This is a genomic window from Streptomyces sp. NPDC052701, from assembly GCF_040678355.1.
In the GTDB taxonomy this organism is placed as follows: domain Bacteria; phylum Actinomycetota; class Actinomycetes; order Streptomycetales; family Streptomycetaceae; genus Streptomyces.
The window spans coordinates 1-57,494 of record NZ_JBFATO010000046.1; the positions used below are offsets into that span (position 1 = coordinate 1).

The following is a 57,494-nucleotide window of genomic DNA, read 5'->3' on the forward strand; positions in this document are numbered from 1 at the left end:
CCCCACCGCGCAGCGCGGTGGGGCGGCCGGTGGCGCGGTCTCAGGAGCGGGCGGGTTCGGTGGGGGGCGGGGAGGGGAAGCGCAGGGTCAGCACGAGCAGGGCCGCCAGGAGCGCCACGGCGCCCGCGGTCAGGTAGCCGACGTGGTAGCCGGTGAGGCGGTCCGCGCCGCTCTCCCCGCCGGTGGCGGCCGCGACGGCGACCAGCACGGCCACGCCCACGCTGCTGCCCACCTGCTGGGCCGTCACGTTCACGGCCCCGGCGACACCGTGCCGGTGGGCGGGCAGGCCCTCCAGCGTCGCGGCCGTCATCGCCCCGAAGCCGATGCCCTGGCCCACGCTCATGACCGCGACGCCGGGGAACATGTGGATCCAGTAGGAGCCGTCCTGCGGGGTCAGGGCCCACAGGGCGACCCCCGCGCCGATCAGGCCGAGACTGGCCGCCATGAGGGCCTTGTAGTGGGCGGGCGTGATGATCCGCCCGGTGAGGTGGGAGCTGACGATCACGATCACCCCCATGGGCACCACCGCGAGCGAGGACTCGAAGGGCGAGTAGCCGAGCATGTCCTGCATGTACAGGGGCGCGAAGAAGAGCAGCCCGCTGACGCCGGTGTAGTAGGCGGCACCGGTCACGGTCGCGGCCTTGACCGGGTTGCTGCGGAAGATCTGCAGCGGGAGCAGGGGGTCGGGCGTGCGCTGTTCCCGGACGACGAAGCCCAGCAGGCTCACGGCCGCCAGCACCAGCGCGGCCAGTGTCTGCGGCTCGCCCCAGCCGTGGTCGCTGCCGCTGGTGACGCCGTACACCGTCAGCCCGAGGCCCACGGTCACGAGCAGCGCGCCGGGCAGGTCGAGGGAGCTGGGCTGCGGGGCGTCCCGGGGCAGCAGCAGCCGTACGACGCTGAGCACCAGGCCGGCCGCCACCACGCTGACGACGAACACCGAACGCCAGCCGAACAGGTCGGTGAGCAGCCCGCCCGCGACCAGCCCGGCGCTGAAGCTGCTCGCCCCGGTCGCGGCGTACACGGCCAGTGCCCGGTTGCGCTGCGGGCCCTCCGGGAAGATCTGGCTGAGCAGCGCCAGCGACGCCGGGCCCGACAGCGCCGCTCCCACTCCCTGCAAGGCGCGCGCGACGATCAGCACGGGCAGGGAGGGTGCCAGGGCCGCGCCGAGGGAGGCGACGGCGAACAGCGCGATGCCGAGCGCGAAGATCCGCCGGCGTCCGATGATGTCCGCCGCGCGGCCGCCCAGCAGCAGCACGCCGGCGAAGGTGATGGCGTAGGCGGTCATGGTCCACTGCAGCGTGGTGCCCGAGGCCGAGAAGCGCTCGCCGATCGAGGGCAGCGCGGAGTTGATCACGGCCACGCCGCTGACGTCGAGGGCGAGGGCGGCGGCCAGCAGGACCAGCGCCCATGTGCGTCGGCGGCCGGCCGCCCGCTCGTCGTCGTGGACGCGCGGGGGCACGTCCGCTCGCACGGCTTCCTGGGGTGCCATGCGGCCTCCTTTCGTCGGTCGTTCGAAGGTGGTGAACGGTGGTGGATGGTGGTGAACGGTGGTGAAGAGGGGTGAAGGGTGGTGAGGAGGGGTGAAGGGCGGTGAAGGGATCGAAGGCGGGTGGGGGCGTGTGCACGACGGACTCCCGGCGCTCCTGGGGCGGCACCGGGAGTGGGCGGGCGGGCCGCGGCGCTACTGGGTCACGGGCGTGACCACCAGGGACGGCACCGCCAGGTGAGCGGGCTGCCGGGTGACGTAGAGGATGGCGTCGGCGACCTCGTCGGGGCTCAGTGCCCGGTGCTCCTCGTGGAAGCCGTCGAGCATCTCCTGCGGCAGGTGCCGCCCGACCTCGGTGGAGGCCAGGCCCGGGCGCAGGTCCGTGACCCGGATGCCGTCGGCCAGCAGCTCCGAGCGCAGCGTGGCCGAGAGGGCGCTGACCGCGGCCTTGGTGGCGTTGTAGACGGCGAAGCCGGGCGCGAACATCGTGTTGCCCGCGATGGAGGACACGTTGACGATGTCCGCCCGGTGTCCGGACCGGGCCGCCGCCGTGAGGGCGGGCAGGAAGGCGGCCGTGGTGTGCAGGACGCCGAGGACGTTGGTGTCCACCATGGCCCGCCACTGGTCGGCGCGCCGGTCCGCGACCGGCGAGGCGTGCATCACCCCGGCGTTGTTGACCAGCAGGTCGACGGTGCCGATCTCCTGCGCCACGCGGCGGGCGGCGAGCTCCAGGTCGTCGGGGGAGGCGACGTCGCAGACCACGGGCACGGCGGTGCCGCCGTCGGCCGTGATCTCCCGCGCCACCGCCTCGACCGCCCCGGTGCGGCGCGCCAGCAGGGCGACGGCGGCTCCGGCACGGGCGAGCCGGCGCGCGGTCGCGGCGCCGATGCCGCTGGAGGCACCGGTGACCACCGCGGTGCGGGCGGTCGCCGGTGCCCGGTCGCGCCGGGGGCTCGGCGCGGTCTGCGGGGAAAGAGAGGACATGCGGACTCCCTCGGGGGGTCGGGGGTCGTCGGACGGGCGGGGACCGGGCGGGCGGGGCCCCCCCCCCCCGGGGGGCCCCCCCCCCCCCGCGGGGGGGGGGGCGGCGGGGGGGGGGCGCGGCGGCGCGCGGGGCCGGGGCACCGCGCCGGCGGTGCCCCGGCCGCCCGCGGGGGCGGGGGTGCGGACCCGGGGTCAGCTCGCCGGGGCGAGCCGGCGGGCCAGCGGGTGCCCGGTCCCGAAGGTCGCGACGGCGATGTCGTACGGGGTCTTGCCGTCGTGGCCGAGCAGGTCGGTGCGCGCCCCGGCGTCGACGAGGACCTGGGCGCAGTCCTCGTAGCCGTGCCACAGGGCGTCGTGCAGGGGCGAGTAGCCGTTGGTGGCGCCCTGGTAGTCGAGGTCGGTGCCGGGGGCGTCGACCAGGAGCCGGGTGATGCCGGTGTGCCCGTTGTAGACGGCCTTGTGCAGCGGTACCGCGCCGAAGGTCGGCTCGGTGGCGTTGACGTCGGCCCCGGCCGCGAGCAGTTCCCGGACGATCTCCTCGTGGCCGTCGCGGCAGGCCACCAGCAGGGGCGTGTGCGCGTCGTTGAAGCCGTTGACGACCGGGAAGCGCCGGTCGACCTCGGCGCCCGCGCGCAGCTCCGCCCGCACGGCGTCGGTGTCCCCGGCCGACACGGCCGCCATGAGCCGCTGTTCGGCGGTCTCCCGCTCGTCGTGCGCCGTACGCTCCTTCAGCAGCCGTTCGGCCTCCAGGAGCTGCTCCTTGCCGCGGGTGTTGACGTTGAGCTCGTACTCGAAGTGCCGGCGCATGGAGAAGCCGTAGTGGGTGGACAGCTCCACGCCCGCGTTCTCGGACAGCAGGTATCCGGCGATGTCCGGCCACTTGTACCAGAGGGCGTCCATCAGCGGGGTGTGGCCGGTGGTGGCGGCCACCGCGTCCACGAACGCCCCGGCCTCCACCAGGACCTTCACCGTCTCCAGGTCGCCGCCCTGGACGGCCTTGTGCAGCGCGGTGCCGCCGGCCCGGCTGTCGGTGGTGAACACGTCGCCGCCGGCCGCGATCAGGTCCCGGACGATCTCGGCGGCCCCCATGCCCGCGGCCGTCTGCAGGATCGTCAGGCCCGTGGCGGGGTCGCGCCGGTTGGCGTCGCCGCCGTAGCCGAGCAGTCCCCGCACCTCCGCGGCGTCGCGGGCGCGCACCGCGTCCAGCAGCCGCTCGTCCAGGTCCGCCTTGAACGCGGCGACCTCACCGTCGGGGTCGAAGAACACCTTCCAGTGGATGATCTGCCCCTGGTCGTCGAGTTCCAGCCGGTGGCTGTCCTCGATCTCGAAGGGGACCTTGGTGCGCGTGTGGAACGCCTTGGTGTAGATGCGCGCGTACGCCACCGTGCCCTCGGCGACCAGTTCGCGCAGTTCGTACTCGACGACCTCGGTCTCCTCCGCCCGGACGCGGAACGCCTCCGCGACCGCGTCCCGGCCGACGTGCTCCCCGAGGTAGCCGATGATCGCGTTCCACTCGTCCTTGGGCAGTTCGAAGACGATCGCCGGCGACAGCGTCGAGATGATCTTCTCGAGGTCGCCGCGGCCGATCGCGTCGAACCACTCCTGCAGCACCTCGCGGGTGCGCTGGGTGTCCGTGCGCTGTGTGTCCGTGCCCAGTGCCATGCCTGATGCCTCCGTGATGTGTGGGGTGCGCCCCGGTGTGCCGGCGGGTGTCACGCCAGCCGCTGCGACACCGGCGCCAGCCGGAAGGTGCGGTGGAAGAAGGCGTCCGCGGCCGGCTGGTCCTGCGCGAAGTTGGTGGCCTCGACGACCCGGCCGTTCTCGATGCGCCAGACGAGGACCCAGGTCATGTCGACGTCCCCGCCGTCGCCGGTCTCGCTCCAGCCGCGGTGCACGTCGACCACGTAGTTCTCGTCGGCCCCGAAGTACAGGCGGTCCGCCTTGAACTTGGCCTGGCCGAGCCGGTCGAAGAAGGCGATGACCTCGTCCACGCCCTCGTGGGTGCCGGACAGCGGGTGCCGGCCGGGGATGTGCCACCGGATGTCGGGAGAGAGGATCTCGTTGCGCATGGTGTCCAGGTCGTAGGCGGCGTAGGCCTGGAAGAACCGGTCGACCAGCGCCTTGTTCCGCTCGGCGACCAGTGCCGCCGTGTCCGCCGCGCCCCTGGCGTCCGTCGCGTTCGTCGTGTGGGTGGTGTCGGTCATGATGTGGTCTTCTCGCTTTCCGTGAGATAGGAGGTGAGGGGCGGGGGCCCCTCGGGTACGGGTCCGTCGGGTGACGGGGCCTTCAGGCGCTGGGCCAGCGGCTCGGTGAAGCGCGCCGCCAGCGGTCCGAGGACCACCAGCAGCAGCACGTAGGCGGTGGCGAGCGGCCCCAGGGAGGGCTCGACGCCGGAGGAGACGGCGAGGCCGGCGATGACGATGGAGAACTCGCCGCGGGCCACCAGGGCGCCGCCCGCGCGCCACCGGCCCCGCTCGCCGATGCCGGCGCGCCGGGCCGCCCAGTAGCCGGTGGCCACCTTGGTCGCGACGGTCGCCGCGACCAGCACGAGCGCGGGCGCCAGCACCGGCGGGATCGTCGCGGGGTCCGTGTTCAGGCCGAAGAACACGAAGAACACCGCGGCGAACAGGTCCCGCAGCGGCATCAGCAGGTGGTGGGTGTTCTCGGCGACCTCGCCGGACAGCGCGATGCCCACCAGGAAGGCGCCGACCGCCGCCGACACCTGCAGCCGCTGCGCCACGCCCGCCACGAGCAGGGTCAGGCCGAGCACGACCAGCAGCAGCTTCTCCGGGTCGTCGCTGGAGATGAACCGGGAGATCACCCGCCCGTAGCGCACGGCGACCAGCAGCACCGTGCCCACCGCGGCGAGCGCGATGGCGAGCGTGAGCCCGCCCGCGGCCCAGCCCGCACCGGCCAGCAGCGCGGTGAGGATCGGCAGGTAGACGGCCATCGCCAGGTCCTCCAGCACCAGCACGCTGAGGATCACCGGCGTCTCGCGGTTGCCGAGCTGTCCGAGGTCGCCGAGCACCTTGGCGATGACCCCGGAGGAGGAGACCCAGGTGACCCCGGCGAGCACCACGGCGGCCACCGGGCCCCAGCCCAGCAGCAGGGCCGCCGCCGCGCCCGGCAGGGCGTTGAGCACGAAGTCGACCACGCCCGCGGGGGCGTGCACCTTCAGGTGGCCGACGAGGTCGCCCGCGGTGTACTCCAGGCCCAGCAGGAGCAGCAGCAGGACGACGCCGATCTCGGCCCCGACCTCGATGAACTCCTCGCTGCCGCCGAGCGGGACGACTCCCCCGTGCCCGAAGGCGAGCCCGGCCAGCAGGTACAGCGGGATGGGCGACAGGCGCACGCGCACGGCGAACCGGCCCAGCAGGCCGAGCGCCAGGACGACCGCGCCGAACTCCATCAGAAACACGGCGGAGTGCACGCGATCACGTCCGCTCGAGGATCTCGTGCGCGCCGTCGACGCCCTCGCGGGTGCCGATCACGATCACCGTGTCGCCGCCGCGCAGCCGGAACTCCGGCCCCGGCGAGGGGATCGCGTGCGACCGGCGCATCACCGCGACGATGGACGCCCCGGTCCTGGTGCGCATGTGGGTCTCGCCCAGGGTGCGCCCGTTCCAGTGCGAGGTCCCGGTGATCGTCACCCGTTCCGCGAGCAGCCCGAAGTCGCTGGTGTGCAGCAGGTTGGGGCTGTTGTGGTGGGGCAGCAGGGCGTCGGTGAGCGACAGGGCCTCGGCGCCGGTCAGCTTCATCGACAGGCCGCAGGAGTCGGGGTCGTCGTCGTGGTGCACGTTGAGGGTGCGGCTGCCGTCGCGGTGCGCGATGACCGACAGGGTGTCGTGCCGCCGGGTGGTGAGCTCGTACTGCACCCCTATCCCGGGCAGCGGGGTGGTCCTCAGACGCGGAGCGGGCACGGTGGTCTCCTTCTCGTCGCTCACGAGGGGCTCTGGGGCCGCAGCCACACGGCCCCCAGCGGGGGCAGCGTGAGGGAGGCGCTCGCCGGGAGGCCCTGGAGCGGCTCCTCCTCGGCGCGCACCGGCCCGCGGTTGACCACCGCGCTGCCGCCGTAGGCGCCGTCGTCGGTGTTGAGCACCTCAACCCAGTCGCCGGCGTGCGGCAGGGCGAGCCGGAAGCCGTGGCGGACGGCGGGCCGGAAGTTGAAGACGCACACGAGCGTCTCGCCCGACTCCCCGTACCGGACGAAGGAGTAGAGGTCGTCCTGTGCCGCGTCGGCGTCGATCCAGGCGAAGCCCTCGGGCCGGGTGTCCCGGCTCCACAGCGCCGGGTCGGCGAGGTAGACCCGGTTCAGGTCGCGGACCAGGTCGCGCAGCTGCGCGTGCGGGGCGTGGCGCAGGACCGACCAGTCCGGGCCGGTGTCGTGGGACCACTCGCTGTCCTGTGCGAACTCCTGCCCCATGAACAGTAGTTGCTTGCCGGGGTGGGCCCAGGTGAAGGCCAGGTAGGCGCGCAGGTTGGCCAGTTGCTGCCAGCGGTCGCCGGGCATCTTCGCCAGCAGCGAGCCCTTGCCGTGGACCACCTCGTCGTGCGAGAGCGGCAGCAGGTGGTTCTCGGCGTACGCGTACACCATCGCGAAGGTCATGGCGTGGTGGTGGTACTGCCGGTGCACGGGGTCCTTCGCCATGTACGACAGGGAGTCGTGCATCCAGCCCATGTTCCACTTCAGGCCGAAGCCGAGCCCGCCCTCGTCGGTGCGCCGGGTCACGCCGTCCCAGGCGGTGGACTCCTCGGCGATGGTCACCGCGCCCGGGCAGCGCCGCGGCACGGTGGCGTTGACCTCCTGGAGGAACTCCACCGCCTCCAGGTGCTCCCGGCCACCGTAGGCGTTGGGCAGCCACTGGCCCTCGGCGCGCGAGTAGTCGAGGTAGAGCATGGAGGCGACCGCGTCCACCCGCAGGCCGTCGACGTGGAACTCCTCGCACCAGTACAGGGCGTTGGCCACCAGGAAGTTGCGCACCTCGGCGCGCCCGTAGTCGAAGACCAGGGTGCCCCAGTCGGGGTGTTCGCCGCGGCGCGGGTCCGGGTGCTCGTACAGCGGGGTGCCGTCGAAGCGGGCCAGCGCCCAGTCGTCCCGCGGGAAGTGGGCCGGCACCCAGTCCACGATCACGCCGATGCCGGCCTGGTGCAGCGCGTCCACCAGGTACCGGAAGTCGTCGGGGGTGCCCAGGCGGGAGGAGGGCGCGTAGTAGGAGGTGACCTGGTAGCCCCAGGAGCCGCCGAAGGGGTGCTCGGCGACCGGCAGGAACTCCACGTGGGTGAAGCCCAGCGCCTTGACGTACCCGGGCAGTTCCCGGGCCAGCTCCCGGTAGCCGAGCCCCGGGCGCCAGGAGCCCAGGTGCAGTTCGTACACGCTCATCGGCTCGCGGTGCGCGGCGAAGGAGGCGCGCTCGGCCATCCAGGCCGCGTCGCCCCAGCGGTGCCGGGGGGTGAAGACGACCGAGGCGGTGCCGGGCGCGGGCTCGGCGCGGGTGGCCAGCGGGTCGGCCTTCTGCACCCAGCGCCCGTCCGGCGTGAGGATCTCGTACTTGTAGCGGCAGCCCTCGCCGACGCCGGGCACGAACAGTTCCCACACGCCGCAGGCGCCCAGCGAGCGCATCGGGTGCGCCCGGCCGTCCCACAGGTTGAAGTCGCCGACCAGGCGCACCGCGCGCGCGTTGGGCGCCCACACCGCGAAGGCGGTGCCGGCCGAGCGGCCCCGGCCCGTCTCGTGCTCGCGGACGTTCGCGCCGAGCACCCGCCACAGCTCCTCGTGCCGGCCCTCCCGGATCAGGTGCAGGTCCAGCTCGCCGAGCGTGGGCGGGAAGCGGTACGGGTCGTCGTACTCGTGGACGTGGCCGCCGTAGCCGGCGGACACCCGGTAGTCGGGCACGGTGCGCCCCGGCAGCAGTCCGGAGAAGACGCCCTCGCCCTCGTGCCGCAACTCCAGCAGCGGGCGGCCCGCGGGGTCGGTGATCCGTACGGCGTCGGCGAGGGGCCGCAGCACCCGCCAGACGACGCCGTCCCCGGCCGGGTGCGGTCCGAGCAGGGCGTGCGGGTCGCTCGTCTCGCCGGTGGCGAGCCGCTTGAGGTCGGTGGCGGCCAGGGCCGGCAGGTGGGGTGCGGTGGTCACGACTGCGGGTTCCCGTCCGTGAGGATGTGGGCCACGTGCTGCCGCGGGTCCAGGCGTACGTAGTTGTCCCGGCCCCAGCGCCAGCTCTGGCCGGACAGCGCGTCGTGGACCTCGAAGGTGTCGGAGCGGTCCAGGCCGAGGGCGGGCAGGTCGAGGGAGACCGTCGCCTCGCGCACGCCGTGCGGGTCGAGGTTGAGGACGACCAGGACCCAGTCGGTGTCGTCCCGCTTGGAGAAACAGACCACCGCGTCGTTGTCGGTGCGGTGGAAGCGCAGGTTGCGCAGCCGGTGCAGGGCCGGGTGGACGCGGCGCAGCTCGTTGAGGGTGCGCACCAGCGGGGCGAGCGAGTCGCCGGCCGCCTCGCGCCCCTCCCAGTCGCGGGGCCGGTAGCGGTACTTCTCCGAGTCCAGGTACTCCTCGCTGCCCGGCCCGGCGGGCACGTTCTCGTACAGCTCGTACCCGGCGTACATCCCCCAGGACGGCCCGGCCGTGGCGGCCAGTACGGCACGCACCGCGAAGGCCGGGCGGCCGCCGTACTGGAGGTAGGCGTGCAGGATGTCGGGCGTGTTCACGAAGAGGTTGGGACGCAGGTAGGCGGCGGACTCCTCGCCGCCCAGGCCGGCCAGCTCCGACAGGTAGGACTCCACCTCCTGCTTGGAGTTGCGCCAGGTGAAGTAGGTGTACGACTGGTGGAAGCCGACCCGGGCCAGGGTGTGCAGCATCGCCGGACGGGTGAACGCCTCGGCGAGGAACAGCACGTCGGGGTCGGTGGCGTGGACGGCCTCGATCAGCCGCTCCCAGAAGCCGACCGGCTTGGTGTGCGGGTTGTCGACGCGGAAGATGCGCACCCCGTGCGCCATCCAGTGCCGCAGGATCCGCAGGCACTCCTCGTGCAGCCCGTCGGGGTCGGCGTCGAAGTCGACCGGGTAGATGTCCTGGTACTTCTTCGGCGGGTTCTCGGCGTACGCGATGGATCCGTCGGCGCGGTGCCGGAACCACTCGGGGTGCTCCGTCACCCACGGGTGGTCCGGCGAGCACTGCAGGGCGAAGTCGAGGGCGACCTCCAGGCCCAGTTCGGCGGCGCGGCCCACGAAGTGGTCGAAGTCCTCCAGCGTGCCCAGGTCGGGGTGGATCGCGTCGTGTCCGCCGGCCGGCGAGCCGATCGCCCACGGTGAGCCCGGGTCGTGCGGGCCCGCGACGAGCGTGTTGCCGGCGCCCTTGCGGTGGGTGGTGCCGATGGGGTGCACCGGAGGCAGGTACACCACGTCGAAGCCCATGCCGGCGACGGCCTCCAGGCGTTTGGCGGCGGTGCGCAGGGTGCCCGAGCGCGGCGGGGTGAGCACCCCGTCGGCGCCCGGCCCGTCGGGCACCACCGCGCCCTCGGAGCGCGGGAACAGCTCGTACCAGGCGCCGTACAGCGCCCGCTCGCGGTCCACGCGCAGCGGTAACTCCCGCGACCGCGTGACCAGTTCGCGCAGCGGGCGGGCGGTCAGCAGCGCGGTCACCAGCGGGTCGCGGGCCGCGGCCAGCCGCTCCTGCGGTGTCAGCCGGTCGTCGCACAGGTGCCGGGCGGCGGTGAGCAGGGGCACGCCCTCGCGCGGGGTGAAGGCGTCCGCGGCGCGCTCCAGCAGCAGCGCGCCCTCCAGCAGCACCAGATCCACGTCGATGCCGGCCGGCACCTTGATGTCGGCGGTGTGCCGCCAGGTGGCGACCGGGTCGGCCCAGGCCTCGACCCGGAACGTCCAGTCGCCCTCGCGGTCGGCGCGCACCTCGGCCGCGTACCGGTCGGTGCCGGGGGCGAGCAGCCGCATCGGGGTCCACTCGCCCTCGGTGCCGTCGGGGGCGGTCAGGACGACGTTCGCGGCGACCGCGTCGTGGCCCTCGCGGAACACGGTCGCCGAGACCTGGAAGGCCTCGCCCGGCACCGCCCGGGCGGGCCGGCGTCCGCCGTCGACCTCGGGACGCACGTCCACCACGGGGATGCGTCCCACGGTCGGCGCGAACCGTCCTGCGGCGGGCTTCTCCTGCATCACATGCCTCCTCGCACCCGGGTGCGATCGCTTGAAGTGGGGATCAACGGCGGATGGCGGTGGTGCCGTTGCTGACGTCGGAGATGATCCGGCGGTAGCCCGACACCAGCGGGTGGTGCGGATAGGCCGTGCAGAACAGCCGCTCCCCCGCGAGCGAGACCATCTCCGGGGCGTACGGCAGGACGGCCGAGACCCTGGTGGCGTACGCCTGCTCGACCTCGCCGTGCAGGCGGGCGTCCACCGTGCCGTCCGGCGCCATGTTCACGGCCACGGTCAGCCGGGCGCCGCCCAGGCGGCCCGCCAGCGACACGGTCTCCCGGGCCCCGGCGAGGTCGAGCCGGTCGGCGCGGGTGACCACGACCACGGCGTCGGAGCTGGCGATGGCCGTCACCGTCTCGTTGTTGAAGCCGGCGTGGGTGTCGAGCAGCAGCACGTCCAGGGCGAGGGAGTCGATGAGCCGGTCGAAGCCCTCGCGCAGCAGCCCCACGTCGTACCCGCGGCCCAGGACCTCCGCCGCGGCCGCGGACCGGCTGCGGGCGGGCACCAGGAAGAAGCCGTCGTGTCCGGCGTCGCCGTCCGCCGGGCACACCGCGTCCTCGATCTCGCAGCGGCCGATCAGGTAGTCGGTCAGCGAGCGGCGGACCTGCGGGGCGGCACGGCCGAACATCACGTCCAGGGCGGGCGTGTGGATGTCGGTGTCCACCAGTGCCACCCGGTGGCCCGAGGCCGCGAGCAGCAGCCCCAGGTTGGCGGCCGTGCTGGACTTGCCGGTGCCTCCCCGATAGGAGTGCACGGTGATGATCTGCGACATGGTCTCCACCCGGTGGCTGGGGGTCGGATCCGCCGGCTCGGCGGCTGGTCAGTGGGTGCGCGCTCCGGGCGGGCGCCAGTGGACGGCCATCATGGTGATGTCGTCGGACTGCTCGGCCGGCCCCACGAACTCGCTGAGCGCGCCGTCCATGTGGTCGAGCAGTTCCTCGCCGCGCACGGCGGCCTCGGTCAGCTGCCGGACCATCTCCTCCTCCCCGAAGAACTGCCCCCCGGCCGACCGGGCCTCGGTGACGCCGTCGGTGTAGATGAACAGCGTGTCGCCGGGGTCGACACGGGCGTAGCCGAGAGAGAAGTCGACGTCGGGGATGACACCGACGGCGGGCCCGGTGGGTTCGAGCAGCACCGGGTCGGCGCCGCTCGCGCTCAGCAGGACCGGCGGGTTGTGTCCCCCGTTGATGTAGACCAGGTTGCCGGTGGCCGGGTCCAGGACGCCGAAGAACATCGTGGCGAAGTAGCCCTGCCTGATGTGGTTGCGGGTGAGGTAGTTGTTGGTGCCGGCCACCGCGTTCAGCAGCGGGGTCGCCCCCACCACGGGGATGGCCCGGCTGTGTTCGGCCCAGCCGGCCTCCTCCCCCATCAGCTCGGCGGCGATCAGGCTCTGCAGTCCGCTCTGCTCGGCGGTGTGGCGCAGCAGCGACCGGATCAGCGCCATGAACAGCGCGGCCCCGACGCCCTTGTCGCAGACGTCGGCCACCACCATGGCCAGCCGCCGCCGGTTGACGATCTCGAACACGTCGTAGAAGTCGCCGGCGACCGTGCGGGCCGGGCGGAAGCGCACGTGGATCTCCCAGTCCTCGGGGCTGGGCAGGGTGTCGGGCAGGAAACCCGTCTGGATCTCCCGGCCGATCTCCAGCTCCCGTTCGTAGCTGAGCAGTTCCGCGTGCGCGGTGACGTCCTCCATCGTCTGGCTGATCCGGGCGCGCTCGTGGCAGTCCCGCAGCCGGGCGCGCACCAGGTCGGGGTGGAAGGGCGGCACCAGGTAGTCGGCGCCCGCGTGCACGTGGTGGCCCAGCAGATGCAGGTCGCGTTCCGCGAACGCCACCACGGACGGCCGCTGTCCCTCGTCGTCGAGGCGGCGGGCCACCGCCCGCACGGTGTGCGGCGCCAGCCCCGCGTACGCCAGGAGCACGGTCACCCGGGGCAGCCGGCCCGGCGTGGTGGCGAGCACCTCGCCGGGGCTGCGCACGTGCACCTGCGCGCCCACCCGCTCCAGGGCGTTGCGCAGTTCAGGAGGCACGCTGTGATGCTCGTCCAGAACCAGCACCTTCGTCTGCGCCATCTCCGCCTCGTCTACTCCGTCTGCCCGTTCGCTGCGCCCGGCGTGTCCGGCTCGGCGCGGCGCAGCATCACGAGCGTGCTGACATTGCGGCCCGCGACCAGCTCGTACGCGAAGACGTCCACCGCGGTGAAGGCGAGGTAGACGCCCAGGCCCCCGATCCGCCGCTCGGCGAGCGGCTGGTCGAGCTCGGGCGGCCGCAGGCCCTGCCGGGGGTCAAAGGCTGGCGCGTCGTCCTGGAAGCGGACCCACACCTGGTCGGGGTCGATCCCGCCGTCCACCGTGATCTCCCCGGGCGCGCCCCGGTAGCCGTGCATGACGATGTTCGTCGCCAGCTCGTCCGCGGCCAGGCGCAGCCGGTACAGGGCGCTGGAGGGCAGCGCGGCGCGCTGCCCGAGGTCGAGGACGAACGTCGCGACCCGCTCCAGCGCGCCGAGCGCCGCGGGGATCCTGATCACGGTCAGGGCCGCCGGACCGGCGGCGGCGGCGCCGACGCCGCCGGCGGGCGGCGCGCCGCGCGTGATCCCGGCGGGGGCCGGCCTGTAGTCGAACGCCATGGGACGGTTCGCCCCCTCACGCGTCGACGAGGTGGATGCTGTGGTCGAAGCCGGCCAGACGTATCGTCCGGGCGACCGGCGCGGGCGCCCCGACGACGGCGATGCGCACGTCGTCGCCCATCTTCTGGCGGGCGAAGACCAGGGAGCGCAGGCCCGCGCTGGACAGGTAGGAGAGCTGCCCGGCACGGATCACCAGCTCGACGGCGCCCGCGGCGGCGGCCTCGTCGATGGTGTCGTGGAACCGGCCGGCGGTCGCGGCGTCGAGTTCGCCGCTGAGGTCGATGGTGGCGATCCGGTCGGTGACCCTCAGCCTGACGTCGAAAGACATGGTGGGCTCTCCTTCTGCGTAGCCGTGTGTGCGTCGCGGTGCGTGCGGGGCGTCTCGTCGTGGGGCGGCCGGCCGCCGGCGGGCGGCGGTCAGCCCGGGCCGGTGGCGCGGCCCACGAGGATCACCACGGAGTGCGGGCCCAGGCGGTAGCGGTCCCCGTGCTCCAGCGGCGGTTCGGCGCCCGGCGGGTGGGCGGCGGCCCGGGAGGTGTCCGCGAACAGGTGCCAGGCCTCGCCCTCGGCCAGCCGCGGCAGTTCCAGGTCGTGCGCCTCCCAGTGCGCGTTGACCGCGATGTACACGTTGTCGTCGGGGACGGTGCCGTCCTTGGCGTGCCGGCCGCAGCGCATCAGCGCCAGCACCCGGCAGTGGCTCGACCAGTCGGGCGACCACGCCTGGACGCCGTGCCAGCTCAGGTCGGGGTAGCCGCTGCCCACCCGGTCGGCGCCGGTCGGGTGCCCGGCGCTGCGCAGCACCGGGTGGGCGTGCCGGAAGGCGATCAGGGCGCGCGTGAACTCCAGGAGTTCGGTGTTGGCCGCCGGGCCGTCGGCGAGCCCCCAGTCGAACCAGGACAGCTCGTTGTCCTGGCAGTAGGTGTTGTTGTTGCCGAGCTGGGTGCGGCCCACCTCGTCGCCGGCCAGCAGCATCGGCACGCCCTGGCTGGTGAGCAGGATCGCCAGCATGTTCTTCATCTGGCGCAGCCGCAGCGCGCGCACGTGCGCGGAGGAGGCGGGGCCCTCCTCGCCGCAGTTCCAGGAGTGGTTGTCGTCGGCCCCGTCGCCGTTGCCCTCGCCGTTGGCCTCGTTGTGCTTGTCGTTGTAGGAGACCAGGTCGTGCAGGGTGAAGCCGTCGTGCGCGGTGACGAAGTTGACCGAGGCGCTGGAGGTGCGGCCCTGGTAGAGGTCGGGCGAGCCCGCCATGCGGGTGGCCAGTTCGCCCACCAGGCCCGGGTCGCCCTTGACGAACCGCCGCACGGTGTCGCGGAACTTGCCGTTCCACTCCGACCAGCGGCCGTAGTTGGGGAAGTTGCCGACCTGGTAGAGGCCGGCCGCGTCCCACGCCTCGGCGATGAGCTTGGTGTGCCGCAGCACCGGGTCGTGGGCGAGCTGCTCCAGCAGCGGCGGGTTGGGCAGCGGCGTGCCGTCCGGGGCCCGGTCCAGGATCGCCGCGAGGTCGAAGCGGAACCCGTCGACGTGGTATTCGGACACCCAGTAGCGCAGGCAGGACAGCACGAAGTCGCGCACCACCGGGTGGTTGCAGTTGACCGTGTTGCCGGTGCCGCTGAAGTTGTAGTACTCGCCGCGCGGCGTGAGCATGTAGTACGTCGCGTTGTCCAGGCCGCGGAACGAGATGGTCGGGCCCCGCTCGTTGCCCTCGGCGGTGTGGTTGAACACCACGTCCAGGACGACCTCGATCCCCGCCCTGTGCAGCTCCTTGACGAGCGACTTGAACTCGTCGGCCTGCATCCCGAAGCGGCCGGTGGCCGCGTAGCCCGCCTTGGGCGCGAAGAACGAGACGGTGTTGTAGCCCCAGTAGTTGTACAGCCGCCGCCCGGTGACCGGGTCGGTGCGCGGGTTGTCCAGCTCGTCGAACTCGAAGACCGGCAGCAGCTCCACGCAGTTGACGCCGAGCTCCCTCAGGTACGGGATCTTCTCGCGCAGGCCGGCGTAGGTGCCCGGCGCCGACACCCCGGAGGAGGGGTGCCGGGTGAAGCCGCGCACGTGCGTCTCGTAGATCACGAGGTCCTCGGTGGGGATGCGCAGCGGAGTGTCGTCCCCCCAGTCGAAGTCGTCGTCGGGGATCCGCGCGCGGTAGGGGTAGACGTCGTCCCAGTCCGGTTCCGCGCCCCACACGTCACGGCCCGAGACGAGCCGGGCGTAGGGGTCGCTGAGCACCTTGGAGGGGTCGAACCGGTCGCCCGACGCCGGGTCGAAGGGACCGTCGGCGCGGAAGCCGTACTCCAGGTTCTCGGCGTCCAGCCCGAACACCGTCATCGCGTACACGCTGCCGATGCGGAACTCGGGCGGGAAGGGCAGCTCCGCGACGGGCTCCCCGGCGCCGCGTTCGAACAGCACCAGGCTCATCGAGGTGGCCCGGTCGGAGTACACCGAGAAGTTGATCCCGCCCGGCACCCGGTGCGCGCCGTACGGGAAGGGCCGTCCCGCGCGCACCCGGTGGCCGGCGATCCGCCGGGTCGGGTAGCCGTCGACGCGCTCGCGCATGTCCTGGACGGTCATCGGCCCGCGCGTTCCAGTGCGGAGTCCAGGTCGTCGGCCACCTCGAAGAAGTCCAGGAAGCCGGTCGCGGACATCACGAAGCGCACCTCCTCGGACAGGCCGACCAGGGTCACCCGGGCCTGGAGCTGCTGGGCCCGGCGGTGCACGATGAGCAGGGTGCGCAGGCCCGCGCTGGAGATGTAGCTGACGCCGCTCAGGTCGACCAGGACCCTTCCCTCCTGGCCGATGAACGGCAGCAGCTGCGCCTGCAGTCCGCCGGAGGTGGTGGAGTTGATCTCCCCCTCCAGCGCGATCACGCAGGTGGGGCCTTCCATGCGGGACGTGAGCTTGACGGTCATCCCGTCACCTCCGTGGGGGAGTCGGGGGCGAGGCGGACCCTGACCTTGACCCGGCCCGAGGTCTCGGGCAGGCGTACGGTCAGCGCCTCGGCGTCGAAGTCGGTGTGCGGCTCGCCGTCGATCTCCACGCTCTGGACGCGGACCGATCCGGCCGGCAGCAGGTCCGGCGCGACGCGCAGCACGCGGTCGGGCAGCAGCGCCGGGTCGGGCTTGAACCAGAAGTCCATCGCCCGGCCGTTGATCAGCAGGTTGTTGTAGACGGCGGCGAGGTAGCACAGCTCGGCCGAGTGGTACATCGACATCGAGTGGCTGCCCTTGAGCCGCTCCACGCCGAGCAGGTACGGCAGCCCGTTGGCCAGGGTGTTGAAGTAGACGGCGCCCTCGTCGTGGTCGAGGAAGAAGGCGTTGTAGAACGACTCGGCGGCGCGGGCCTCGGTGCGGAAGTCCTCGCGGCCGGTGATGCCGTGCAGGATGAGGTAGGCCAGGATCGCCTGCTCCTGCTGCCACCAGGCCTTGCGGTCGTGCCAGGCGAACCGGAAGACGTCCTCGCCGTCGGCCCTCAGCCGCTCGACCACGTCGTACCAGCCGCCGCGCTGCCGGTCGCTGCCCACCGCGGGCATGGTCTCGCCGATGCCGGCGGCCAGCTCCAGGTAGTCGTCCTTGGGACGCAGCGCGTGCATCCGCATCAGGTTCCAGGCGATCTTCAGGTTGTGGCCGACGACCGCGCGGTTCTGCTGCCAGCCGTGGGTGGTGTCGTGCGACCAGTCCTTGTGGAAGCGCTCCTGGACGAACGGGCTGTGCCCGGGGTCCGGGAAGCGGGTGACGATCGTGTCGAAGGTGTACTCCAGCATGTCGGCGTACGCCTTCTCGCCGGTCGCCAGGTACAGGTTGATCAGGTAGGCCGGGGCGTGGTCGCCGACGGAGTTCCAGTTCTTGCGCGCCCGGTTGGGGCCCAGCGACTCGTGCTCCGGGCTGAGCAGGATCGGGTCGATGTGCGAGAAGTAGCCGCCGTGCTCGGGGTCCAGGTAGAAGCGGTCGAACAGCCGGATGGTGGCGTCGGCGTCCGCCTTGATGCGCGGGTCGCCGGTGATCCGGTAGGTCTGGACCGGGCCGGCCAGGGCGTAGATCTGCTCGTACGCCGGCAGCGCGTCGTAGTCGTCGGAGAACTCCGAGGTGAACAGCTTGGTCTCGGTCTCGCCGTCGACCTTCAGGCCGTGGTACCAGTACACGACGTTCTCGTCGGTGTCCACGAAGCGCATGTGCTCGCGCAGGTACTCGGTGCCGCGCTCGGCGACCTCCAGGTACTCGTCCTCGCCGGTGAGCAGGAACGCCGAGGCCATGCCGTACACCAGCCGGGAGATGGTGTCGGTCTCCTGCACGTGGCTGGCGGTCTTGTCGCCGCTGAGCCGTATCTCGGTGCGGTACGCGGAGAAGTCGACCGGGCCGTCGCCGAACTGGGCCCTGCGGTAGAAGGCGGCGATCTCGCGGATCTGCCGGACCCACCAGCCGCCCTCCTCGAAGCGGTAGTCGTCGGCGTCCCGCCCGACGAAGACCAGCCGCTTCGCTTCGAACCGCAGGCCTTCTCCCTTGGGGTAGAAGATGCCGTACGCCAGCAGGTAGCGGCCCGGGGTGAGCAGGTCGTCGATGTGGCCCGAGGCGTCCTGGTAGGGCTCGCCCAGGTTGTGCAGCAGCTCCGCGCCGGGGCCGCCGTCCAGGGAGATGTCGAAGGAACGGCCGTCGGCCGTGGCGACGGTGACCTCGCGCGAGGCCCCGTCGAAGCGGGTGACACGACCCGCGATGGTGTCGGAGAAGGTGAAGTTCACGGTGCCGGGGTTGTTGGTCATCTCTCACGCCCCTCGCAGCACGAGCTCGTCGATGATGGTCCTGGCGAACAGATGGCAGTGGTCGCCCGTGCGCGCCGTCACCAGGTCGCCGTCCACGACGACGTCCTGGTCGACGTAGTTCGCGCCCATGTTGCGCACGTCGCCGATGAGGTTGTTGTGGCACACGACCTTGCGGCCGCGGACCACGTAGGGGATCGAGGAGGCCAGCCACATGCCGTGGCAGATGATCCCCTTGAGGGTCCCGGAGCGGGCGAACGCCCGGCGCAGCAGGTCGGTGGCGGGCGCCAGCCGCTCGATGTCCTCGGTGTAGCGCAGCCGGTCGGCGACCATGCCGGAGGGCACGATCAGCGCGGCGTACTCGCCCAGCCGGCGGTCGTCCACGTCCTCCAGGCTGCCGGTGACGGTCAGCGGCGCCCGGTACTCGTGGCCGGTGAAGGTGATCGCCCGGTTGCCCCACAGCCGGGTGAGGAAGTCGACCTGGGCGCCCTCCTCGGCGAACCGGCGCTGGTAGTAGGCGATCTCGGGCTCGTAGAAGTCGCTCTCGGCGAGGACCGCTATCCGGCGGCCGGAGAGCGCTCCCTCGCGGGACGGTGTCCCGGTCATGGCTCAGGCCCCCTCGGTGGTGCGCAGGTCGACGAGGAACGGCTGGTCGTCGGCGAGCATCCGCTTGACGGCGTCGGCGACCTGCCCCGGCTCGTCGACCCGGACGCCGTCCACGCCGAAGCCGCGGGCGATCTCGGTGAAGCCCAGCTCGGGGTGGGACAGGTCGAAGGGCGAGGGGTGGTCGTGCAGGGGGACGCCGCGCTCGCGCCAGTACTGCTCGATGTTCAGGTCGAGCAGCTTGTAGCTGCGGTTGTTGCAGATCACGAACTTGGCGCCCACGTTGTGCCGTACGGCCGTGTACAGCGCCTGGAAGGTGTACATCGAGCCGCCGTCGCCGGTGAAGCCGATCACGGTCTTGTCGGGGTGGGCGAGCTTGATGCCGATGGCGCCCGGGATGCCCACGCCCAGGGAGCCCCCGCGGGTGGAGAACCAGTGGCCGGGGATCCGGCCGGGCAGGTGGGCGTTGAGCGGGCCGGCCGCGGTCAGCGCCTCGTCGAACACCATCACGTCCTCGGGCACCTGGTCGGCCAGTTCCCGCAGGAACGCGCTGAGCAGCGAGCCGTCGTCGGCCGGCCGCTGCGGCTGCTCGGCGCGGCGCCGCTGGAGACGGCGGGCGGCCCGCGCGCGGTCGGCGTCGGTGAGGGTGTCCTCCAGCCGCCCGGACAGCGCGGCCAGTGTCGCCTTCGGGTCGGCGACCAGGCCGAGGGTGACCGGGTGGTTCTTGGCGATCTCGTAGCCGTCGAGGTCGATGTGGACGATCCGCGCGTCCGGCCGGAAGGGGGTGCCGAGCTCCGGGAAGACCTCGGGGAACACGTACGTCCCCACGATCAGCACGGCGTCCGCGTCCCTCACCCTGCCGGTGCTGACCTCGCCGAACATGTGGCCCAGCTGGCCGCGGTAGAGGGGGTGCCGGGCGTCCAGGTTGACCTCGGAGAAGTCGACGCCCCACACGTCGGCGCCCAGCTGCTCGGCCACCCGCGCCAGTTCCGCCTGCCCGCCGGAGGCCGAGACCCCGTCGCCCACCAGGACGATCGGGTTCTCGGCGCCGGCCAGCAGCCGCGCGGCCTGCTCCACGAGCGAGGGCACCGGCAGCGACTCGGTGCGCAGGAACGTGCTCGGCACCACCGGTTCGGGGGTGACCGCGTCCAGGACGTCCAGCGGGAGGGCGACGAAGACCGGGCCGCGCGGCGGGGTCATCGCGATCTTCATGGCGCGGCGCAGCACCCGCAGGACCGAGTGGGGGTCGGTCACCCGGGTCGCGTACTTGGTCACCGGCGCGGCCATGGCGACCAGGTCGGCCGCCATCTGCGCGTCCATCGCCTCGTACTTGACGCCCGCCTCACCGGCGATGACGACGAGCGGCGAGTGGCCGCGCTTCGCCTGGTAGAGCATGCCGACGGCGTTGCCGAGGCCGACACCGCTGTGCAGCTGCAGCAGGGCGGGGCGGCCGGTCGCGCGGGCGTAGCCGTCCGCGATGCCGGCGGCGACCGTCTCCTGCAGCGTCAGGACGTACTGGAGCTCGTCGTAGTCCTCCAGCGCGTCCAGAAATCCCTGCTCGACCGTTCCTGGATTGCCGAACATGTACGGAATTCCATCGGCGATGAACTGCTCGATGATCGCCGCATTGCCCTGCCTGGCCATGGTCTTCCTTCTCTCACTGAGAATCGGGGAGTTTCTCCCGGCCGTCACCAGCCGTAGCGGCGCAGCCCGTCTTCGAGGACCTCGACGATCTTCTCGCCGGTCAGGTAGGAATCCGGCGTGGAACGGCCCGTGATGAACGGGTAGTCCACGATGACCGAGGTCTCCTTGCCGAAGTTGCCGTGGTAGCGGCCCTCGGGGCCGGTGGCGTCGCGCAGGATGTACTCCAGCGGGTACGGCGGCGGGCCGATCACGAAGTCGGTGCCCAGGAAGCCGGTGCCGTCCTTGTAGTCGTACTCCTTGCAGTGCCCGGTGACGTGCTTGCCCCAGATGATCGACCTGCGGTCCTCCCAGTCGCGGGCGAAGGCGAGCGGGGCCACGCCGTAGCACTCGGCCGCGATCGGCCGGCCGGCCCGCAGGAAGGCCAGGATGATCTCGTGCACCCGCTCGTTGTTGGCGAGGTCCACGATCGGGCCCGAGCCGCCGACGATCAGCAGGGCGTCGTACTCCTCCAGCTCCTGTGCCACCACGTCGAGCGCGCGGTGGTACGCCTCCAGCTTGCGCAGGTAGTCGTCCTCGGAGGTGTAGGGCCGCTCGGGGACCCAGGCCGAGATGTCGATCGGGTCGTCCAGCCGGTCGGAGGCGTCGATCTCCCGGGTGAGCCGCGCGACCTCCTGGGAGGTGACGGAGCGGCCCAGCGGCGGGTCGAGGTACGCGGGGTCCATCGACGGCGGCAGCGCGTGCGCGCGCTTGCCGGTCGCAGTGGCGAACACCACCTCGTAGCCGCGCTGGTCGAAGTGGTGCAGGGGCCCGACGAGCTCCTCGCCCCAGTAGCCGTACTCCGACAGAATCACGAGGATCTTCTTGGCGTTCCTTCTGGCCACGCCTGCTCCTTCGGTAATCGGTGCGGGGTGGGCGGCCGGGCGCCGGGACGGAAGGGGCCGGCGCCACGGCCACCTGAGCGGGGGGATCAGCGGGCCTCGGGGCCGATGATCCAGTTCTCCTTCACGGCGAGCGAGAAGACGTACCTGGGGTCCGCGATCTCGTCCCGGGCCGCCTTGACCTGCTCGGTGAAGTACGGGGAGCGCAGCGCCTCCTGGAGGGCGGCGACGTCGTCGAACCACAGCTGCTCGACGGAGTCGAAGGCCGCCTCGCCGAAGACGTAGGCGCCGTCGCGGGTGTGCGCGTGCAGGTAGCGGCGCAGCCCGGGGACCTCCCTGACCACCGAGGCGTAGCCGTCCAGGCTGCGCTTGCGGTAGTCGTCCAGGTCGAGCCCGGGGCGGCGCTTCATCAGGACGGTGAGCTTGGCCTGGTCCCCGTCGCGGCTCGGCGGCGGGCCGGGGACGATCTCGTGGGCCGTGGCGTCGACGACGATCGTCATCCAGAACGCCGCCCAGTTGGGCTCGTCGGGCCGGGCGCCGTTGAGGAACTCGTCGCTCTGCAGGGAGGCGAGCTGCTCCTCGTCGTTCGCCAGCCAGATCTCCGCGATGCCCTGGTGCGGCAGGGCCGGGGTGCCGAGGTTGCCCTCGACGTCGACGACGGTGTCGACCATGTACTTCCGGATCTGCGGAATCTTGGCGGCGTACCGCACGGCGTGCACATTCACCCAGTAATCCTGGAATTCCTGTGCGGTCATACCCGGCTTGGGTGCCGCCAGAATGAACTGGTGGATCATCGAATTCTCTCCTGTTCCACGGCGGTCCGGACTCGGAAAATCGTGTCAATGAGGGGTCACTGCGGGCAAAGAAATCCGGGCGACTTCCTGACCTGTGGCCGTGTCAGGCCGCCGTGGGGCGTTCGTCGACCAGCCGCCGGACGGCGGCCAGGGGTATGGGGAGCCAGTCGGGGCGGTTGCGGGCCTCGTACACCGCCTCGTAGACCGCCTTGTCGGCCTCGAAGGCGCGCAGCAGGCCGGGGCTGCACCGGGGGTCCGGTCCGCCCGCCTCCGCGTAACCCGCCGTGAAGGCACGCCGGTTGTGCACGGTCCAGGCCGCGGCCCGCCGTGCCGGGCGGCCGGAGCGCGGCCCCTGCCCGCCCGGTGCGCCGCCGAGCACCTCGGACAGGGCGTGATGGGCCGCGTAGTCGAACGACCGCAGCATGGCCGCCACATCGCGCACCGCCGGCTGCAGCCGCCGGCGCTCGTGCAGCGGGTGGCCCGGTTCGCCCTCGAAGTCGATGAGCACCCAGCCGTGTGGCGCGCGCAGCACCTGGCCGAGGTGCAGGTCGCCGTGGACGCGCTGGACGAGGAGCCGGTGCCCGCGTCCCACCAGGCCGGGCACGTCCTGGTGCAGCTCGCGCAGCCGGCGGGCGAACGGCAGCAGTGCGGGCACCTCGCGGACGGCCGACTCCAGCCGGCCGGTCAGCTCGGCGGCCAGTCCGGCGGCCTCGTGCACGGCCAGCTCGCGGCTGTCGAGCTGCTGCGCCAGCGCCGTGTGCACCTCGGCGGTGGCCCGGCCCAGCGCGCGGGACTCCGCGGCGAAGGCGCCGAGCGGCACCACCGACGCGCACTCGCCCGTGATGCACCGGGCCGCCTCCGCCGTGGCCAGGGACCAGCCGTCGCCCCGGGACGGCACGAACTCCTGGAGCAGGGCGAGCGTGGTGCGGCCCGCCGGGAACGCGTCGGAGGTCTGCATCCAGGCCAGCGGCCGGGCGCTCGGCACGTCACCGGCCCGCTGCAGGGCGGTGAGCAGCTCCAGTTCCGGGTGCGGTCCCGGGACCAGGCGGCGCAGCACCTTGAGCATCAGGCGGTCGCCGAAGGCCACCGAGGTGTTGGACTGCTCCGCGGTCAGCACCCGGGCCGGCAGTCCGGGCGGCAGGTCCGCGCCCGGCACCCGGTGGCACTCCACGAGCCCGTCGGCGTCCTCGGCGGCCAGGTGCGCCAGCAGCCGGGACATCAGCTCCGGGTCCGCGGTGGCCTCGTAGAACAGCAGGCCGGAGCCGTCGGGTGCGGTGGCCCGGCCGACGACCGGGGCGCCGGCCGGTGCCGCCGCGGTCCGGGCGACGCCGACGAGGAGCTGGTACCACTCCTCGTGCCCGGGCCGCCCGGTCCGCACCACCAGGTGCAGCAGGGCGGGATCGCCCGGGTGCAGCACGTCGACGAGGACCGGTTCGACGAGCGGGGCCGACTGCCCCTTGCCCGCGAACCAGCGGCGCCCGGCGAGCCAGTCCGGCAGCAGCGGCCGCAGCCGGCCGGTGAGTTCGGACACGTCGGTCATGGGGGCGGGCGCGCTCATGCGACCGGCACCTTCTCCCGGGGCGCCCGCGGGGCCGGGGCCTTGACGGGTGCGGCGGAGCGCGTGAGCGCGTGCACCGTGTGCGCCACGGAGACCATGGTCATGTGGTGGTGCCAGCCGCGGAACGAGCGGCCCTCGAAGTCGCGGGCGCCCAGCGGGTCGGTGACGGCGGCCTGGTCGCGCTCGACGCGCCGGGACAGCATCGCGGTGCGGTACACGGTCCCCAGCTGGGCCCGCGACAGGTTGGACAGCCAGTACTCGCCGGGGGTGCGGCGGTCGCGCCGGGTCCACGCGCCGAGCAGGACCAGCTCCTGCCGCTCGGTGGGCGGGGTGGGCCCCGACCGCCGCCGCAGCCGTACCCGGGTGGCGCCGACGGAGGTGGCCCGGACGGTGTCCGTGGTGTGGTCGTACCACTCGACGGGCATGCAGGTCCTGCTGAGGGCGGAGGTCAGCGCGTCGGCGGGGCCGGCGTGGTCACCGGCCGGCGGCCGCACCGGCTCCGGCAGCGCGAAGCGGGTGGCGGGGTCGATGCGCACGACGAACGGGATCTGCCGCGCGTTCAGCTCCGCGCAGACGGCGTACGGGTCGGCGTTGCGCAGATCCATCACCACGGGCCTGCCGGGCAGCTCCCACTCCGAGGACATGCGGGCGACCGAGCCGATCGCGCACTGCTCGGGCGGACAGGGCGCGACGTGCTCCGGGATCGAGGCGCGTTCCCGCCGCTGCGGGTGGTCCGTCCAGCACTCGGGCAGCGCGAGCCGCCAGTCCACCGGGCAGCCGCCCTGCTCGGAGACGAGCCAGACCCCGACGGCCTGCTGGCAGTTGACGATCCGTCCGATGTGCGGCACCCACTGCCGCTCCACCCCGACGGAGTGCTCGCCGACCTTGGTGATGACCAGCGGGTGCACCACCCAGGCGCGCGGACCGAGCCGGTCCGTGATCAGCCGGGCCATCTCCCGGCGGACCGGGCCGTTGCGCCAGGTGGACTTGGTGATGAACTGGTAGAGGCTCTGCTCCACGCTGTTGCCGGCGCCGTTCGCCAGGGCACGCATCGTCTTCTTCCCCGCGACCGTGAGCAGACCCCGCGCGTACAGTTCGCCCCGGCGGCGCTGGTCGCTGCGCGGGATCGACTCCAGTGCCCGGGAGAGAACCTCGGAGAAGATTCCCTCGGACGCTGCGTCGGGCGGGTTCCGCCGGTGTTCCACGGACATGGTGGGCCTCTCTGGAGGTCGAGGTTCTTTCTCGCCGCGGCGGCGGAGTCGGTGCGTGGTGTCCCGGTGTGCGGGCACACCGGGACACCACCCGGAAGGGCGGTGGGCCTTTCCGGGAGGCGGATCTCCGGTCGCGGTGCGGGGCCGTTTCCGGCGCGTGGGGGCGGCTTTCCGGCGGGCGGCGGCCGCCCGTTCGCGGGGAGCGCCCGCTTTTCCGTCGCGGCCCGGCGGGCCGGCCGACGGCGCGCGGCGCGCGCCGTCGCGTGCGCAACGCGGTCCCGCCTCACGAGGCGGGCCGCCGCGTCACGAGGCGGGGGACCCGGGGCCGGGCGGCGGCCGGTGGTGGCCGCGGGGGGCCGGCTCGTCCCGGCCCCGGGTCCTTCGGGCCCGCCGGCCCGGGGGCGCGCCGGCGGGCGCTGCCGACGCGGGCGGTGGTGGGGCACCGCCCGCGTCGCGCGGATCGGTCAGGCGTGGCCGGACCAGGCGAGGACCCGGTCGGAGGTCAGCCGCCGGAACAGGGGTGACCAGTCCGTCGGGGCCTCCCCGGGCTCGTTGTAGAGCTCGAAGGTCTTGCCCGTCGCGCCGGAGGTCCCGAGCGCCTGCACGCAGGCCTCCGCGACGGCGGCCCGGGAGACCCAGCCGTCGCCCCGGTCGTCCTGCTCCAGGCGGACCCGGGTGCCGGCGAAGGCGTCGTCGGTGAGCCAGCCGGGCCGTATCACGGTGTACGGGAGGCCGCTGGCGCGCACGGCGTCCTCGCCGCGCAGCCGCCAGTCGAGCAGCCGGCCGTAGGCGTTCATCGGGTGCTCGCGCCGGGTCACGAAGATCTGGCTGATCAGCACCACGCGGGGGCGCCCGCCGTGCTCGGTGGCGGCGGCGAGCACGTTGCGCACCCCGTCGTACATGGTGGTCTCGGGGCTGTCGGGGCCGGAGTTGGCGGTGCCGGGCTCGACGGTGAACACGATCGCGGCGCAGTCCCGCAGCGCGGGGGCCAGCGTGTCCGCGTACCGCACGTCGGCCCGCTGGAGCTCGACTCCGAGGGGCAGCCGGCCGCGGTGCGGGGTGCGGCTCACCACCCGCACCCGGCGGCCCTGCTCGGTCAGCCGGCGGCTGACGAGCGTGCCGAGCCGGCCGGCTCCGCCCACGACGGCGATGGGATTGTGCATGAAGCCCTCCCTGGTCAGCCTGGGCTGTGGTGCCTCACACCCAGCGCAGGACGTCCTCGGCACTCCTCAGTTCGGTCCTCGCGGGCACCCCCGTCAGGGCGGGCACCCGCAACCGGGGGTAGACGGTCACCCCGCACAGCCGCGATCCCGGCCAGAGCACGGCGCCGTCGCCGATGGCCGAGTGGCGTTCGAGCCGGCTGGGCCGGGCTCGCTCGGAGCGGACCTCGGCCATCGGGCCGATGTAGCTGTCGGCGATGTCGGCGTGGTCGCCGATCACCGCGGACTCGCCCACGGCCGACCGGACGAGGGTGCTGCCCTCGCGGACCTCGGCCCCGTCGCCGACGTCCACGTTCTCCAGGCGCACGCCCGGTCCGATCTCCACGTCCCGGCCGATCCTGACGCCCGCCCCGATCACCACCGAGCCCTCGTCGATCTTCTGGGCGAGGGTGGTGCCGGTGAGGTCGTCCTTCGTCTGCAGGCTGGTCTCGTGGATCCAGCGCCGCCGGACGGCGTCGTCGGGCGCGTCCATCATGCGGTTCATGTGGTCGTACGCGCCGTTGAGCACGAGCCGTACGGTGTCCAGGTAGTCCGGTACGTTGCCCAGGTCGCCGAGCCTGCCGATGGTGTGCGTGGCCACCGGATGGCCGCGCCGGACCAGCCAGGGCAGCAGGTCGCTGCCCCAGTCCAGGCGCTGGTGCGCCTGCCGGAACAGCTCCGGCTCCCGGGCGAGCAGCCGCAGCCGGCCGCAGTCCACCAGGTACATCCCGGCGTTGGTGGGCAGTTCGGCCCGCGGGTCCCCCACGGTCCACGGGAACAGTTCGCCCAGTTCCGTCAGGCCCGGCTTCTCCACGAAGCCCCGTACCAGGCCGGTCCTGTCGGTGCGCATCACGCCGTACTTGTGGGCGATCCCGGCCGGGGTGCGGGAGACCGAGGCCACCGTGACCAGCGCGCCGCGCTCGTCGTGGTCCGCCTGCATCGCCCGCAGGTCGAAGTCGAACAGGGAGTCCACGGGCAGCACGAGGGCGCGTCCCTGCAGGTCCCACTGTTCGAGGTTGTGCAGCGTGGCGCCGGCGGAGCCGACGTTGTAGCGGTCGTAGCGGGAGCGCGAGTACGTGATGTCGACGCCGTGGCGCTCGCCGTGACCGAGCAGGAGCTTGATCTGGTTGCGGTTCTCCGGGCCGTGGGTCACCACGTAGAAACGCCGGATTCCCATGTCCCGGCAGGATTCCAGGACCCATTCGACAAGGCGGCGGCCGGCGAGCGGGATGAGCGCCTTGCTCCTGATGTAGTCGGCGGACTCCAAGGTGATCGGCTTGGCCCGTTCACCTCGGCCGCCGGCGAGAATGACGCCGACGGTTTCTGCCTTCGTGCTCATCACGCCCCCATCGTGTTGAGTGAACCGCCCCGGCTGCCGTGGCGGGTTTTACGGCCAGTGGTCGTCGAGCGGAGCGCTGTACGGGGTCGGCTTCGACGGTAAGGAGCCGGTGGCCAGAATCGACGCCGCGGACCCCCGCGAAGCATCGGAAATATGCACCGTGAAAGCGGTCGCCAAAGTCATCGCGAGCATTCCGGCGAATTTCCTCAAGGCAGGCTTGGTGGTTTTCACGATTCCCCTCCCGTTTGGCGAAAAGCTATCTCGCTTTCGCCTCTGGAATCATGCCGCACGAAACCTGCCCGACCGGCGTTTGGGTAGCATCGCGATCACGCACTGCTGAAACCAGAAGGGGGGGCACATGTGCAGGAACCCGGACATAAGGCCGCAACCCAACGTCGTGACACTGTGCGAAGAGGGTCTCCGGCACTACCGGGAGGCCCTGACGAAGGGCCCGATCCTCGGTGAAGTCCCCGAATGCCTCATCGAGCTGGGGCTCCTGCGCCCGCTGGCCGAAGACTCCGCACTGCTGGGTGCCGTCCCTCCCGACATAGCGAGCAGCGAACTGCGCCGGCCCATCGAACGCGCCGTCCTGGTGCAGCAGCACACCATCGCCGCCATCCAGGAGTCGCTCACCGCGGCCGAGGACGTCTACCGCGAGGAGCACCGCGTATCGGGCACGGCGGTGCGCCTGCTGCGCGGCGCCGAGGTGATCGGGGCCGCCCTGCAGCAGGCCCGCGACGAGTGCCGGGAGGAACTGCTCACCGCCAAGCCGGGCGGTGCCAGGCCCTCGGAGGCGCTGGCCCGGGTCCTGCCGGGCGACCTGTCGTTACTGGCCCGGGGGGTCCGGCAGCGCACCCTGTACCAGCACACCGTGCGCACCCACGGTCCCACCCTCGCCTACATCGAGAAGGTGGCCGCGGCCGGGGCGCAGATACGCACGCTCAACGAGGTCTTCGACCGCCTGATCATCTACGACCGGCGCATCGCCTTCATCCCGGACCCGCTGCTCGACCTCGACACCACCGCCCTGGCGATCGAGCATCCCGCGATCGTCCACTACCTGGCCACCGTCTTCGACCACGCCTGGCAGCGCGCCGAGCCGGTGAGCATCACCCAGGAGCAGGGCCGGCCCCCGCTGATGACCGACGAGACCCGCAGGGCGGTGCTCCGGCTCATGGTCGAGGGCCACACCGACGCCGCGATCTCCAAACGCCTGGGCATCAGCACACGGACCGTCTCCACCCACATCAAGAAGGCGTCCGAGGCCCTGAACAGCCGCAGCCGCGCCCAACTGGCCTACCTGCTGGCCAAGTCGGCCCTCATCGAGGACACCGCCCCCTGAGAGCGCCAAGGGCGCGGCGCGGGGTCACGGCAGGTCCTCGCCGGGGACGGCGAGCGCGTCGCCGGGACGGCCGGCCCGGCCCCGCACCGTGTGGCGGGCCCGGCGCAGACGCAGGGCCAGCTGGACCTCCAGGGCCTGCAGGGGGTCCTGCCAGGCGGAGCCGAGCAGTTCGGTGATGCGCTCCAGGCGCCGGGAGACGGTGTTGGGATGGACGTGCAGGCTCTCCGCGGCGCGGCTCGGCGAGCCCCCGGAGGCGAAGTACGCCTCCAGGGTCCGCGTCAGCTCGGTGCACTGCCGTTCGTCGTACTCGATCACCGGGCCGATGGTGTTCGCGATGAACGCCGCGGTGTCCGGGGTGTCCGCCAGCAGCAGACCGAGGAAGCCCAGTTCCCGCGGCGAGGCGGTGCCGCCCGCGCCGCCCAGGGCGATCAGCGCGTCCAGGCAGCGCCGGGCCTCGCCGTAGGTGCGGTGGATGGCGGCCGGGTGGGCGACGGGGCCCGCCGAACCGACCGTCACCGGATGGCCGGTGACCGCGCCGAGGGCGCGGGAGGCGTCCCGCGCGGCGGCCGAGGGGTCGGTGCCCGGCAGCATGAGCACGAGACAGCCGTCGTCGTTGGTCCTCAGACCCGCGTGGCGGTGGGTGTAGGAGGAGGCCCAGACCAGGGCCCGGCCCTGCGGGCCGCCTTCGGGACGCATCACGAGGACGACGTGCGGCTCGTCCAGGGCGACGCCCAGCCGCTGCGCCCGCACGGCGAGCCGCTCCGGCGCCCGCGGGGAGTCGGCGAGCAGTTCGCGCAGCAGCTCGTCGCGCCCCGCGCCCTCGGCCGCCACCGCGCTGGCCTGCATGCGCAGCAGGACGGCGGTGGACTGGGCGGCCGCTTCCAGCAGGCGCACCCGTTCGGGCAGCGGCCGCTCGCCGGGGGCGAGGATCAGCGTGCCGAGGATCTCCTTGCCCGCGGTGGCCGGGCACAGCCACAGGCCGCCGGCGGAGCGGATCGGGGCCCGCTCGGCGTGCGCGTCCAGCGTGCGCTGGAAGAGTTCGGACTCGTCGGTCTCGGGAAAGCCGTCCGTCCTGGTCAGCACGGCCCCCATGGCGTCGCGCACCATCAGGGGCCCGCCGAGGCCGGCGGCGGCGTGCACGGCCAGCTCCTCCAGCTCGCAGCCGTGCAGCACCATGTCGATCAGACGGGAGTGCACCCGGTTCAGCCGGCGGGCCGCGGAGGACGAGCCGAGCGCCCGCGAGGTGTCCCGCTCCAGTTCGCTGATCTGGTCGTGGGCCTGGGCGAGCAGCCGGGCCTTCTTGATGGCCAGTGCGGCGAGGTCGCCGAGCGAGGACATCAGGGTGAGTTCGTCCGGGGTGAAGTGGCGCACGCCGCGGTCGGCGACGTAGAGCGCGCCGAAGACGGACTCGTTCTCCTTCAACGGCACCGCCATCAGGGCGCGCAGCCCCTCCTCGCGCACGACGTGGTCGGTGGCCGGGGCGTGTTCGAAGCGGTCGTCCACGAGGTAGTCGGGGGTCCAGAAGGGCGCGGAGCGGACCGCCGCCGCATTGCCGACCCCGCCGGTCGGCGGAATGGCGAAGCCGACCGTGATGCTGCTGGCGTGGCCGTCGGCGGTGACCACGTGGGAGCGGCCGTCGGCCCGGTCGGTCAGGCTGATCCAGGCCATGTCGAAGTTGAGCAGCAGCCGGGCGCGCCGGGCGATGACCTGGAGCAGCGCGTCGACGTCGTAGGAGAGGGTCAGTTCGCGGGCGGTGTCCACGAGGGCCGCCAGGCCCGCCTCGCGCTGCTGGCGGCGGGCGAACAGGCCGTGTATGTCCAGGGCCAGGCCCCTGGCCCGGTCGAGCAGGGCCACCGCCTCGGCGGGCGCGCCGGCCGACCGGGCCCGCCGCGGAGGGCCGTCGAACCGTTGCGGCGGCGCCTCCCGGGCCAGTAACTCCATGAGTCTGAGCAAGCCGTCGGTAACGAGATGGTCTTCGTCCTCCACCGTTCCACACCCCCCAATGCGGGCCCGGATACGACGCGAGTGTCTGCCCCACGGGCCTCCGTGAACCTAGATCGCCCGCCCCGCCACCGTCAACAATGGCCGGAATGCCTCATTCCGCTCCGCCCGGCCCCACCGTCCCCGCAGCTCCCGCCCGGGTGGGTGGTCCAAGCACCGCGGGAACGCGGCAGAGGGTTGTCCGGACACCTTCCGCCGGCGCCGTCGCGCTCGGCAGGATCACCGGGAAGCGGTCACCGAGGAGACGGCCGCGGACGTGCTCGACGAGCGGCAAGGGGGAACCAGGTGTCGTACGAACACGGCGACGTGCTGCCGGTACCGGAGCGGCCGGCGCCGGCCGGGGGGCGGCAGGGGCGGCAGGGGCGGCTGCGCAGCTACGAACGGTCGCTGAACCGGAGCCGGCAGTCGCGCAGCCGGTCCGACCGGCCGAAGGAGTTCCGGTTCGCGGACCGCGACTGGACCCTGCTGGACGAGGTGTTCGCCCCCCTCTACTCGCCGTCGACCGAGGTCGCGCTGGGCTTCCTCGGCCTGGCGGACGCTCCGGCCGGCGGACAGAGCGGCTCGTTCCTGGAGATCGGGTGCGGGAGCGGGGTCATCGCCGTGCTGAGCGCGCTGGCGGGCCGCACCCGGGTGGTCGCCGCGGACATCAACCCGCGCGCGGTCGAGAACACCGCGGTCAACGCCGACCGGCACGGGGTCCGGCTGCGGGCCGTGCACAGCGACCTGTTCTCGGGGGTCGGCGACGAGCGGTTCGACACGATCTTCTGGAGCTCCAACTACGTCCTGGCGCCGGAGGACTACCTGTACCGCTCGCTGCACGAGTACGCCTACGTGGACCCGGGCTACCGCGCGCACCGCCGGTACCTGACCCAGGCACCGGACCGGCTCGCTCCGGGCGGCGCGGCCCTGCTGCACTTCAGCGGCCGGGGCGACATCGAGGAACTGCACCGGATCGCCGGGGCGTGCGGGCGCGAGCTGCGCACGGTGCGGCGCACGACGGTGCTGGAGGGCGAGTACGGCGACGACCTCGTGGAGCATCTGCTGCTGCAGATCCACTAGGACCTGCCGTCGAGCTCCCGCCCGCCCGGCGACGCCGGGCGGACCGGCCGCGCGCACCGCGGGGAGCGCGCCGCCGCGTGGCCCGGCGGCCGTACGGAGACGATGCCTGTGCAGAAACGATTCATCTGGTCGGTGGCGCGGCCTGCCCGGCCCTCCGGCCGGCGAGCCCGGCCGGGTGCCGGGCGCTGCCTCCCGCTCGCCGCCCGGTCCGCGCCGGCCACGGTGACCGCCCCTCCGGTCACGGTGACCGCCCCGCCGGCCGCGCCCCGGCCGCGCGCCCGGAGGGAGCCCGGGAAGGCGCACCGCCGCTCCACACCCGCGCGTCCCCTTCAGGACGCCGGGCTTTGTGTCGTCGGACGCGAGAGGGACGAGGTCATGGAACCGTCGAAGGCGGCTGCGGTGCCACATCGCGCACCGGGCCCGACAGGACAGCCGGAGGCGGCCCGGAGGGCCGGGCGGGCCGCCCGCCCGCCGGGCCGCCCGGCACCCCCTCCCCCTTCGGGCGCCGGGGCGGGACGATGACGCTCTCCGGGTACGACGCCTACCGCCAGGAGCTCACCGCCGTCGCCGCGCGCGACGGCCGCGTGGTGTGCCTGGCGGCGCCGGCCGCCGGCGCCGGCCACCCCTTCGAACTCACCCACCCCGACCGGTTCTTCGGCCTGCCCCGCACCGCCTCCACCATGGTGGACGTGGTGTCGGGCCTGGTCGCCGCCGGTTTCCGCCCGTTCATCTGCGTCGGCCCGGGCCCGCGCGGCCGCGGCACGGCGGGCGGCCTCGGCCTGCGCATCCGCTACCTGGAGGCGGGCGCCACGGTGGTCACGCCGTACACCGACGGCCTCGACGACTACCCGGCGCTGCGGCGCCTGCCCGGGGTGACGCTCGCGGCCCCCTGCGGCGAGGCCGAGACCCGGGCCGTGGTGCGGGCGGCGGCCTCCTGCGACCGGCCGTTCCACATCCGGGTGGGCTTCCTGCCCCGGCCGTACTGGCCGCCGGCGGATCTGTCCCCGCAGCCCCTGCCGTCCCCCGTCGTCTGGGACGCGGCCGGGGTGGGCGACGAGGCCGTGTGCCTGGTGTCCGTCGACGAGGACGGCACCGCCCTGGCGCGGGCGGCGCGGACGGCGGCCCCCTGGCTCGGGCACGCGCACCTGCTGTACCTGGACGACGCGCACCTGCGACGGGCGTCGGACGAACTGGCCGGCCGGCACCGCCGGTTCGTGGTGACCGGGGCGCGACCGGGCTCCGAGCGGGTGACCGAGACGCTCACCCGTCTGCTGCCGGGCCGGGAGGTGGCGACCGGCCGTCCGGTGGGGCGCCGCGCCGACAGCGAGGTGGCGGAGCTGCTGAGGGCGGCCCACCGGCTGGCGGCCTGCGCCTGAGGGCGGTGGGCCGCCGGGCGCGGCCGGCGGATCACCGGCACCGGCCGTTCGTTCACCGCCGGGAGTGAACGTGATCCCGGCCTCCCCGGCCTTCCCGGCCTTCCCGGCCTCCCCCGCCGATACGCCCGAGCACCGGCGCTGTGCGCCGTAGGTCCTGGACCGTGGGCCGTGGACCATGCGGTAGCGGCCCGCCGGGCTCCGCGGCGGAGTCCCGGTGGCGGAGTCCCGGTGGCGGAGTCCCGGTGGCGGAGTCCCGGTGGCGGAGTCCCGGTGGCGGTGTTGCGGGCAGGCGGACCCGCGTCCCGCGGGGTGTCCCGTACGGCGTCGCGGACCCGGCCGGGCACCGGATGCCGGTCCGGTCCTGCGGACGGCTCGGTGACCGGCCCGGTGGTCCCGCGAGTCCCATCCGGAGCTTGCCCGCCGGGGCGCCCGCGCATCCGGCTCGGCGCCCCGGGCGTCCTGCCGTTGTGCGGCGACCGGGTGACCACTGCGCACCGGGACGGCTTGACCGCTCCGGCCGGCAACAGCCTTTTCCCACAGGCTCGTTGAGATCACACCTCGATTCCGCTCGCCTCGGGCACCACCGGAGCGGCTTGGTTCCGGGATGCCAGCTCTTTCAACTTTTTGAGGACAAAGCATGGACGGCAGGGGTGAAAGTCCTTACCGTCTTGGTCGCAACCACTCCCCCACGTACAGCGCAACCCGCAACCGCCGGACCGCAGATGCCCGCCTTCGCCGTCCGTCCGAGGCCGGAGGCCGGTTCGCCCCTGACCAGGCGTCCGCGGTCCGTGCCCCCGAGCGCCAGGAGGAAGAGTGAGTCAACGGCCGCACCGCCGGCTTCGCAGACATGCTGCGGGGCTGGCAATCGCCGCAGTTGTCGTCGGAAGCTGGACCCCCGCCGCCGCCCAGCCGGCCGCCCGGGCCGCCGCGGACATCCCGCCGCAGGAACCCGGAGTGACGCTGCGCGTCTTCGACGTGCAGGCGCCCTTGAAGAAGCTCTGCGAGCTGAAGGGCGGTCAGACGCCCAACATCGACAAGCTGATGCCCACCGTCGACTGGACGACGGACGCCGACTTCGGCATGGCCGCCAACTTCGTCTCCCACGTCATCGCGAACCTCCAGGTCCCGCAGGACGGTAACTACGCCTTCCGGCTGATCAGCGACGACGGCTCACGCCTGCGCATCGGTGACCAGGAGGTCATCGACCACGACGGCCTGCACGGCGCCGAACCCAAGGACGGCACCGCCGAGCTGACCGCCGGTCTGCACCCGCTGCGCATCGAGCACTTCGAGGCGGGCGGCGGCCAGCAGCTCACCCTCCAGTGGAAGCCGCCCGGCGCCGCGGACTTCACCCTCGTGCCCAACTCGGCGCTGAGCACCGACGCCGGGGTCGTGCGCGTCACCGCGCCCGGCCGCAAGGAGTGCGTCGGCGGCCAGGACAGCCCGGGCGACGGCCTTCCGCTGGCCGGCGTCCACCCGAACTACACCCTCGCCGACCTGCGCCCCGCCGGTTTTGAACCCAAAGTCTCCGCCATGGACTGGCTGCCGGACGGCAGGCTGGCCGTGTCCACCTGGGGAGAGAGCGAGACCACCGACGGGGAGGTCTACCTCCTGGACCACGTCACCGGGAACACCGGCCCGGAGAAGGTCACGGTCAAGAAGGTCGCCTCCGGGCTCAGGGAGCCCATGGGCATCAAGTACGTCGACGGCAGGCTGTACGTCTCGGAGAAGCACCAGCTGACCGAGCTGAACGACCGCGACGGCGACGAGGTCGCCGACGAGAAGAAGAAGATCGCCTCCTGGCCCTACGGCGGCAACTTCCACGAGTTCGCCTTCGGCCTGCTCTACGACAAGGGCAGCTTCTACCTGAACCTGTCGGTCTCCATCAACTACGGCGGCGCCACGACCGACCCGCAGCCGGCCGAGGGCGGCCGCGGCACGACCATCAAGGTCGACAGGGCGACCGGCAAGGTCTCCTACATCGCCGGCGGCCTGCGCACCCCCAACGGCATCGGCTGGGGCCCGGACAAGGGCATCTTCGTCACCGACAACCAGGGCGGCTGGCTGCCCTCCTCGAAGCTGGTGCACATCAAGCAGGATCGTTTCTTCAACCACTACACGCGGTACCGGGACGGCACGGGCGAGAACGCCCCCTTCCGGCCCGGCCCCTTCGACGACCGCCCGGTGACCAAGCCGGTCCTGTGGCTGCCGCAGAACGAGATCGCCAACTCGCCCAGCACACCGCTGATGCTGAAGAAGGGGCCCTTCGCCGGGCAGATGCTCTTCGGCGACGTCACCTACGGCGGACTGCAGCGCGCGAGCCTGGAGAAGGTCGACGGTGAGTACCAGGGCGCCGTCTTCCGCCACACCCAGGGCCTGGAGGCGGGCGTCAACCGCATCAGCGTCGGTCCCGACGGCGCGATCTACGCCGGCGGCCTCGGCGCCGACGGCAACTGGGGCCAGGAGGGCAAGCTCCGCTTCGGTCTCCAGAAGCTGACCCCGAACGGCACCAACGCCTTCGACATCCACTCGATGCGCGCCACGGGCAACGGCTTCGTCCTGAAGTACACCCGGCCCCTCTCCCAGGAGACCGTCGACAGGATCGCCCGGAGCTACCAGGTCCGCCAGTGGCGCTACTCGCCCACGCCCGAGTACGGCGGCCCGAAGATCGACGAGGAGCCGCTGACCGTGTCCCGCGCCGTCGTCTCCGGCGACCGCAAGCAGGTGCGGCTGGAGATCCCCGGGCTCAGGACCGACCGCGTGGTGCACATCCGCTCCCCGCGCCCCTTCGCCGCGGACGACGGCGAGACCCTGTGGAGCACCGAGGCCTGGTACACCCTCAACGCGATCCCCGGCAAGAAGGCGCCCGTCACCGCCTACGAGGCGGAGGAGGCCAAGCCCGGCGGCGGCGCCGGCATCAACAAGGACCACCCGGGCTACTCCGGCGGCGGCTTCGTCGACCGCTACGACACCCCCGGCGCCACCACCACCTTCCGCGTCGACATCGCCAGGAAGGGCACGTACGACGTGGGGCTGCGCTACGCCAACGGCCCGCACCCCTTCCACGGCGACAAGAAGATCAGCCTCTACGTCAACGGGGCCAAGGTCCGCCGGACGGTACTGCCGCCGACCGCCGACTGGGACACCTGGGCGACGCGGAGCGAGAGGCTCACGCTGCGCAAGGGCGTCAACACCATCGCCTACCGGTACGACGAGGGCGACGACGGCCATGTCAACCTCGACATGATCCACGTCAACCGTCCCGGGGAACGCATCAAGCTGTTCGACGGCGGCAGCCTGTCGCAGTGGCAGCACACCGACGGCCGCGCGGTCGAATGGCCCCGGACCGAGGGGAACTCCATCGAGGTGTGCTGCGGGGACATCCGCACCAAGCAGAACTTCGGCGACCACCGGCTGCACGTCGAGTTCCGGGTCCCCAGGCTCCCCGACGACGTCACCGGCCAGGACCGCGGCAACAGCGGCGTCTACCTCCAGAACCGCTACGAGATCCAGATCCTCGACTCCTACGGAGTGCCCGCCCTCGCCGACAACGAGGCCGGCGCCATCTACAACCAGAAGGCGGCCGACACCAACGCGTCGTCACCGCCCGAGACCTGGCAGTCGTACGACATCGTCTTCCGGGCCGCGCGCTACGACAGCACCGGGAAGATGACCGAGAAGGCCCGGGTCACGGTGGTGTGGAACGGAAAGAAGGTCCACGACGACGTGGTCGTCGACGGGCCGACCGGCGGCGGCATCGCCGAAGGCCCGGCCACCGGACCGGTCAGACTCCAGGACCACGGCAACAAGGTCCGCTACCGCAACGTGTGGGTCGAACCGCTGAGCTGACCGACCGCACCCCGCGCCCCGCTCGCGCACGGGACGGCCCCACCCGCCGGGCCGTCTCGTGCGCGCGGTGTGCCGGGCGCTTCCCCGCTCCGGCGGGACCCGCCCGCCCGGGACGCCGCCCGGTTCGCCGGTGCCGACGTGAATCGGCCCGCCCGGCCGGGCCCGCTCGTGGCGGCGGACACCATGCGGCCGGGCGGGCCGGGCGCGGCTCGGGCGGTGCGGTGCCGTGCCGTGCCGTGCCGTGCCGTGCCGTGCGGCTAGGCGTACCGGTAGATCGCGCTGTGGTCCTCCAGCTCGTCCGGTGTCACGTCCCACGGCGGCAGTTTCTGGTGCCGCGCGACGATCCGGCCGCGCTGGGCGTCGCCCCGGGCGGGCGGCTTCGCGGGGAGGTAGCGGGCCTTGGGGTGGCGCCGCTGCCAGCGGGACCACAGGAGGTCGACGAAGGCGTGGTGCATCCAGAAGACGGGGTCGTTGACGGAGGCGCCGCCGACCATGTGGCCGCCGACCCAGCGGTGGACCCGGTTGTGGGTGCGCCACGAGGAGGCGCCCCGCCCCCGCCCCCATCCCTCCAGCTTGTTGCGGAACCCCTTGGCGGACGTGGAGTCCCAGGGGGCGGTGTCGTAGACGGGGTCGTCGAGGGCCCGTTCCACCTCGCCGGCCGTGGGCAGGGCGATCGGGTCCCGGGGGCGGCCCAGGTCGCGCATGAGGAACCTGGTCTCGGTGACTCCCACCCTGATGGCCCACTTGCCGTTGCGGTAGGCGAAGGGGCCGGTCATGACCTGCCGGTCGGAGCGGCGCCCGGTGCCGCCGAGCAGGTCGTCGGTCCACGGTGCGGCCGTGCGGGTGCGGGTGCGCGTCCAGTCCCAGTACGGCACGGTCACCGACTCGTCGACCCGGCGCAGCGCACCCTCCAGGTCCAGCAGGAACCTGCGGTGCCAGGGCAGGAAGGAGGGCGCCATGTGGGCGGCGCGCAGCCCGCGCTCACCGTCGGGGACGTAGTACTCGATGTGCATGCGCACGAACTCGTCGTACTCGCCACGGCGTTTGACCTCCAGCAGCGCGTTGACGAACCGGCGCCGCTCGGACCGGGTGAGGGTGCTGACGTCCTTACGCGTGTACACCATGGTGACGATCCCCCTCGGTTCCCTTGCCCCCGCCCGGCGTACGGCTGTGCTCCCCGCGGCGGCCCCGGTCGTCCGGCGCGCCCGGCTGTTCGGCGGGGCCGAGCTCGTCGACGGCCGCGCGCGCGGCGGCGAGCGGGGTCGGGTAGGAGCAGTAGTGGTCGACCATGCTCATCCAGCTGCCGTCCGCCCGCCGCATCAGGTGCAGCGGCCGCCCGTCCACGGTGACGTGCCACGCACCGGAGCCGTCGTCCCGGGACCGCCCGCCGCCGCCCTCGACGCCGACGATGCGGCGCCCGCGGTAGGTCTCGGCGAACCGCGCCTCCTTCGCCCCGGCCGGCCCCGACGCCACCGCGAACGGCGCGAGCGCCGCACCGACCGCCGACGCGGACAGTCCTCGCAGCACCCGCCGCCGTCCCGTGGCCTGCGCGAGGCCGGCGGCGGCCGGCGGACGGTCGCCGGCGGGCCCGGCCTCACTGCGTACCGGTAGACACCGGGGTGGTCCGTTGGTCGGCAACGGTCTGTCTCCTTCTCGTCACGGCGGGCACCTGACAGCCATGGGGCACACGGTCCGAAGGCCGATCCCACGCGCGGCGGAATCGGCCCGGAGACGGTCACGGGCGCCCGCTCCACAAGTCCGGCGGAAAGTCCCGGACCCAGGGTCCGGGCGAAAGCCCCGGACGAAAGAGCGCCCGAACCGCTCAGACCTGCAGGGTGCGTCCGTCCAGCAGGTGGCCCTCGGCCTGCTGGGCCAGCGTGGCCTTCGCGTCCTTGACGGTGCCGGGCACGAGACCGCCCTTCTCCGCGCCGAGCACCCTCGTCTGGTCCAGCGGCACCAGGCCGACGGTGCCCTCGGCGGCCTGGTTCACCACTCCGGCGACGCCGGGCTTGACCTCCGCGGCGTCCAGGGCGACAGCGGGAGCGGCGATACCGGCCACGACCATGGACCCGGCGAGGACGGCGGCAGCCTTCAAAGACTTCATGGTGTTCCTTTCTTCGGCAACTGGAAAGTCACCGGGGGGAATTGCTTCATCGCCTCTAACGAGCCCCGGAGTCCGCGGAAACCCCGCGCACGGAAAATTCCGGCACCTCGCGCGCAAGCTCACCCGAATGAAGGGCATGTCTTATCCGGGTTTCTCATCCTCTTATGAACGCACGGGCCGTGAACCCGTGCACGGCCCGTGCGGCCGCCGGGAGCCGTGACGCCGAGCGGAGACGTGGCGTGGCCCTCCCTGCCGTCGGGGCGGCAACCCGACACGAAACAGGGAGGTTTCGACACACCTGCCCCTCTTGCCCGATAAAGGTGGATTCCTGGATAAAGTGACGTGTCCTGAATCAGCCGAAAACGACGTTCATCGCGAAAGGGCAACGCCGGTCATGCGTCACGCCCGGGGTCTCTCCCCTGCGACACGCACGGGGATCCATCCGTCCGACGGCCCGTCAGGGCGGGACGGCCGCCTCCCGAACCGTTCCGTACGGTGATGACCAGCCGGTCCCCGGGATCGTCGCGCGGCGCGTCACGGGGGGCTTCGCCACGCGTCCTGCACGTCACCCAGCCGGTGGACGGCGGCGTCGCCCGGGTCGTCGCCGAGCTGGTGCGCGCGCAGCGCGCGGCCGGTTTCGGCGTCACGGTCGCGTGCCCCGACAGCGGCCTCGCGCGGACGCTGCGGGAACTCGGCGCGAGCGTGCGGAACTGGCCGGCCACGCGGGCACCGGGACGGGCGCTTCCCCACGAGGTGCGCCGGCTCGCGCGCGTCGTCGACGAGGTCCGGCCCGACGTGCTGCACGCGCACAGCGCCAAGGCCGGGCTCGCGGCCCGGCTGGCGGTACGGGGGCGCGTCCCGACGGTGTTCCAGCCGCACGCCTGGTCGTTCGAGGCGGTCGGCGGGGTCACGGCGGCGACCGCCGTGGCCTGGGAGCGGTGGGGGGCGCGGTGGGCCGCCCGGGTGGTCTGCGTCAGCGAGGCGGAGCGCGCCACGGGCGTGCGCGCCGGGGTGCGCGCCCACTGGCGGGTGATCCCCAACGGTGTCGACCCGGCGCGCTTCCACCCCGCCGCCGCCACCGCCGTACGAACCGCCCTCGCGCCGCTCGCCGGCCTCGGTCCGGCCGCCCCGCTGGTGGTCTGCGTGGGGCGGTTGTGCCGGCAGAAGGGTCAGGACGTGCTGCTCGAGGCGTGGCCCTCGGTGCTGCGGCGGGTGCCCGGGGCCCGGCTGGCGCTCGTCGGAGACGGGCCGGAGGAAGCGCGGCTGCGGCTCCGCGCGCCCGGGGGCGTGCTGTTCGCCGGGGCCGTGGCCGATGCCGTCCCCTGGTACCAGGCGGCCGACCTGGTGGTGCTGCCGTCGCGCTGGGAGGGCATGGCGCTGGCTCCGCTGGAGGCGATGGCGTGCGGGCGTCCCGTGCTGGTCACGGACGTGGCCGGGGCGCGCGAGAGCCTGCCGCCCGGTCACCGGGCGCACTGTCTGGTGCCCGCCGGCCAGCCGGGTCCGCTGGGCGACGCGCTCACCAGGGTCCTGCTCGATCCGCCGCTGCGGGAGTCGCTCGGCCACCAGGGGCGCCGCCACGTACTGACCGCGCACGACGTGCGGCACTCGGCCGAGGCGGTCGCGGCCCTCTACCGCGAACTCCTCGGCGCCGGGCGCACGGCGACCCGTCGCGCGGAACACACCGAGTGCAGGGAGTCCATCCGCTCGTGACCGCCGAACGCACCGTCGCTCCCCCCGGCAGCCAGCCGCCGGAGCACCGATTCCCGCCCGTCTCGGTCATTCCCCCGCGCGGGACCGCCGACGGCGTGCGTCGTCCCGCGGGACGACGCCCCGCGGCGCGCCGCGCCCCGGGGCTGCCGCTGCTCGCCGCGGACGCGGCCGCCGCGCTGGCCGCCGCTCCCGCCCTCCCCCACCCCCTGCTGGCCGCGCCCCTGTTGCTCGCCGTCCTCTGTCTGAACGCGCGGGCGGCGCTGTACCGTCCCGCCGCCGTGCCCGCCGTTCTGGACGAACTCCCCGCCGTCTGCGCCCGGATCACGGTGAGCTGGTGCGCGCTCGCGGCCCTGGTCGCGGCGCTCGCCCCGGCGCAGGCCCTGTCCCTCCGTACGCTGCTGGCCGGCTGCGCCCTGCAGTCGGCGGCGAGCTGCGCGGCCCGCGGCACGGTGCACCGGCGCCGCCGCCGGGCACTGGCCCGCCACCCCGCCGCGGCCCTGGTCGCCGGTCCCGCCGCCACCGCCCAGCGCGTGGCCGCCGCCTTCCTGCGCCACCCCGGGTGCGGCCTCAGACCGGTGGGCGTCCTGGCCGACGACCCGGCCGGCGGCGAGGGCCTGCCGGTGCTCGGCACCGACGAGGAGGTGCACCGGGCCGTCATCCAGAACGGCGTGCGGGCCGTGCTCGTCGTCGGCCCGGCGGGCGAACGCGGCCCGCTGCTGCGGGCGCTGGCCGCGTCGGGCTGCGCGTTGTGGGAGGTCGACGCGGACGCGCCGGCGTACGGCCGGGCGGGGAGCGCCGCGTACGACGGGACCGGAGGCACGGCCCGCGTCCGGGGCCCGCACGAGCGGATCGCCGGCTTCTCCTGCCGCCGTCTGGAGACCGGCCGGCGCCCCGGCGGCCCCGCCAAGCGCGCCCTCGACGTCCTGGTCTCCGGGACCCTGCTGCTGCTGGCCGGCCCGGTGCTGCTGGCCTGCGCGCTCGTGCTGCGGGTCAGCGACGGGCCGGACGTCGTCTTCCGCCAGGAGCGCGTCGGCAAGGACGGCCGCCTCTTCACGCTGCTGAAGTTCCGCACCCACCGCCCGTCCGACGCGCACGAGGCCGCCACCCGCTGGAGCGTGGCGGGCGAGCGGGACATGAGCCGCTTCTGCCGTTTCCTGCGCCGCAGTTCGCTCGACGAGCTGCCCCAGTTGTGGAACGTCTTCCGGGGCGACATGACCCTGGTCGGGCCGCGCCCCGAACGCCCGTACTTCGTCGCCGTGTTCGGCGAGACCTATCCCGGTTACGCCGCCCGCCACCGCGTGCGGACCGGCATCACCGGGCTCGCCCAGGTCCACGGGCTGCGCGGCGACACCTCCATCGAGGACCGCGCCCGGTTCGACAACGCCTACATCGACGACTGGTCGCTGTGGCAGGACGTGTGCATCCTGCTGCGCACGGCCGCCGCGCTGGTCCGCGCGACGGGGAGCTGACGCCCGGTGAGTCACGCCTGCGCCCCGCCCGCCGCGCGCGGTCCGGCGCCCGTCCTGCCGGTGGTGGCGGTGATCGCCCTGCTCGCGGTGCCCGTCGCGCCGGACGGCGAAGGGGGCGCCACCCCCGCGGACGCCGCGTCCGGTGTCCTGGTGCTGTGGTGCGCGGTACGTCTGCTGCTCCACCGGCGGCGCCCCCTGTCGCCCACCGCCGCCGTGGTGCTGGGCCTGCCCGTGGCCGGGTTCGCGGTGGCGGCGGCGGTGACCGCCGTGCCGGGCGCGGCGGTCACCGGCTTCGTGCGCTGCGTGCAGGTCTTCGTCCTCGTCCCGGCCGCCGTCCTGCTGCTCGTCCGTGACCGGCGCGACGTCCGGCTGCTGGCCTGGGCGGTGGTCGGGCTCGCGCTGTGGCAGGGAGCCGTGGGGGTGCACCAGTACGCGACCGGGACCGGCGCCTCGTACATGGGCCGGGAGATCCGCGCCGTCGGCACCTTCGGACCGGGCGACGTCATGGCGATGGCGAGCGTGGTCGCCCTCGGACTGGTGTGCGCGGTGGGGCTGGCGCTGGGATCCGCGCCGGTGCGCGGGGAGCACCTCCCCGCCCGGGCGGAGCCGGGAGCCCGGGGGCGGGTGTGGGCCGTGGTGTGCGCGCTGCTGCTGGTGGTGCCGCTGGCGCTGTCCTTCAGCCGGGGCGCGTGGATCGCCACCGCCCTCGCCTGCGGGGCGCAGCTGGTGCTGGCGGGCATGCGGCGGGCGGTGCGGGCGGGAGCGGTGGTGGCCGCCGTCGCCGTGGTCCTCGTCGGCGGGTTCGGCATCGGCTCCGCGCTGCTCCAGGAGAGGTTCAGCACCATCGGGCGGGTCGCCGACGCGCCCGACCGGTCGGTCACCGACCGGTACGCGATGTGGGCGGCGGCCGCCGGCATGTGGCGCGAGCGGCCGCTGACCGGCATCGGCCTCAAGGGCTTCCCCGAGCACCGCGACGGGTACGCCTCGCTGGCCCTGTCCTCGGGCAGCGACACGGAGGGCGCGGGCGCGGCGTACCGGAAGCAGCCGCTGCTGTCGCCGCACAACATGTACCTGCTGGTCCTCGGCGAGCAGGGACTCGTCGGGCTGCTGGCGCTGGCGGGGAGCTGGCTGGCGCTGCTGGTGCTGGGGCTGCGGCGGCTGGTCCGCACGCGCAGGGCGAGGGGGCCCGGCCTCGACTGCGCGCTCGTCGCCTGCGGGCTGCTGGTCTGGCATCTGGCCGACTTCGCGTACGCCGACATCGGCGGGCCCACGACCGTCCTCACCGCCGTCTGCTTCGGGCTGGCGGCGTGGTGGGCGCTGGCGGGCGACGACCCGGCCGCCTCCCGGAAGGCCGCGGCACGATGACGATCGCCCCTCCCGGCGCCAGGGACGCCACGGCCCGCCCGGCACAAGCCGGCACGGACACCGGCGGCCCCGGACCCGTCCCGCGGGGCTTCCTCGCCCGGGCCGCCCTCGTCACCGCCGTCCTCTCCCTGGCCGGTGCGCTGCTGGGCCTCGGCCGGGACCAGGCGCTGGCGCACCTCTTCGGGGCGGGGAGCGAGACGGACGCCTTCCTGGTCGCCTGGACCGTGCCGGAGTTCGCGGCGACGCTGCTGATCGAGGACGGGCTGGCCTTCGTGCTCGTACCGGCGTTCAGCGCCGCCGTGGCCCGCCGCGCCCGGGGCGGTGCGGGCGACCCGGTGCGTGCCCTGGTCCGCAGTACGCTGCCCCGCCTGGCGCTGGCGTTCGCCACCGTGTCGGCGCTGCTGGTCTGGGGCGCGCCGTACGTGGTCCGGACCCTGGCACCGGGGATCGCGGACCCGCGGTTCGCGGTGGACTGCACCCGGCTGACCGGCACCTGCGTCCTGACCTTCGGTCTGGCCGGCTACTGCAGCGCGGTCCTGCGCGCACACCGCCGGTTCGTCGCGCCCGCGGCCATCTACGTCGCCTACAACGCCGCCGTCATCACGGCGATGTTCGTCCTCGGCGCCCGCTGGGGCGTGGGGGCGGCGGCGGTCGGCGTCGCGGTGGGCGGGGCGCTCATGGTGGTCGCTCAACTTCCTTCACTGCTAGGGCAGTTGCGCCGAAGGCGGGCGACCCTCCCGACGGACCCGGCAGACCTGACGGACCCGGCGGACCCCGCAGACCCGGCAGACCTGACGGACCCGGCGGACCGGCGCGCCATGAACCTCGCCCTCATCGTCACCGTCCTGCTCTTCGCCCTGTGCCGCCAGTCCCAGGTCCTCGTCGAGCGCTTCCTGGCCTCCCCGCTCCCCGCCGGCGCCATCTCGCACCTGAACTACGCCCAGAAGGTGGGCCAGATGCCGATGGTGCTGGCCCTGATGCTGTGCACGGTCACCTTCCCCGTCGTGGCGCAGGCGCTGGCCGAGGGCGACACCGAGCGGGCCCGCGACCGCGTCGAACGCGACCTGCGGGTGGTGTCGTGCGTCGTGCTGCTCGGCGCCGCGGCCGTCGCCGCGTGTGCCCCGCACCTCGTCCACCTCCTCTTCCAGCGCGGCGCGTTCACCGCGCAGGACACCGCGGCCACCGCCGCCGTCACGCGCGTGTACGCGCTCGGGCTGCTCGGCCACGCGCTGGTGGGCGTGCTCGTCCGGTCGTACTTCTCGGCGGGGCGGCCCACCTGGTACCCGGTGGCCGCCATGGCCGCCGGGATCGTCGCCACGTCGTGGATCGGCGCGAGGACGGCCGGCTCGTGGGGCGTGCTGGGGATCGCCGCGGCCAACGCGACCGGCATCACCCTCACCGCCCTGATCCTGCTGTACGGCACGGGGACGCGCGCAGTGCCGATCCGCACGCGGCCGGTGCTGGCCCGGATGGGCGGACCGCTGTGCGCGGCGGCCGTCGCCTGCGGCGTGGGCGGGTTCTGCGCGAGCCGCGTCGACTCCCCCGCCCTCGGGCTCGCGGCCGGCGGCACGGCCGTGACCGTCGTCTTCCTCCTGCTCGCCCGGCCCTTGGGCGTGCAGTACCTCCCACCCGCGCTCCGCACCGTCTCCCGGAGGCTTCCGCATGTCCGTTTCCGCTGACCGCGGCCCCCGCACCGCCCCCGCGCCGGCCGCGCCCCCGCGCGGCTCCGGCCCTCCCCCGTGGGTGGCGATGTACCACTCCGTGGGCGACTGCTCCCAGGACCCGTACCGCGTCACCGTCTCGCCCCGCCGCCTGGACCGGCAGCTGGGCTGGCTGCGCCGCCGGGGCCTGCGCGGCGTCGGCGTGCGGGAGCTGCTCGCCGCGCGCGCCCGGGGCGCGGGACAGGGCCTGGTGGGACTGACCTTCGACGACGGGTACGCCGACTTCCTCACGCACGCCCTGCCGCTGCTGCGCCGTCACGGCTGCGGCGCCACCCTGTTCGTGCTGCCGGGCAGGCTGGGCGGTGACAACGCCTGGGACCCGCTCGGCCCGCGCAAGCCGCTGCTGTCGGCGGAGGGCATCCGGCGGGCCGCCGCCGAGGGCGTCGAGATCGGCTCGCACGGCCTCACGCACGTGGACCTGACCCGGGCCGACGACGCGCTGCTGCGCGCCGAGGTGAGCGACAGCAAGGAGCTGCTCTCCGGGATGATCGGGGCTCCGGTCAGCGGCTTCTGCTACCCGTACGGGAAGGTCGACCGCCGCGTCGTCGACGCCGTGGAGGAGGCGCGCTACGCCTACGCCTGCGCCACCGACCCCGGCCACCTGGCGGGCCCCCTCGCCCTGCCCCGGGTGCACGTCGGCGAGCGGGACACGGCCTGGCGGCTGTACCTCAAGCGCGGGCTGCGCCGCCGCCCCGTCGAGGGGGTGTGAGCTCCGCGATGCCCGCGCTGAGGGCCCTGCACGTCATCACCGGCCTCGGGGTCGGCGGTGCGGAACAGCAGCTCCGCCTGCTGCTGCGCCACCTGCCCGTCGACTGCGACGTCGTGACGCTCACCAACCCCGGCGCGGTCGCCGAGGGCCTGTCGGCGGACGGCGTCCGTGTCGTCCACCTGGGCATGGCGGGCAACCGCGACCTGACCGCCGTGCCGCGCCTGGCCCGCCTGATCCGGTCCGGCGGCTACGGACTCGTGCACACCCACCTCTACCGGGCCTGCGTGTACGGCAGGATCGCCGCCCGTCTGGCGGGCGTCCGGGCCGTGCTGGCCACCGAGCACTCCCTCGGCGGCTCCCAGCTGGAGGGCCGCGCCCTGACCGCCGGCGTGCGCGCGCTGTACCTGGCCAGCGAGCGGCTGGGGCACGCCACGGTCGCGGTCTCGCCCACGGTGGCCGACCGGCTCACGCGCTGGGGCGTGCCCGGGCCGCGCATCGAGATCGTGCCCAACGGCATCGACGTGGCCCGCTTCCGCTTCGACCCGGCCGCCCGCGAACGCACCCGCCGCCGGCTCGGGCTGGCCCAGGACGCGTACGTCGTCGGCGGCGTCGGCCGGCTGACCGCGGGCAAGCGGTTCGACGTCCTGGTCGACGCCCTCGCCCGGCTCCCCCACGACTACCGGCTGCTGCTGGTCGGTGACGGCCCGGAGGGGGACGCGCTGCGGCGCACCGCCCGGCGGGCCGGGGTGGGCGACCGGGTGGTGTTCACGGGCGAACGGCCGTACCTGCCCGACGGCACCTCCGGCCCCGATCTGCCCTCGCTGACCTCGGCGATGGACGTGCTCGTCTCGCCGAGCCCGGAGGAGTCCTTCGGCCTCGCCGTCGTGGAGGGCCTGGCGGCGGGGCTGCCGGTGCTGTACGCCTCCTGTCCGGCCGTCGAGGACCTCCCGCCGCGCCTGGCCGCCGGGGCCCGCCGGGTGCGGGGCGGCGCGGACGCGTTCGCCCGCGCCCTGGCCGAGACCCGGGCCGGGGCCGGCCGGTCGCGCCCGCCGGCCCGCCCGGCCTCGCCCGCCGCCCGCCACTACTGCATCACGCGCAGCGCCGCACGGCTCATGGACGTGTACGCGTCCGCCCTCTCCTGCTCGTCCCCGTCACCCCTGGGAGTGATCCCCCGATGACCTCCGTCACCTCCAAGGCCGCGCCCCCGGCACCCCCGGCCCGGCGGCGTCCGGTGCTCCGGCGCCTGAGCGCGCTGCCGCCGTGGTCCCTGCTCGTGGCCGGCGTCCTCGCCGGAGGCCTCGCCGCGGGCACGTACGGCGCCCTCACGCCGCCCGCCTACTCGGCCACGGCCTACGTCGTCGCCGCACCGACCGCGGCGTCGGACCCGCAGGCGGCGCTCGGCTTCGCCCAGGCCTACGGCCGGGTCGCCACGCAGCCCGCGGTGCTCGGGGACGCCCAGGCGCACGCGGGCGTGCCGGTGCGGACGCTGCGGAAGAGCGTGCGGTCGGCGACCTCGCCGGACGCGCCGATGGTGGCCGTGACGGCCACGTCCGCGCGCGCCGCTCTCGCCGCCGGCATGGCCAACGCGGTCGCCCGCTCGCTGATCCGGCACGCCGACGCCGTCAAGGGCGCCACACACGTCGAACTCCTGTCGTTCTCCCGGGCCGTCGAGCCCACCGAGCCGTCCTCGGCGTCCCCGGCGCTGACCGGCCTGGTGGGCGCGAGCGCGGGCGGTCTGCTGGGCGGCCTCGCGCTGCTGGTCCGTCCCCGGCGCGCCGCCGCCGAGGGCGCGCGCCCGGCCACCGTGCCCGGTCCGGCCCCCGCCGCCGACGCGCAGGGACAGCTGTGAGCACGGCGCTGCGGACCGACGTCGGTGCGCTGCGGGCCGGACTGTGCTCCGACGAGCGGGAGTTCGCCGCCCTGGGCCCCGCCTGGGAGCGCCTGTACCGCAGGTGTGCCGCGGCGACCCCGTTCCAGAGCCACGCCTGGCTGCACTCGTGGTGGACGTCGTACGGAAGCCCCGGCCGGCTGCGGCTGGTGCTGGTGCGCGACGGCGGCGAACTGCGGGCGGTCGCGCCGCTGATGCGGACCGGGCGGACGCTGCCCCGGCTCGTCCCGCTGGGCGGGGCGATCTCCGACTACGCGGACGTGCTGCTCGACGACGAGCACGCCGGCCGGGCGCTGCCCGCGCTCGCCGAGGCGCTGTCGGCGGCCGCCCGCACCGCGCTGATCGACTTCCGCGAGGTCCGTCCGGGCGGCGCGGTCGAGAGCGTCTACGCGCACTGGCGGGGGCCGCGCCGCCGGGTGCGCGACTCGCTCTGCCTGGAGCTGCCCGCCGTGCCGATGGAGGAGCTGGCGGCCCGGCTGCCCGGAGTGAAGGCCCGGCGGGCCCGCGCCCAGCTGCGCAAACTGACCGCGCTGGGCGTGACGTGCCGGACCGCGCCCCCCGAGGAGGTGGGCGCGGCGGTGCGGCGGCTCCTCGCGCTGCACCGGCTGCAGTGGCAGAGCCGCGGGGTGACGCCGGAGCACCTCCGGGAACGGTTCGCCGCGCACCTCGTGCGCGCGGCCGGGTCGCTGGTGCGCTCGGGGGACGCCGTGGTCACCGAGTTCCTGCTGGACGGCGAGGTGGTGGCCGTCGACCTGACGCTGCTGTCGCCGCGCCTGGCGGGCTGCTACCTGTACGGCGTCCATCCGCTGCTGCGCGAGCGGAAGGCGGACATCGCCGTGATGCTGCTGGACGCCGGCGCCCGGCACACCGTCGCCGGTGGGCGCGGCACGCTCAGCCTGCTGCGCGGCGACGAGCCGTACAAGCGCCGCTGGCGCCCCGAGCCCGTGGTCAACCAGCGGTTCCTACTGGCCCGGCGGCGCACCGCCCCGCTGCTGTCCGCGGTCCTCTGCGAGGCCGCCACGCGCGGCCGGGGCAGGGAACTGGTGCGCGGCTGGAAGGAACGGGGCGGCGGCCGGAGGTGAGCCTTCCGCCGCCCCGTCCGGCCGGTGGGGGCGACGGGGTCACCGGATGCGCGACCACCAGTCGAAGCGGATGCAGAGCCTTCCGCCGAGCCAGTACTCGCCCCAGTCGCCCAGGTCCGGCGACGGGCAGGTCGGGTGGGGCGGCGCCGTCGGCACCGGCCGGGACGTCGGCACGGGACTGGGCACCGGCACCGGCTCGGCGCGGCCGGAGAGCACGGACCGGTACACCTCGGCCGCCTTCGGGTTCCGCCCGCACTGCCACACGCCGTGCGGGCAGTAGTCGGTGATCGTGTGGTACAGCGGCTCGTGCGCGTCCATCCAGGCGAGCATGCCCCGCATGTACTCCGCGTTGTCGCCGTTGCGGAACAGGCCCCACTCCGGATACGAGATCGGCTTGCCGTGCTCCCGCGCGAACTCCACGTGCTTGCGCAGGCCGTACGGCTCCGCCACCTGCTCGTCGAAGGACATCCCCTGCGGCTGGTCGTACGCGTCCATGCCGATGATGTCGACCGTGGCGTCCCCCGGATAGCAGTCGGTCCAGGGGACGGCGTCGCGCCCGCGGCTCGGCGTGAAGTCGAACCGGAACCTCTGGCCCGGCACCGAGCGCATGGTGGTGACGATGCTGTTCCAGTATTCCTTCCAGGCCTCCGGGTCCGGCCCGCACCGATGGGTGTACGTGATGCCGTTCATCTCCCAGCCGAGCACGAGGATGGTGTCCGGCACCCCCAATCCGACCAGCCGCTCGGCCAGACGGCGGTAGTGCGGGTCGAACTCCCCGGCGGCGCCCCGGCGCAGGAGGGCACGGACCTCGGCGTCGGAGAGGCCCTCCTCGTTGCGCTCCAGCATGGGCACGTTGAGGACGAACATCCGGTCGGCCCTCTCCCGGCGCCAGTTCGCCCAGGCGTCGAGGAAGGCGGGGGCGCCCTCGATGTTGCTCCAGCGGTCGCCCGGCAGGTAGGTGCGCCCCACCCGCAGCTGGGAGCCGTTCAGCCACCGGCTGATCCCGGCCATGCGGAGCACGCCGAGGGAGCTGTAGTCGAGGTAGGCACCGAAAGCGGGCTGCCGGTCGGGGGACGCGGACGGCGGGGGCGGCACGACGGTGGCCGTCGGCACCGGGGCCGTCGGCACCGCGGCTGCCGGCACAGGCGTCACTGGCGCAGACGTCACCGGAACCGGCGTGGCCGGAGCCGGCGTGGCCGGAACAGGAGTCTCGGCGGCCTCCTCCGCCCCGGCCCCCACGGCGAGTCCGGGTCCCTGCACCAAGGCGGCCGCCGCGAGAAGACTGGCCGCGACGTACACGGCCCATCTGCTGCGGTGCCGCTGCCGATCGGCCATGGCTGCCCCTTTTCTCCGCTCATCGGCAGCAGCCGAAGCGTGCGCTGTTACCCGTTTGTCCCTGTCCACCCCGTTGATCAGTCATATGTATGTCCACTCCACCGACCGCGTTCTCCGCTTTCGCACCTCCTGATCACCCGCACGAGTGAGCCACGGCCGAGGACGGTGAGGAGCCGGGCGTGGAGGGGCCGGAACGCACCAGGGTGCCGGACGCGATACGTCCGGCACCCTGAACGCCGCACTACCGACGGGACGCGGCCCGGCCCCGTCGGTACAGGACGGCGCCGCTCGTCAGCAGCAGCACGGCGACGCCCGAGGCCGCGAGCACCTGCTCGCCACCGCCGGTCTCGGGAAGCGAGGGCGGCTCCGTCGGGGGCTCGGTGTGCGGGGGGACCGACGCGGGCGGTGTCGTCGGCGGCTTCGTCTTCACCGGCGGCGTGGTGGGCGGTGACGTCGGCGGCTTGGTCTCGGTCGGCGGCTTCGTCGTCGGCGTGTCGCCATAGCCGCCTTCCTCCTCCCCGTAGCCGCCTTCCTCGTCGCCGTAGCCGCCTTCCTCGTCGCCGTAACCGGCGTCGTCGTGGCCGTAACCGACGTCCTCGGCCTCGTCGTCGCCGTAGCCGTAGCCGCTCTCTTCGTCCGCGGTGGCCGGTGACGTCGACGGCGTCGCCTTCGCCGACGGCGCGGCGGAGGATTGCGCGGAGAGGGCGCTGCCCTGGCCTCCCGGCGTCCCGGAGGCCTTGACGCGGCCGGCCTTGTCGCCGGAGCCGTCGGCGTCGCCGTAACCGGCCTCGCCGACGCCACTGCCGGCGCGGTCGCCACTGGGGCCGGAGGCCGGGCCGCTCGCGCACGAGGCCTTGGAGGACGGGTCCTCCGGGGTTTTCACGCCGACGGAGTCACCGCAGGCACTCGCGGATACCTCGGGGTGCGATGCCGCGAACGCCTGGATACCGTACATGGGCAGGATGCTCGTCGCGGCGGCGGCCACGACCATTCCCCTGCTCAGTTTCTTTCGCATTGTCGTCGTCTTCCTGCTTGAAGGGGAAACGCAGGCCCTGGATTCGAAGGCAGGTTCAGGGCCGGCTCGTGCGTGACTGAGACGGAAACCGGGCTTCGGGCCGGACACGACGTGCCGTCGCCCACTGCTGGATGGGTGAGGACTGATTCCCGTCAGTCCTTGCCCCTCTTCTTACGGCTGTGTCCCGAGACGGCTTCCCGTCTCCCGTGGTTCCGTCTCCACTTGATCTTCCGGCTGGTCCAGTGATGGGATCCGGTGAAGTGCCAGTACCGGCAGCCCGAGCATCGGTAGATGCGGTCCGGAATCTTCTCCAGCAGTGGCTGCCTGATCAGCCAGAGCCTTGCCTCGGATTCAGTATGGAACGACGCTTTCCCTGTCTCCGGACAACGCGGCAGGATGATCACATCGGCCATCTTCCCTCCGGGGCGCGATTCAACTCACATGTTTCTTCAGCACAAGGATGAAACCCGATACTGCCCCAGCGGGAAATCCTCCATCAAGCAGGTGACGCCCTTATGGGCGAGTAGTCATCCAAATTCAACCGCATGGCCCTGTATGCAGTTGATGTGAATTGAACTGATCGGACGATGACGCCGGCCCGCACCGCCCCGTCCGGTGCGCCATCCCGGCACATGGAAAAACGGCAGCGGCCATCGGGAGGATGGCCGCTGCCGGCACCGGGGCGACTTCGCGACACGCGTGGAGGGATCCGGTGGTTCCGCCGACGGATCTTCCGGCCGGCCCAGTCCGGAACATTTTTCGATCAGCGGTTGTACATGAACCAGGATCCACCACCTGGGCCGGCTGCCGGACGATCATCCGCTCACTCGCGTGGACCGGTCTGCGAGCAGGAACCGCCGATGTTCATGACGTCGTCGCCCATACGGTGACCGGCGCGTTGGTCATGACCAGGGAGGCCGGCGCGGCAGGTCGAGGAGCGGGCCTTGCACGAAGGCGCGAGGCCCGGCCCTTCACAGCGCCGCGGAATCAGTTGCCGTCGGTGTTGAGCACCGCGCAGGAGTTGCCGATCGCCTGGGTGTTGTCGCCGGTGAGCGTGATCTGAATCGGCACGGCGATCAGGCCGGCTTCGAACTCCTGCTCACACTCCACGTCCTGCAGGTTGTCGAGGGTGACGCCAGACGGCTGGTCGTCCGACCCGCCATTGGCGCAGGCCTGGGCGACTCCGCCGCTGAGAGCCATGCCACCGACCATGACCGCTACAGCCGCGACCTTCTGGAACTTGTTCATCACTTCTCCGATTTCTTCGCGCGCCCGGGCCAATTACGGACCGTGCTCGGACAGTCACAGACGATAACATGCGACTCGCTCAACACCGCATTTCCCGATACGCCATATGGGGTACGGAGCCGGCGGACAGGCGGACGAGCCGGGATTACAGGAGAACCCGAGGGCCACGGAAGACGGAAAAGACGGCGCCGGACTCCGACCGGAGCACCCGGTGCGACAATAACGAAAAGTCGGGTCTCGCACCGAAGGCGCGAGACCCGACTCTGTACAACGCCGCGGAATCAGTCGTCGTTGAACGCGGCCACCAGGCAGGAGTTGCCGATCGCCTGGGTGTTGTCGCCGGTGACCGTGACCTGCACGGGCGCAAAGGCCAGGCCGCCGTCGAACTCCTGCTCACACTCCACGATCTGCACGTTGCCGATGATGAGGTCGGTCAGGTCCTTGCCGTCCTTGCCGTCATCGGCGTGGGCAACTCCGCCGCCGAGGGCCATGCCACCGACCATGACCGCCACAGCCGCGACCTTCTGGAACTTGTTCATCACTTCTCCGATTTCTTCGCGCGCCCGGGCCAATTACGGACCGTGCTCGAACATTTACCGACAATAACACACGGCTCACTCAACGCCGCTTTTTCCGATACGCCGTACGGGGGAATAATCAGTGCCCGTGCCCGTCTTTCATCCCATCGCACTCATCGGACTACGCCGAAATACTGACCGCCCGTTCGGAGCAGCTCCGCGACGGCGAGAAATTGCGAGGACGGAGGGTCGGCGGGCGAGCCGGGCCACGAAAGAACACGAGAAAGACTTTCTGCGGGCGCAAATCCTTCACCCGGGCGGGGGAAAGACTCGGGCACCGACGCGAAGCGGGCCCCGCACCGAAGGCGCGAGACCCGACTCTGCACAACGCCGCGAAATCAGTCGTCGTTGGACGCGGCCACCAGGCAGGAGTTGCCGATCGCCTGGGTGTTGTCGCCGGTGAGCGTGACCTGCACGGGCACGAAGAGAACGCCGCCCTCGAACTCCTGGGCGCACTCGACGACCTGCAGGTTGCCGATGACGAGGTCAGCCGCGTCCTTGTGGTCGTAGCCGTCATCGGCGTGGGCGACCCCGCCACCGAGAGCCATGCCGCCGACCATGACCGCCACAGCCGCGGCCTTCTTGAGCTTGTCCATCACTTCTCCGATTTCTTCGCGCCCGGGCCAATTACGGACCGTGCTCGGACAGTCACAGACGATAACACACAGCACGCGTACCGCTGCATTTCCGGCACACCCAATGGAGTGCGACTAATTGATTCATATGCGTTTTATTTGATGGTGGTACGACAGGGCGGCCGCGTCCATGAGACGCCGTCGGCCCGGGGAGGGTCAGGGGGTGCAGAGCGTGGTGCTCTCGCCGTCGGTCTGCAGCGTGGCGCAGGCCTGCCGAACCCTGGGCGCGGTGACGGTGACGCTCTGCCGGGCACCGGCCTGAACGGTCTGCTGCAGGCTCAGGAGCTCGGTGCCGTCCGCGGTGATGCGCACATCGACGGTGCGCGTCCGGCCGCAGACGACGTTGACGCTGATCGTGCTGGTCACGGTGTTGCTGACGTTCTGGATGCCGACGGCGCAGGGGAAGCCCTGCTGCGGAGCGGCCTGCGCGGGCGCGGCGGCGACGACCGGCACGGAAGCCAGCAGCGCGGTGGCCGCCGAACGGAACATGCGATGAGGCATCGGTCCTCCAGCTGTCGACGAGGGCCGACCGCCACAGGCCGTCAGCCCCTGAGTGAGCCCAAAACGCCCCTTAGGTACGTTTTCGAGGAGATGTGATCACGGGCACCGAGGGGGCGCAACACCTTCGGGGCCGTCCAGCTGATCACCCGCCGTCAGCGCGGCGCCTCGGTCACGTCCGCGTACGCCGCCGTCATCGCGTGGCGTCCCGTCTTGAGGGCGGCCGGACAGGGGTGTGCCGGTGGACGGCGGCGGCGCCGTACGGGTGGCCGTCGCCGACGGCGACGGGCCGGTTGCGCACTCCGGCGCGATCGGGCACCGCGGGGCCGGCGCGGTGCCGATGTCCCGCGTCCGGCCGGCGCGTCGACGTCCCGCGCTCATCGCCGGCCCAGGGCCTCAGGACACCACGTCCTTGCGGGCGAAGCCGCGGAACGCCAGGGCGAACAGCACGAGGGCGTACGCCACGGAGACCGCGGTGCCCTGGATCATGCCGGACCACTCGGGAGTCGGCTGGAGGGCGTCCGCCCAGGCGAACTGCCAGTGCGCGGGCAGGAAGTCGCGCCAGTGGCCGAGGGCCGTGACGGCGTCCAGGACGTTGCCGACGATGGTCAGGCCGACCGCGCCGCCGACCGCGCCGAGCGGGGCGTCGGTCCTGGTGGACAGCCAGAACGCCAGCCCGGCGGTGACCATCTGGGACACGAAGACGTACGCCACGACCACCACGAGCCGCTGCGCCGCCGTGCCGGGGTCGAGCGCGCCGCCGGTGGGGATCTGCAGGGGACCCCAGCCGTAGGCGGCCGTGCCGACGGCGAGGGCCACGACGGGCAGCAGCACCATGGCGGCCAGGCTGAGGCCCAGTCCGACCACGAGCTTGGACCACAGCAGCCGCACGCGCGGCACCGGGGCGGCCAGCAGGTAGCGCAGGGAGGACCAGCCGGCTTCCGAGGCGACCGTGTCCCCGCAGAACAGGGCGACGGGGATGACGAGCAGGAAGCCCGCCGACACGAACAGGCTGACGGCGGCGAAGTTGGCCCCGGACGCGGTGGCCGTGTCCATCAGCGTCACCCGGCCGTTCTCGGCGTCCGGCTCGCCGCCGATCGCGAAGGCGATCACCAGCACGAACGGCAGGGCGGCGAGGATCCCGCCCATGACCAGCGTGCGGCGCCGCTTCGACTGGCGTATCAGCTCCACCCGCAGGGGCAGGGTGCGGCCCGCCCGGTAGCCGGGCGCCGCCTCGGTCCCCTCGGCCAGGGTGCTCATGCCGAACCTCCGATCAGGGTGAGGAAGGCGTCCTCCAGGCGGCGGTGCGGGCCCACCGACGTCACGGGCACCTCGAGTCGTACGAGTTCGGCGACCAGGCGGGGCGCCGAGCCGTCGGCGCCGAGCCGGACCAGGAGCCCGTCGTCGGTGCGTACGGCCGAGGCGACGCCCGGCAGCGCGGCCACCTTGTCCACGACCGGCTCCTCCAGGGGAGCGGCGGTGCCGACGAGCAGGGTGTCCCCGGAGCCGACGATCTCTCCGACCGGGCCCGCCTGCACGAGCCTGCCCCGGTCCATGACGACGAGGTGCGTGCAGGACTGCTCGACCTCCGCCAGCAGGTGGCTGGAGACGATCACCGTGCGGCCGGCGGCCGCGTAGCGGATCATCACCTCGCGCATCTCGCGGATCTGGGGCGGGTCGAGGCCGTTGGTGGGTTCGTCGAGGATGAGCAGGTCCGGCAGGCCCAGCATGGCCTGGGCGATGGCCAGGCGCTGGCGCATGCCCTGGGAGTAGGTGCGCACCGCGCGGGCCAGCGCGTCGCCCAGGCCGGCGATCTCCAGGGCCTCGTCCAGGTGGGCGTCCCCGGGCGGGCGGCCGGTCGCGCGCCAGTACAGCTCCAGGTTCTCGCGGCCGGACAGGTGCGGGAGGAAGCCCGCGCCCTCGACGAAGGCGCCGACGCGGGACAGCACCGGGGCGCCCGGCCGGACGGCGTGGCCGAAGACGCGGATCTCGCCGTCGTCCGGCCCGATCAGGCCCATCAGCATGCGCAGGGTCGTCGTCTTGCCCGCGCCGTTCGGGCCCAGCAGGCCCAGGACCTGGCCCTTCTCGACGCGGAAGGACAGGTCCCGTACGGCGTACCGGTCCGGCGACCCGGCGTACCGCTTGCTCAGGCCGGTGATCTGGAGCGGGACGCCGGCCAGCTCCGGGTCGGGGGCGGGGCCGGCCGTGCGGCGGCGGGCGCTCAGCAGCAGGGCGAGCGCGATCGCCCCGGCCGTGAGCGGCAGCCACCACACCCACGCGGGCAGGGGCGCCGCCGCGGTCGTCAGAGCGGGGACGGTCGGCACCTCCAGGTCGCTCGCGAGGGCGACGGTGTATGTGGCCGGGGCGGTCGGGGAGGCGTAGCCGAGGTCCGTGGAGGACAGGACCAGGCGCAGCCGGTGGCCCTTCTGGACCTCGTGGTCGACGGCGGGGAGGGTGATCGTCACGTCCCTGCCCGACCGGGCGCCCTCGACCCTGACGGGCGTCACCAGCTGGGCCGGCAGCACCGGCCGGCCGCCGCCCGGGCCGACGTCGTACACCTTGCCGAAGAGCACGGCGTCCTCGCTGGTGGACCGTACGTGGACGGTGACCGTCGGCGAGCCGGTGATGCGCAGGTCGCGGGTCATCGGCGCCGATTCGAAGCGCGCGTACTGGCCGGGGAAGTCCAGCGACAGCCCGACCCCCAGCGAGGACAGCCGGGCCAGGCCGCCGGAGCCGCCGAGGCCGGGCAGGGCGGAGACGGCGGGCGGGCCGGCGCCGGCCGGGTTGTCGAAGCTCTGCTCGCGGCCGGTGAGGGGGATGGGCCTCCGCCCGCTCCCCAGGCCCGGGTAGCGGTCCGCGCTCGCGCCCCGCAGCCGGGCCGCGCCGTCGGTGGAGTCGACGCCTCCGGTGCGGGTGACGCGGAACGCCGGTCCGGTGCCGGTGTTCTCCTCGCCCTTGAGGTGGCGGTCGAACCAGCCGCGTACGCGTGCCTGGACGCGGCTCGTCTCCAGGTCGCCGCCGTCGTGCCCGCCCGCGATCCAGTCGACGTCCACGGGCGCGCCGTTCGCGCGGATCGCCTTCGCCGCCCGGTCGGCCTGGTCCAGCGGGAAGAGGGAGTCGGACTGGCCCTGCACCAGCAGCGTGGGCACCTCGATGCGGTCGCCGACCGCGGACGGCGAGCGCCGCTCCAGCAGCCTGCGGGCCTCGGCGTCGGGCTCGCCCGACTCGGCGACCCGCTCGTACATC

At 73.4% G+C, this 57,494-nt stretch carries 48 protein-coding genes (1 of these 48 running past the window's edge); 13 read left to right on the forward strand and 35 right to left on the reverse strand.

Annotation, left to right across the window (positions count from 1 at the left end; all coding sequences use genetic code 11):
- Positions 1–40: 40 nt before the first annotated feature.
- From AB0L29_RS32280 to AB0L29_RS32390, 23 genes are all read right to left on the reverse strand, one after another.
- On the reverse strand, positions 41–1,489 hold the full coding sequence (locus tag AB0L29_RS32280; protein WP_365832318.1) for an MFS transporter: 1,449 nt from the start codon (positions 1,487–1,489) through the stop codon (positions 41–43).
- Between the two features lie 192 nt (positions 1,490–1,681).
- Positions 1,682–2,470: an SDR family oxidoreductase gene (locus AB0L29_RS32285; RefSeq protein ID WP_365832320.1), complete on the reverse strand. Its 789-nt coding sequence runs from the start codon at positions 2,468–2,470 to the stop codon at positions 1,682–1,684.
- A gap of 192 nt (positions 2,471–2,662) precedes the next feature.
- On the reverse strand, positions 2,663–4,132 hold the full coding sequence (locus tag AB0L29_RS32290) for an ankyrin repeat domain-containing protein (protein ID WP_365832322.1): 1,470 nt from the start codon (positions 4,130–4,132) through the stop codon (positions 2,663–2,665).
- Between the two features lie 50 nt (positions 4,133–4,182).
- Positions 4,183–4,674, reverse strand: a complete 492-nt coding sequence (locus AB0L29_RS32295) for a nuclear transport factor 2 family protein (RefSeq protein WP_365832324.1) — start codon at positions 4,672–4,674, stop codon at positions 4,183–4,185.
- Positions 4,671–5,900 carry a cation:proton antiporter gene (locus AB0L29_RS32300; RefSeq protein ID WP_365832326.1) on the reverse strand — a complete coding sequence of 410 codons (1,230 nt, stop codon included), beginning with the start codon at positions 5,898–5,900 and terminating at the stop codon, positions 4,671–4,673. Before AB0L29_RS32300 ends, AB0L29_RS32295 begins: the two co-directional genes overlap by 4 nt.
- Positions 5,901–5,904: 4 nt before the next feature.
- Entirely contained in the window at positions 5,905–6,390 is a 486-nt protein-coding gene (locus tag AB0L29_RS32305) for a TrkA C-terminal domain-containing protein (RefSeq protein ID WP_365832327.1), read from the reverse strand.
- 20 nt (positions 6,391–6,410) lie between these two features.
- Positions 6,411–8,603: a 1,4-alpha-glucan branching protein GlgB gene (gene glgB / locus AB0L29_RS32310; protein ID WP_365832329.1), complete on the reverse strand. Its 2,193-nt coding sequence runs from the start codon at positions 8,601–8,603 to the stop codon at positions 6,411–6,413.
- Positions 8,600–10,633, reverse strand: a complete 2,034-nt coding sequence (locus AB0L29_RS32315) for an alpha-1,4-glucan--maltose-1-phosphate maltosyltransferase (protein ID WP_365832331.1) — start codon at positions 10,631–10,633, stop codon at positions 8,600–8,602. Before AB0L29_RS32315 ends, glgB begins: the two co-directional genes overlap by 4 nt.
- Before the next feature lie 43 nt (positions 10,634–10,676).
- Positions 10,677–11,444, reverse strand: a complete 768-nt coding sequence (locus AB0L29_RS32320; protein ID WP_365832333.1) for a MinD/ParA family protein — start codon at positions 11,442–11,444, stop codon at positions 10,677–10,679.
- Between the two features lie 48 nt (positions 11,445–11,492).
- A complete protein-coding gene (locus AB0L29_RS32325) occupies positions 11,493–12,743 on the reverse strand; it encodes a SpoIIE family protein phosphatase (RefSeq protein ID WP_365832335.1) in 1,251 nt (416 codons plus the stop codon).
- Positions 12,744–12,754: 11 nt separating this feature from the next.
- Entirely contained in the window at positions 12,755–13,297 is a 543-nt protein-coding gene (locus tag AB0L29_RS32330; RefSeq protein ID WP_365832337.1) for an ATP-binding protein, read from the reverse strand.
- 16 nt (positions 13,298–13,313) lie between these two features.
- A complete protein-coding gene (locus AB0L29_RS32335) occupies positions 13,314–13,625 on the reverse strand; it encodes an anti-sigma factor antagonist (RefSeq protein WP_365832339.1) in 312 nt (103 codons plus the stop codon).
- 89 nt (positions 13,626–13,714) lie between these two features.
- A complete protein-coding gene (glgX, locus tag AB0L29_RS32340; protein ID WP_365832341.1) occupies positions 13,715–15,859 on the reverse strand; it encodes a glycogen debranching protein GlgX in 2,145 nt (714 codons plus the stop codon).
- Positions 15,856–16,197, reverse strand: coding sequence for an STAS domain-containing protein (locus tag AB0L29_RS32345; protein WP_365832343.1), 342 nt, complete (start codon positions 16,195–16,197; stop codon positions 15,856–15,858). The genes glgX and AB0L29_RS32345 overlap by 4 nt, the downstream gene beginning before the upstream one ends.
- On the reverse strand, positions 16,194–18,041 hold the full coding sequence (locus tag AB0L29_RS32350; protein ID WP_365832345.1) for an AGE family epimerase/isomerase: 1,848 nt from the start codon (positions 18,039–18,041) through the stop codon (positions 16,194–16,196). Before AB0L29_RS32350 ends, AB0L29_RS32345 begins: the two co-directional genes overlap by 4 nt.
- A gap of 3 nt (positions 18,042–18,044) precedes the next feature.
- On the reverse strand, positions 18,045–18,644 hold the full coding sequence (locus tag AB0L29_RS32355; RefSeq protein WP_365832347.1) for a DJ-1/PfpI family protein: 600 nt from the start codon (positions 18,642–18,644) through the stop codon (positions 18,045–18,047).
- Between the two features lie 3 nt (positions 18,645–18,647).
- Positions 18,648–20,285: a thiamine pyrophosphate-binding protein gene (locus AB0L29_RS32360; RefSeq protein WP_365832349.1), complete on the reverse strand. Its 1,638-nt coding sequence runs from the start codon at positions 20,283–20,285 to the stop codon at positions 18,648–18,650.
- A gap of 44 nt (positions 20,286–20,329) precedes the next feature.
- Positions 20,330–21,166 (reverse strand): type 1 glutamine amidotransferase domain-containing protein, encoded by an 837-nt coding sequence (locus tag AB0L29_RS32365; protein WP_365832351.1) that lies wholly within the window; start codon positions 21,164–21,166, stop codon positions 20,330–20,332.
- Positions 21,167–21,252: 86 nt separating this feature from the next.
- The gene (locus tag AB0L29_RS32370) at positions 21,253–21,957 is read right to left on the reverse strand and encodes an EthD domain-containing protein (RefSeq protein ID WP_365832353.1); all 705 of its coding nucleotides are present in this window, start codon (positions 21,955–21,957) and stop codon (positions 21,253–21,255) included.
- 103 nt (positions 21,958–22,060) lie between these two features.
- Positions 22,061–23,515 carry a maltokinase gene (locus AB0L29_RS32375; protein WP_365832355.1) on the reverse strand — a complete coding sequence of 485 codons (1,455 nt, stop codon included), beginning with the start codon at positions 23,513–23,515 and terminating at the stop codon, positions 22,061–22,063.
- A complete protein-coding gene (locus AB0L29_RS32380) occupies positions 23,512–24,726 on the reverse strand; it encodes a transposase (RefSeq protein ID WP_365832357.1) in 1,215 nt (404 codons plus the stop codon). Before AB0L29_RS32380 ends, AB0L29_RS32375 begins: the two co-directional genes overlap by 4 nt.
- 464 nt (positions 24,727–25,190) lie before the next feature.
- Positions 25,191–25,889, reverse strand: coding sequence for an SDR family oxidoreductase (locus AB0L29_RS32385; RefSeq protein WP_365832359.1), 699 nt, complete (start codon positions 25,887–25,889; stop codon positions 25,191–25,193).
- Between the two features lie 34 nt (positions 25,890–25,923).
- On the reverse strand, positions 25,924–27,264 hold the full coding sequence (locus tag AB0L29_RS32390) for an NDP-sugar synthase (protein WP_365832361.1): 1,341 nt from the start codon (positions 27,262–27,264) through the stop codon (positions 25,924–25,926).
- A gap of 109 nt (positions 27,265–27,373) precedes the next feature.
- Here AB0L29_RS32390 and AB0L29_RS32395 point away from each other — a divergent pair, with 109 nt between their 5' ends.
- On the forward strand, positions 27,374–27,604 hold the full coding sequence (locus AB0L29_RS32395; RefSeq protein WP_365832363.1) for a hypothetical protein: 231 nt from the start codon (positions 27,374–27,376) through the stop codon (positions 27,602–27,604).
- Between the two features lie 57 nt (positions 27,605–27,661).
- Positions 27,662–28,606, forward strand: a complete 945-nt coding sequence (locus AB0L29_RS32400) for a helix-turn-helix transcriptional regulator (RefSeq protein ID WP_365832365.1) — start codon at positions 27,662–27,664, stop codon at positions 28,604–28,606.
- A gap of 24 nt (positions 28,607–28,630) precedes the next feature.
- Here the strand turns inward: AB0L29_RS32400 and AB0L29_RS32405 are convergent, their stop codons facing one another.
- Positions 28,631–30,547: a helix-turn-helix domain-containing protein gene (locus AB0L29_RS32405; protein WP_365832367.1), complete on the reverse strand. Its 1,917-nt coding sequence runs from the start codon at positions 30,545–30,547 to the stop codon at positions 28,631–28,633.
- A 345-nt stretch (positions 30,548–30,892) separates the two neighbouring features.
- Between AB0L29_RS32405 and AB0L29_RS32410 the strand changes: the two genes are divergently transcribed.
- From AB0L29_RS32410 to AB0L29_RS32420, 3 genes are all read left to right on the forward strand, one after another.
- A complete protein-coding gene (locus AB0L29_RS32410; protein ID WP_365832369.1) occupies positions 30,893–31,666 on the forward strand; it encodes a methyltransferase in 774 nt (257 codons plus the stop codon).
- A gap of 518 nt (positions 31,667–32,184) precedes the next feature.
- On the forward strand, positions 32,185–33,042 hold the full coding sequence (locus AB0L29_RS32415) for a transketolase (RefSeq protein ID WP_365832371.1): 858 nt from the start codon (positions 32,185–32,187) through the stop codon (positions 33,040–33,042).
- Between the two features lie 813 nt (positions 33,043–33,855).
- Positions 33,856–36,891, forward strand: coding sequence for a family 16 glycoside hydrolase (locus AB0L29_RS32420; RefSeq protein ID WP_365832373.1), 3,036 nt, complete (start codon positions 33,856–33,858; stop codon positions 36,889–36,891).
- Between the two features lie 257 nt (positions 36,892–37,148).
- Here the strand turns inward: AB0L29_RS32420 and AB0L29_RS32425 are convergent, their stop codons facing one another.
- The 3 genes from AB0L29_RS32425 to AB0L29_RS32435 form a co-directional block, all read right to left on the reverse strand.
- Positions 37,149–38,015, reverse strand: a complete 867-nt coding sequence (locus AB0L29_RS32425) for a tyrosinase family protein (protein ID WP_365832375.1) — start codon at positions 38,013–38,015, stop codon at positions 37,149–37,151.
- On the reverse strand, positions 37,999–38,418 hold the full coding sequence (locus AB0L29_RS32430) for a tyrosinase family oxidase copper chaperone (protein ID WP_365832377.1): 420 nt from the start codon (positions 38,416–38,418) through the stop codon (positions 37,999–38,001). The genes AB0L29_RS32425 and AB0L29_RS32430 overlap by 17 nt, the downstream gene beginning before the upstream one ends.
- 295 nt (positions 38,419–38,713) lie before the next feature.
- Positions 38,714–38,995 (reverse strand): hypothetical protein, encoded by a 282-nt coding sequence (locus tag AB0L29_RS32435; RefSeq protein ID WP_365832379.1) that lies wholly within the window; start codon positions 38,993–38,995, stop codon positions 38,714–38,716.
- Between the two features lie 498 nt (positions 38,996–39,493).
- Here AB0L29_RS32435 and AB0L29_RS32440 point away from each other — a divergent pair, with 498 nt between their 5' ends.
- From AB0L29_RS32440 to AB0L29_RS32475, 8 genes are read left to right on the forward strand one after another with little or no spacing between them, the layout of a single operon-like run.
- Positions 39,494–40,705 carry a glycosyltransferase family 4 protein gene (locus AB0L29_RS32440; protein ID WP_365832380.1) on the forward strand — a complete coding sequence of 404 codons (1,212 nt, stop codon included), beginning with the start codon at positions 39,494–39,496 and terminating at the stop codon, positions 40,703–40,705.
- Positions 40,702–42,174, forward strand: coding sequence for an exopolysaccharide biosynthesis polyprenyl glycosylphosphotransferase (locus AB0L29_RS32445; protein ID WP_365832382.1), 1,473 nt, complete (start codon positions 40,702–40,704; stop codon positions 42,172–42,174). Before AB0L29_RS32440 ends, AB0L29_RS32445 begins: the two co-directional genes overlap by 4 nt.
- Positions 42,175–42,180: 6 nt before the next feature.
- A complete protein-coding gene (locus AB0L29_RS32450; protein ID WP_365832384.1) occupies positions 42,181–43,539 on the forward strand; it encodes an O-antigen ligase family protein in 1,359 nt (452 codons plus the stop codon).
- The gene (locus AB0L29_RS32455; protein ID WP_365832386.1) at positions 43,536–45,218 is read left to right on the forward strand and encodes a lipid II flippase MurJ; all 1,683 of its coding nucleotides are present in this window, start codon (positions 43,536–43,538) and stop codon (positions 45,216–45,218) included. Before AB0L29_RS32450 ends, AB0L29_RS32455 begins: the two co-directional genes overlap by 4 nt.
- Positions 45,202–45,969 carry a polysaccharide deacetylase family protein gene (locus AB0L29_RS32460; protein ID WP_365832388.1) on the forward strand — a complete coding sequence of 256 codons (768 nt, stop codon included), beginning with the start codon at positions 45,202–45,204 and terminating at the stop codon, positions 45,967–45,969. The genes AB0L29_RS32455 and AB0L29_RS32460 overlap by 17 nt, the downstream gene beginning before the upstream one ends.
- Positions 45,970–45,986: 17 nt before the next feature.
- Positions 45,987–47,147, forward strand: a complete 1,161-nt coding sequence (locus AB0L29_RS32465) for a glycosyltransferase (RefSeq protein WP_365832409.1) — start codon at positions 45,987–45,989, stop codon at positions 47,145–47,147.
- A complete protein-coding gene (locus tag AB0L29_RS32470) occupies positions 47,144–47,818 on the forward strand; it encodes a lipopolysaccharide biosynthesis protein (protein ID WP_365832390.1) in 675 nt (224 codons plus the stop codon). Before AB0L29_RS32465 ends, AB0L29_RS32470 begins: the two co-directional genes overlap by 4 nt.
- Positions 47,815–48,939: a GNAT family N-acetyltransferase gene (locus tag AB0L29_RS32475; RefSeq protein WP_365832391.1), complete on the forward strand. Its 1,125-nt coding sequence runs from the start codon at positions 47,815–47,817 to the stop codon at positions 48,937–48,939. The genes AB0L29_RS32470 and AB0L29_RS32475 overlap by 4 nt, the downstream gene beginning before the upstream one ends.
- Before the next feature lie 39 nt (positions 48,940–48,978).
- Here AB0L29_RS32475 and AB0L29_RS32480 read toward each other — a convergent pair whose 3' ends face one another.
- The 8 genes from AB0L29_RS32480 to AB0L29_RS32515 all read right to left on the reverse strand — a co-directional run.
- Complete coding sequence (locus AB0L29_RS32480; RefSeq protein ID WP_365832393.1) at positions 48,979–50,274, reverse strand: glycosyl hydrolase; 1,296 nt, start codon at positions 50,272–50,274, stop codon at positions 48,979–48,981.
- 241 nt (positions 50,275–50,515) lie between these two features.
- On the reverse strand, positions 50,516–51,289 hold the full coding sequence (locus AB0L29_RS32485; RefSeq protein ID WP_365832395.1) for an LPXTG cell wall anchor domain-containing protein: 774 nt from the start codon (positions 51,287–51,289) through the stop codon (positions 50,516–50,518).
- A 987-nt stretch (positions 51,290–52,276) separates the two neighbouring features.
- Complete coding sequence (locus AB0L29_RS32490) at positions 52,277–52,537, reverse strand: hypothetical protein (protein ID WP_365832397.1); 261 nt, start codon at positions 52,535–52,537, stop codon at positions 52,277–52,279.
- Between the two features lie 281 nt (positions 52,538–52,818).
- Positions 52,819–53,076 carry a hypothetical protein gene (locus tag AB0L29_RS32495; RefSeq protein WP_365832399.1) on the reverse strand — a complete coding sequence of 86 codons (258 nt, stop codon included), beginning with the start codon at positions 53,074–53,076 and terminating at the stop codon, positions 52,819–52,821.
- 377 nt (positions 53,077–53,453) lie between these two features.
- Positions 53,454–53,711 carry a hypothetical protein gene (locus AB0L29_RS32500; RefSeq protein ID WP_365832401.1) on the reverse strand — a complete coding sequence of 86 codons (258 nt, stop codon included), beginning with the start codon at positions 53,709–53,711 and terminating at the stop codon, positions 53,454–53,456.
- A gap of 195 nt (positions 53,712–53,906) precedes the next feature.
- Entirely contained in the window at positions 53,907–54,251 is a 345-nt protein-coding gene (locus AB0L29_RS32505; protein ID WP_365832403.1) for a hypothetical protein, read from the reverse strand.
- Between the two features lie 393 nt (positions 54,252–54,644).
- Entirely contained in the window at positions 54,645–55,508 is an 864-nt protein-coding gene (locus AB0L29_RS32510; RefSeq protein WP_365832405.1) for an ABC transporter permease, read from the reverse strand.
- Positions 55,505–57,494, reverse strand: partial view of a CocE/NonD family hydrolase gene (locus AB0L29_RS32515; protein WP_365832407.1) — the 3' portion only. The gene runs 680 nt beyond the window's last position; 1,990 of the gene's 2,670 nt are visible here — the last part of the coding sequence; its start codon lies beyond the right edge, outside the window; its stop codon occupies positions 55,505–55,507. The genes AB0L29_RS32510 and AB0L29_RS32515 overlap by 4 nt, the downstream gene beginning before the upstream one ends.

Bases quoted from the DNA above. Each gene is read 5' to 3' on its own strand.
- AB0L29_RS32280 (WP_365832318.1), bottom strand. From the start codon at position 1,489: ATGGCACCCCAGGAAGCCGTGCGAGCGGACGTGCCCCCGCGCGTCCAC.
- AB0L29_RS32285 (WP_365832320.1), bottom strand. From the start codon at position 2,470: ATGTCCTCTCTTTCCCCGCAGACCGCGCCGAGCCCCCGGCGCGACCGG.
- AB0L29_RS32290 (WP_365832322.1), bottom strand. From the start codon at position 4,132: ATGGCACTGGGCACGGACACACAGCGCACGGACACCCAGCGCACCCGC.
- AB0L29_RS32295 (WP_365832324.1), bottom strand. From the start codon at position 4,674: ATGACCGACACCACCCACACGACGAACGCGACGGACGCCAGGGGCGCG.
- AB0L29_RS32315 (WP_365832331.1), bottom strand. From the start codon at position 10,633: ATGCAGGAGAAGCCCGCCGCAGGACGGTTCGCGCCGACCGTGGGACGC.
- AB0L29_RS32320 (WP_365832333.1), bottom strand. From the start codon at position 11,444: ATGTCGCAGATCATCACCGTGCACTCCTATCGGGGAGGCACCGGCAAG.
- AB0L29_RS32325 (WP_365832335.1), bottom strand. From the start codon at position 12,743: ATGGCGCAGACGAAGGTGCTGGTTCTGGACGAGCATCACAGCGTGCCT.
- AB0L29_RS32330 (WP_365832337.1), bottom strand. From the start codon at position 13,297: ATGGCGTTCGACTACAGGCCGGCCCCCGCCGGGATCACGCGCGGCGCG.
- AB0L29_RS32335 (WP_365832339.1), bottom strand. From the start codon at position 13,625: ATGTCTTTCGACGTCAGGCTGAGGGTCACCGACCGGATCGCCACCATC.
- glgX (WP_365832341.1), bottom strand. From the start codon at position 15,859: ATGACCGTCCAGGACATGCGCGAGCGCGTCGACGGCTACCCGACCCGG.
- AB0L29_RS32345 (WP_365832343.1), bottom strand. From the start codon at position 16,197: ATGACCGTCAAGCTCACGTCCCGCATGGAAGGCCCCACCTGCGTGATC.
- AB0L29_RS32350 (WP_365832345.1), bottom strand. From the start codon at position 18,041: ATGACCAACAACCCCGGCACCGTGAACTTCACCTTCTCCGACACCATC.
- AB0L29_RS32355 (WP_365832347.1), bottom strand. From the start codon at position 18,644: ATGACCGGGACACCGTCCCGCGAGGGAGCGCTCTCCGGCCGCCGGATA.
- AB0L29_RS32360 (WP_365832349.1), bottom strand. From the start codon at position 20,285: ATGGCCAGGCAGGGCAATGCGGCGATCATCGAGCAGTTCATCGCCGAT.
- AB0L29_RS32370 (WP_365832353.1), bottom strand. From the start codon at position 21,957: ATGATCCACCAGTTCATTCTGGCGGCACCCAAGCCGGGTATGACCGCA.
- AB0L29_RS32375 (WP_365832355.1), bottom strand. From the start codon at position 23,515: ATGAGCGCGCCCGCCCCCATGACCGACGTGTCCGAACTCACCGGCCGG.
- AB0L29_RS32380 (WP_365832357.1), bottom strand. From the start codon at position 24,726: ATGTCCGTGGAACACCGGCGGAACCCGCCCGACGCAGCGTCCGAGGGA.
- AB0L29_RS32385 (WP_365832359.1), bottom strand. From the start codon at position 25,889: ATGCACAATCCCATCGCCGTCGTGGGCGGAGCCGGCCGGCTCGGCACG.
- AB0L29_RS32390 (WP_365832361.1), bottom strand. From the start codon at position 27,264: ATGAGCACGAAGGCAGAAACCGTCGGCGTCATTCTCGCCGGCGGCCGA.
- AB0L29_RS32405 (WP_365832367.1), bottom strand. From the start codon at position 30,547: ATGGAGTTACTGGCCCGGGAGGCGCCGCCGCAACGGTTCGACGGCCCT.
- AB0L29_RS32415 (WP_365832371.1), top strand. From the start codon at position 32,185: ATGACGCTCTCCGGGTACGACGCCTACCGCCAGGAGCTCACCGCCGTC.
- AB0L29_RS32425 (WP_365832375.1), bottom strand. From the start codon at position 38,015: ATGGTGTACACGCGTAAGGACGTCAGCACCCTCACCCGGTCCGAGCGG.
- AB0L29_RS32435 (WP_365832379.1), bottom strand. From the start codon at position 38,995: ATGAAGTCTTTGAAGGCTGCCGCCGTCCTCGCCGGGTCCATGGTCGTG.
- AB0L29_RS32440 (WP_365832380.1), top strand. From the start codon at position 39,494: ATGACCAGCCGGTCCCCGGGATCGTCGCGCGGCGCGTCACGGGGGGCT.
- AB0L29_RS32455 (WP_365832386.1), top strand. From the start codon at position 43,536: ATGACGATCGCCCCTCCCGGCGCCAGGGACGCCACGGCCCGCCCGGCA.
- AB0L29_RS32460 (WP_365832388.1), top strand. From the start codon at position 45,202: ATGTCCGTTTCCGCTGACCGCGGCCCCCGCACCGCCCCCGCGCCGGCC.
- AB0L29_RS32470 (WP_365832390.1), top strand. From the start codon at position 47,144: ATGACCTCCGTCACCTCCAAGGCCGCGCCCCCGGCACCCCCGGCCCGG.
- AB0L29_RS32480 (WP_365832393.1), bottom strand. From the start codon at position 50,274: ATGGCCGATCGGCAGCGGCACCGCAGCAGATGGGCCGTGTACGTCGCG.
- AB0L29_RS32485 (WP_365832395.1), bottom strand. From the start codon at position 51,289: ATGCGAAAGAAACTGAGCAGGGGAATGGTCGTGGCCGCCGCCGCGACG.
- AB0L29_RS32490 (WP_365832397.1), bottom strand. From the start codon at position 52,537: ATGAACAAGTTCCAGAAGGTCGCGGCTGTAGCGGTCATGGTCGGTGGC.
- AB0L29_RS32495 (WP_365832399.1), bottom strand. From the start codon at position 53,076: ATGAACAAGTTCCAGAAGGTCGCGGCTGTGGCGGTCATGGTCGGTGGC.
- AB0L29_RS32500 (WP_365832401.1), bottom strand. From the start codon at position 53,711: ATGGACAAGCTCAAGAAGGCCGCGGCTGTGGCGGTCATGGTCGGCGGC.
- AB0L29_RS32505 (WP_365832403.1), bottom strand. From the start codon at position 54,251: ATGCCTCATCGCATGTTCCGTTCGGCGGCCACCGCGCTGCTGGCTTCC.
- AB0L29_RS32510 (WP_365832405.1), bottom strand. From the start codon at position 55,508: ATGAGCACCCTGGCCGAGGGGACCGAGGCGGCGCCCGGCTACCGGGCG.